At 62.8% G+C, this 57,104-nt stretch carries 53 protein-coding genes (1 of these 53 running past the window's edge); 34 read left to right on the top strand and 19 right to left on the bottom strand.

Going from position 1 to position 57,104, the window contains the following annotated elements; genetic code table 11:
• The first annotated feature begins 185 nt into the window (after positions 1 to 185).
• The 4 genes from NKH60_RS21940 to NKH60_RS21955 are packed head-to-tail and all read left to right on the top strand — an operon-like array spanning position 186 to position 5,398.
• Complete coding sequence (locus NKH60_RS21940; RefSeq protein WP_352452370.1) at positions 186 to 1,193, top strand: ABC transporter permease; 1,008 nt, start codon at positions 186 to 188, stop codon at positions 1,191 to 1,193.
• A gap of 1 nt (position 1,194) precedes the next feature.
• Positions 1,195 to 2,328, top strand: coding sequence for an ABC transporter permease (locus NKH60_RS21945; protein WP_352467677.1), 1,134 nt, complete (start codon positions 1,195 to 1,197; stop codon positions 2,326 to 2,328).
• A 10-nt stretch (positions 2,329 to 2,338) separates the two neighbouring features.
• Positions 2,339 to 4,006, top strand: coding sequence for an ABC transporter ATP-binding protein (locus NKH60_RS21950; RefSeq protein WP_352817371.1), 1,668 nt, complete (start codon positions 2,339 to 2,341; stop codon positions 4,004 to 4,006).
• Between the two features lie 21 nt (positions 4,007 to 4,027).
• A complete protein-coding gene (locus NKH60_RS21955) occupies positions 4,028 to 5,398 on the top strand; it encodes an alpha-glucosidase/alpha-galactosidase (protein WP_352832111.1) in 1,371 nt (456 codons plus the stop codon).
• Between the two features lie 26 nt (positions 5,399 to 5,424).
• On the opposite strand, the gene NKH60_RS21960 is transcribed toward NKH60_RS21955, so the two are convergent.
• Positions 5,425 to 6,627 (bottom strand): ROK family transcriptional regulator, encoded by a 1,203-nt coding sequence (locus tag NKH60_RS21960; RefSeq protein ID WP_352473205.1) that lies wholly within the window; start codon positions 6,625 to 6,627, stop codon positions 5,425 to 5,427.
• A gap of 243 nt (positions 6,628 to 6,870) precedes the next feature.
• On the opposite strand from NKH60_RS21960, the gene NKH60_RS21965 reads away from it, so the two are divergent.
• From NKH60_RS21965 to NKH60_RS21995, 7 genes are all read left to right on the top strand, one after another.
• Complete coding sequence (locus NKH60_RS21965; RefSeq protein ID WP_352817265.1) at positions 6,871 to 8,142, top strand: ABC transporter substrate-binding protein; 1,272 nt, start codon at positions 6,871 to 6,873, stop codon at positions 8,140 to 8,142.
• A gap of 71 nt (positions 8,143 to 8,213) precedes the next feature.
• Positions 8,214 to 9,098 carry a carbohydrate ABC transporter permease gene (locus NKH60_RS21970; protein WP_352832108.1) on the top strand — a complete coding sequence of 295 codons (885 nt, stop codon included), beginning with the start codon at positions 8,214 to 8,216 and terminating at the stop codon, positions 9,096 to 9,098.
• Positions 9,098 to 9,949, top strand: a complete 852-nt coding sequence (locus tag NKH60_RS21975) for a carbohydrate ABC transporter permease (RefSeq protein ID WP_352541684.1) — start codon at positions 9,098 to 9,100, stop codon at positions 9,947 to 9,949. Before NKH60_RS21970 ends, NKH60_RS21975 begins: the two co-directional genes overlap by 1 nt.
• 61 nt (positions 9,950 to 10,010) lie before the next feature.
• Complete coding sequence (locus tag NKH60_RS21980) at positions 10,011 to 11,150, top strand: ABC transporter ATP-binding protein (protein ID WP_352541683.1); 1,140 nt, start codon at positions 10,011 to 10,013, stop codon at positions 11,148 to 11,150.
• Between the two features lie 18 nt (positions 11,151 to 11,168).
• Positions 11,169 to 13,310 carry a beta-galactosidase gene (locus NKH60_RS21985; protein WP_352873301.1) on the top strand — a complete coding sequence of 714 codons (2,142 nt, stop codon included), beginning with the start codon at positions 11,169 to 11,171 and terminating at the stop codon, positions 13,308 to 13,310.
• Between the two features lie 223 nt (positions 13,311 to 13,533).
• Entirely contained in the window at positions 13,534 to 14,775 is a 1,242-nt protein-coding gene (locus NKH60_RS21990) for an acyl-CoA dehydrogenase family protein (protein WP_352850809.1), read from the top strand.
• A 7-nt stretch (positions 14,776 to 14,782) separates the two neighbouring features.
• A complete protein-coding gene (locus NKH60_RS21995) occupies positions 14,783 to 15,799 on the top strand; it encodes a phosphotransferase family protein (protein ID WP_352473280.1) in 1,017 nt (338 codons plus the stop codon).
• 46 nt (positions 15,800 to 15,845) lie between these two features.
• Here NKH60_RS21995 and ftsZ read toward each other — a convergent pair whose 3' ends face one another.
• Positions 15,846 to 16,853, bottom strand: coding sequence for a cell division protein FtsZ (gene ftsZ / locus NKH60_RS22000; protein ID WP_023677189.1), 1,008 nt, complete (start codon positions 16,851 to 16,853; stop codon positions 15,846 to 15,848).
• A 222-nt stretch (positions 16,854 to 17,075) separates the two neighbouring features.
• Positions 17,076 to 18,194: an NAD(P)/FAD-dependent oxidoreductase gene (locus NKH60_RS22005; RefSeq protein ID WP_352832102.1), complete on the bottom strand. Its 1,119-nt coding sequence runs from the start codon at positions 18,192 to 18,194 to the stop codon at positions 17,076 to 17,078.
• A 166-nt stretch (positions 18,195 to 18,360) separates the two neighbouring features.
• On the opposite strand from NKH60_RS22005, the gene NKH60_RS22010 reads away from it, so the two are divergent.
• Positions 18,361 to 19,737, top strand: a complete 1,377-nt coding sequence (locus NKH60_RS22010; RefSeq protein WP_352873304.1) for an aspartate aminotransferase family protein — start codon at positions 18,361 to 18,363, stop codon at positions 19,735 to 19,737.
• A gap of 82 nt (positions 19,738 to 19,819) precedes the next feature.
• Here the strand turns inward: NKH60_RS22010 and NKH60_RS22015 are convergent, their stop codons facing one another.
• The 5 genes from NKH60_RS22015 to NKH60_RS22035 all read right to left on the bottom strand — a co-directional run bounded on the left by NKH60_RS22015 (position 19,820) and on the right by NKH60_RS22035 (position 25,832).
• The gene (locus NKH60_RS22015) at positions 19,820 to 20,932 is read right to left on the bottom strand and encodes a nucleotidyltransferase family protein (RefSeq protein ID WP_352873306.1); all 1,113 of its coding nucleotides are present in this window, start codon (positions 20,930 to 20,932) and stop codon (positions 19,820 to 19,822) included.
• Between the two features lie 268 nt (positions 20,933 to 21,200).
• Positions 21,201 to 22,295, bottom strand: coding sequence for an alcohol dehydrogenase family protein (locus tag NKH60_RS22020; RefSeq protein ID WP_352832093.1), 1,095 nt, complete (start codon positions 22,293 to 22,295; stop codon positions 21,201 to 21,203).
• Between the two features lie 9 nt (positions 22,296 to 22,304).
• Positions 22,305 to 23,684, bottom strand: coding sequence for an aspartate aminotransferase family protein (locus NKH60_RS22025; protein WP_352832092.1), 1,380 nt, complete (start codon positions 23,682 to 23,684; stop codon positions 22,305 to 22,307).
• A 35-nt stretch (positions 23,685 to 23,719) separates the two neighbouring features.
• Positions 23,720 to 25,213, bottom strand: coding sequence for an NAD-dependent succinate-semialdehyde dehydrogenase (locus tag NKH60_RS22030; RefSeq protein ID WP_352832089.1), 1,494 nt, complete (start codon positions 25,211 to 25,213; stop codon positions 23,720 to 23,722).
• A 127-nt stretch (positions 25,214 to 25,340) separates the two neighbouring features.
• Complete coding sequence (locus tag NKH60_RS22035) at positions 25,341 to 25,832, bottom strand: Lrp/AsnC family transcriptional regulator (RefSeq protein ID WP_352832087.1); 492 nt, start codon at positions 25,830 to 25,832, stop codon at positions 25,341 to 25,343.
• A gap of 82 nt (positions 25,833 to 25,914) precedes the next feature.
• On the opposite strand from NKH60_RS22035, the gene ehuR reads away from it, so the two are divergent.
• From ehuR to doeB, 10 genes are all read left to right on the top strand, one after another.
• On the top strand, positions 25,915 to 27,300 hold the full coding sequence (gene ehuR, locus NKH60_RS22040) for a MocR-like ectoine utilization transcription factor EhuR (RefSeq protein ID WP_352873309.1): 1,386 nt from the start codon (positions 25,915 to 25,917) through the stop codon (positions 27,298 to 27,300).
• A gap of 122 nt (positions 27,301 to 27,422) precedes the next feature.
• Positions 27,423 to 28,208 carry an ectoine/hydroxyectoine ABC transporter ATP-binding protein EhuA gene (gene ehuA, locus NKH60_RS22045; protein ID WP_023677199.1) on the top strand — a complete coding sequence of 262 codons (786 nt, stop codon included), beginning with the start codon at positions 27,423 to 27,425 and terminating at the stop codon, positions 28,206 to 28,208.
• Positions 28,209 to 28,273: 65 nt separating this feature from the next.
• Positions 28,274 to 29,125 (top strand): ectoine/hydroxyectoine ABC transporter substrate-binding protein EhuB, encoded by an 852-nt coding sequence (gene ehuB / locus NKH60_RS22050; RefSeq protein ID WP_023677200.1) that lies wholly within the window; start codon positions 28,274 to 28,276, stop codon positions 29,123 to 29,125.
• A 172-nt stretch (positions 29,126 to 29,297) separates the two neighbouring features.
• Positions 29,298 to 29,957 (top strand): ectoine/hydroxyectoine ABC transporter permease subunit EhuC, encoded by a 660-nt coding sequence (ehuC, locus tag NKH60_RS22055; RefSeq protein WP_023720654.1) that lies wholly within the window; start codon positions 29,298 to 29,300, stop codon positions 29,955 to 29,957.
• Positions 29,958 to 29,973: 16 nt separating this feature from the next.
• Positions 29,974 to 30,633, top strand: coding sequence for an ectoine/hydroxyectoine ABC transporter permease subunit EhuD (gene ehuD, locus NKH60_RS22060; RefSeq protein WP_352467665.1), 660 nt, complete (start codon positions 29,974 to 29,976; stop codon positions 30,631 to 30,633).
• Entirely contained in the window at positions 30,630 to 31,403 is a 774-nt protein-coding gene (gene eutA / locus NKH60_RS22065) for an ectoine utilization protein EutA (protein WP_352832081.1), read from the top strand. Before ehuD ends, eutA begins: the two co-directional genes overlap by 4 nt.
• Positions 31,404 to 31,413: 10 nt before the next feature.
• Positions 31,414 to 32,406, top strand: coding sequence for a hydroxyectoine utilization dehydratase EutB (eutB, locus tag NKH60_RS22070; protein WP_352473228.1), 993 nt, complete (start codon positions 31,414 to 31,416; stop codon positions 32,404 to 32,406).
• Entirely contained in the window at positions 32,403 to 33,395 is a 993-nt protein-coding gene (locus tag NKH60_RS22075; RefSeq protein ID WP_352473229.1) for a cyclodeaminase, read from the top strand. Before eutB ends, NKH60_RS22075 begins: the two co-directional genes overlap by 4 nt.
• Positions 33,396 to 33,433: 38 nt before the next feature.
• On the top strand, positions 33,434 to 34,612 hold the full coding sequence (gene doeA, locus NKH60_RS22080; RefSeq protein WP_352473231.1) for an ectoine hydrolase DoeA: 1,179 nt from the start codon (positions 33,434 to 33,436) through the stop codon (positions 34,610 to 34,612).
• Positions 34,613 to 34,617: 5 nt separating this feature from the next.
• Positions 34,618 to 35,619: a N(2)-acetyl-L-2,4-diaminobutanoate deacetylase DoeB gene (gene doeB, locus NKH60_RS22085; RefSeq protein WP_352832079.1), complete on the top strand. Its 1,002-nt coding sequence runs from the start codon at positions 34,618 to 34,620 to the stop codon at positions 35,617 to 35,619.
• 3 nt (positions 35,620 to 35,622) lie between these two features.
• Here doeB and NKH60_RS22090 read toward each other — a convergent pair whose 3' ends face one another.
• Positions 35,623 to 36,282 (bottom strand): GntR family transcriptional regulator, encoded by a 660-nt coding sequence (locus tag NKH60_RS22090; protein WP_352873341.1) that lies wholly within the window; start codon positions 36,280 to 36,282, stop codon positions 35,623 to 35,625.
• Between the two features lie 322 nt (positions 36,283 to 36,604).
• Here NKH60_RS22090 and NKH60_RS22095 point away from each other — a divergent pair, with 322 nt between their 5' ends.
• From NKH60_RS22095 to atzF, 8 genes are read left to right on the top strand one after another with little or no spacing between them, the layout of a single operon-like run.
• Positions 36,605 to 37,732, top strand: coding sequence for a BMP family ABC transporter substrate-binding protein (locus NKH60_RS22095; RefSeq protein WP_352832076.1), 1,128 nt, complete (start codon positions 36,605 to 36,607; stop codon positions 37,730 to 37,732).
• Positions 37,733 to 37,752: 20 nt separating this feature from the next.
• Complete coding sequence (locus tag NKH60_RS22100; RefSeq protein WP_352832073.1) at positions 37,753 to 38,877, top strand: ABC transporter permease; 1,125 nt, start codon at positions 37,753 to 37,755, stop codon at positions 38,875 to 38,877.
• Positions 38,877 to 39,803: an ABC transporter permease gene (locus NKH60_RS22105; protein WP_352501329.1), complete on the top strand. Its 927-nt coding sequence runs from the start codon at positions 38,877 to 38,879 to the stop codon at positions 39,801 to 39,803. Before NKH60_RS22100 ends, NKH60_RS22105 begins: the two co-directional genes overlap by 1 nt.
• Positions 39,804 to 39,818: 15 nt before the next feature.
• Positions 39,819 to 40,520, top strand: a complete 702-nt coding sequence (gene biuH, locus NKH60_RS22110; RefSeq protein WP_352832071.1) for a biuret amidohydrolase — start codon at positions 39,819 to 39,821, stop codon at positions 40,518 to 40,520.
• Between the two features lie 58 nt (positions 40,521 to 40,578).
• Positions 40,579 to 42,063: an ABC transporter ATP-binding protein gene (locus NKH60_RS22115; protein WP_502907762.1), complete on the top strand. Its 1,485-nt coding sequence runs from the start codon at positions 40,579 to 40,581 to the stop codon at positions 42,061 to 42,063.
• Positions 42,063 to 42,731, top strand: coding sequence for a cysteine hydrolase family protein (locus NKH60_RS22120; protein WP_352832065.1), 669 nt, complete (start codon positions 42,063 to 42,065; stop codon positions 42,729 to 42,731). Before NKH60_RS22115 ends, NKH60_RS22120 begins: the two co-directional genes overlap by 1 nt.
• Positions 42,724 to 43,074, top strand: coding sequence for a cupin domain-containing protein (locus NKH60_RS22125; protein WP_352832062.1), 351 nt, complete (start codon positions 42,724 to 42,726; stop codon positions 43,072 to 43,074). The genes NKH60_RS22120 and NKH60_RS22125 overlap by 8 nt, the downstream gene beginning before the upstream one ends.
• Positions 43,071 to 44,879 carry an allophanate hydrolase gene (atzF, locus tag NKH60_RS22130; RefSeq protein ID WP_352832060.1) on the top strand — a complete coding sequence of 603 codons (1,809 nt, stop codon included), beginning with the start codon at positions 43,071 to 43,073 and terminating at the stop codon, positions 44,877 to 44,879. Before NKH60_RS22125 ends, atzF begins: the two co-directional genes overlap by 4 nt.
• A 5-nt stretch (positions 44,880 to 44,884) precedes the next feature.
• Here atzF and NKH60_RS22135 read toward each other — a convergent pair whose 3' ends face one another.
• A complete protein-coding gene (locus NKH60_RS22135) occupies positions 44,885 to 45,442 on the bottom strand; it encodes a cytochrome c (RefSeq protein ID WP_352832057.1) in 558 nt (185 codons plus the stop codon).
• A 17-nt stretch (positions 45,443 to 45,459) separates the two neighbouring features.
• On the bottom strand, positions 45,460 to 46,002 hold the full coding sequence (locus tag NKH60_RS22140; RefSeq protein ID WP_352501323.1) for a phosphatase PAP2 family protein: 543 nt from the start codon (positions 46,000 to 46,002) through the stop codon (positions 45,460 to 45,462).
• A 41-nt stretch (positions 46,003 to 46,043) separates the two neighbouring features.
• On the opposite strand from NKH60_RS22140, the gene NKH60_RS22145 reads away from it, so the two are divergent.
• Positions 46,044 to 46,526, top strand: coding sequence for a DUF2127 domain-containing protein (locus NKH60_RS22145; protein ID WP_352501322.1), 483 nt, complete (start codon positions 46,044 to 46,046; stop codon positions 46,524 to 46,526).
• A gap of 42 nt (positions 46,527 to 46,568) precedes the next feature.
• Here the strand turns inward: NKH60_RS22145 and cueR are convergent, their stop codons facing one another.
• Positions 46,569 to 46,967 carry a Cu(I)-responsive transcriptional regulator gene (gene cueR, locus NKH60_RS22150; RefSeq protein WP_352832054.1) on the bottom strand — a complete coding sequence of 133 codons (399 nt, stop codon included), beginning with the start codon at positions 46,965 to 46,967 and terminating at the stop codon, positions 46,569 to 46,571.
• A 269-nt stretch (positions 46,968 to 47,236) separates the two neighbouring features.
• Between cueR and NKH60_RS22155 the strand changes: the two genes are divergently transcribed.
• From NKH60_RS22155 to NKH60_RS22165, 3 genes are read left to right on the top strand one after another with little or no spacing between them, the layout of a single operon-like run.
• A complete protein-coding gene (locus tag NKH60_RS22155) occupies positions 47,237 to 48,304 on the top strand; it encodes a type III polyketide synthase (protein WP_352832051.1) in 1,068 nt (355 codons plus the stop codon).
• Positions 48,301 to 49,014 (top strand): methyltransferase domain-containing protein, encoded by a 714-nt coding sequence (locus NKH60_RS22160; RefSeq protein ID WP_352832049.1) that lies wholly within the window; start codon positions 48,301 to 48,303, stop codon positions 49,012 to 49,014. The genes NKH60_RS22155 and NKH60_RS22160 overlap by 4 nt, the downstream gene beginning before the upstream one ends.
• Entirely contained in the window at positions 49,011 to 50,231 is a 1,221-nt protein-coding gene (locus tag NKH60_RS22165) for an NAD(P)/FAD-dependent oxidoreductase (RefSeq protein ID WP_352873320.1), read from the top strand. Before NKH60_RS22160 ends, NKH60_RS22165 begins: the two co-directional genes overlap by 4 nt.
• Here the strand turns inward: NKH60_RS22165 and NKH60_RS22170 are convergent.
• The 7 genes from NKH60_RS22170 to NKH60_RS22200 all read right to left on the bottom strand — a co-directional run.
• Positions 50,228 to 52,762 carry an NAD-dependent epimerase/dehydratase family protein gene (locus NKH60_RS22170; protein ID WP_352873322.1) on the bottom strand — a complete coding sequence of 845 codons (2,535 nt, stop codon included), beginning with the start codon at positions 52,760 to 52,762 and terminating at the stop codon, positions 50,228 to 50,230. The genes NKH60_RS22165 and NKH60_RS22170 overlap by 4 nt on opposite strands.
• Before the next feature lie 737 nt (positions 52,763 to 53,499).
• The gene (locus NKH60_RS22175; protein ID WP_352703996.1) at positions 53,500 to 54,066 is read right to left on the bottom strand and encodes a hypothetical protein; all 567 of its coding nucleotides are present in this window, start codon (positions 54,064 to 54,066) and stop codon (positions 53,500 to 53,502) included.
• 21 nt (positions 54,067 to 54,087) lie between these two features.
• On the bottom strand, positions 54,088 to 54,810 hold the full coding sequence (locus NKH60_RS22180; RefSeq protein WP_352473258.1) for a cytochrome c biogenesis CcdA family protein: 723 nt from the start codon (positions 54,808 to 54,810) through the stop codon (positions 54,088 to 54,090).
• Between the two features lie 26 nt (positions 54,811 to 54,836).
• Positions 54,837 to 55,496: a DsbA family protein gene (locus NKH60_RS22185; protein WP_352473260.1), complete on the bottom strand. Its 660-nt coding sequence runs from the start codon at positions 55,494 to 55,496 to the stop codon at positions 54,837 to 54,839.
• 200 nt (positions 55,497 to 55,696) lie between these two features.
• Positions 55,697 to 56,455 carry an SCO family protein gene (locus NKH60_RS22190; protein ID WP_352744064.1) on the bottom strand — a complete coding sequence of 253 codons (759 nt, stop codon included), beginning with the start codon at positions 56,453 to 56,455 and terminating at the stop codon, positions 55,697 to 55,699.
• A complete protein-coding gene (locus NKH60_RS22195; RefSeq protein WP_352473262.1) occupies positions 56,455 to 56,766 on the bottom strand; it encodes a hypothetical protein in 312 nt (103 codons plus the stop codon). Before NKH60_RS22195 ends, NKH60_RS22190 begins: the two co-directional genes overlap by 1 nt.
• A gap of 13 nt (positions 56,767 to 56,779) precedes the next feature.
• On the bottom strand, positions 56,780 to 57,104 hold the 3' portion of the coding sequence (locus NKH60_RS22200) for a TlpA disulfide reductase family protein (protein ID WP_352873343.1). It continues 26 nt past the right edge of the window; the window shows 325 of its 351 coding nt (coding positions 27-351); the start codon falls outside the window, past its right edge; it ends in the stop codon at positions 56,780 to 56,782.

The following is a 57,104-nucleotide window of genomic DNA, read 5'->3' on the forward strand; positions in this document are numbered from 1 at the left end:
ATTTTTTAAAACCACCGTGTTTTCCCCCAAGTCGTGCCGCGCCACCCGGGTCAATCGGGCCCGTTTCACATTTTTTACCCCCCGCTCACTTAAAACCCGGCCGCCCCCTGTGGGGGGGCCCGGACAAAGCAAACCTCCGTACGCTCAAAGAGAGCGACCGGCCAGACAAGGAAGCGGACCGACCGATGTTGCGATTCCTGCTCACGCGCATAGCGTCGGCGATCCCGGTCCTCGCCATTCTGAGCCTGGTCACCTTCGCCATCATCCAGGCGCCGCCGGGCGACTATGCCGACTACATCCGCTCGCAGTTGATCAATCAGGGCGGGGCCTCATTCGCCGAGGCCGACGCGCAGGCCAAGGCCTATCGGATAGAACACGGTCTCGATAAGCCGCTGCCCGTCCAGTATTTCAACTGGATCGGCGGCATCATCACCCGCGGCGATTTCGGCTACAGCCTCTATTACAACAAGCCGGTGGCCGATGTGGTGGGCGAGCGGCTGCCGCGCACGCTGCTGCTGGCGCTGGTGTGCCATCTGCTGGCCTCGGTCCTCGGTATCACCTTCGGCATATGGGCGGCGACCAGGCAGTACAGCTGGATCGACAGTACGCTGTCAGCGATTTCCTTCCTCGGCATGACGGTGCCGCGCTTCCTGATGGCGCTGATCATCGTCTATCTGCTGGTCTTCCAGTTCAACGTTTCCGAGATCGGCAGCTTCTTTTCGCCGCAATTTGGCGGGGCGCCGTGGTCCTGGGCGAAGTTCGTCGATCTCGTCCGGCATGTCTGGCCGGTTGTCGCCATCGCCACCTTCGGCGGGCTCGCCTACAACATGCGGGTGATGCGCGGCAATCTGCTCGACACGCTGAACGCGCAATATGTCGAAACCGCTCGCGCCAAGGGCCTTAGCGGCGGTGCGGTCGTGATGCGCCATGCGGTGCCCAATGCGCTGCATCCGCTGGTCATGTATCAGGGCGTGGTGCTGCCCTATATGCTGACCGGCGAGATCGAGACCGCGATCATCTTTGCCCTGCCGACCGTCGGCCCGGCGATCGTTGGCTCGATGGCGGTCGGCGACGTCTATGTCACGGCGACATTCATGATGGTGCTGTCGGCGACGCTGATCGTCGGCAACATCATCGCCGACATGCTGCTCGTCATGCTCGATCCGCGTGTGCGCCAATATGCAGGGTCCTGAGATGCTTGCTTTCGAGCCCTCGCTGCCGCCACTTGCCGAGGAACCGGCCAAGATCAAGCCGCGCGGCAATGAGAGTTACATCGCACTCGTCTGGCGCCGCCTGAAACGGTCCTGGACCGGCATGGCCGGGCTCATCCTGGTCGCGTTTCTGGTGCTGCTGGCGGTGTTTGCCGACTTCTTCGCACCGATGGATCCCAAGGTGACCGATGTCGGCTTCGCCCCGCCGCAGATGATGAGCTTCCATGACAAGGACGGCAACTTCGTCTTCCAGCCACGCGTCTATGCCCTGGCGGATTCGGAAGACCTCGACCCGGTCACCTTCCAACCCGTCGTCGGGCCGGACTACGACCATCCGCGGCTGCTCGGCTTCTTCGTCAAGGGAGCGGAGTACAGACTGCTCGGCCTGCTTCCCGCGAACCGGCACTTCTTCGGCTCGACCGACGGCCAGCCGGTGCACTTCCTTGGCACCGACAAATTCGGTCGCGATGTGCTGGCTCGTGCGATCTATGGTTCGCGCATCTCGTTGATGATCGCATTGACCGTGGTCTTCATCGTCACCGTGATCGGCACGACGGTCGGCATGGTGTCGGGCTATTTCGGCGGCACATTCGACGTCTGGGTCCAGCGCTTCGTCGAACTGGTGCTCGCGTTTCCGCAATTGCCGCTTTATCTGGCGCTGACCTCGCTGGTTCCGGTGACGGCGCCGACGAATGTCTTCCTGGCCTTCGTGATCGTTGTCATGTCGGCACTCGGCTGGGCGCAGATGTCGCGCGAAGTGCGCGGCAAGACCCTGGCACTGGCGCGGATTGATTACGTTCGTGCGGCGATGGCGGTCGGCGCCACAGATGGCCGCATCATCATGCAACACATTTTTCCAAACGTGATGAGCCACGTGATCGTTGCGGTCACGTTGGCAATCCCCAGCGTGGTTCTGCTCGAATCCTTCCTCGGTTTTCTCGGCTTCGCGGTGAAGCCGCCGCTGATCTCCTGGGGCCTGATGCTGCAAGACACCGCGACGTATTCGGTCATCGGCACCTATCCCTGGATCCTCTCACCGGTCGGCTTCGTGCTTGTCACCGTCTTCGCGTTCAACGCGCTTGGCGATGGACTGCGCGATGCGGTCGATCCTTATTGAGCATGAGATGATGCAACACGCGCTCGTCAAATCCTTCGCACCGCCTGTCCGGCTCGACCATGACGGCCGTTCGGAAAACCCGGTCATTGATGCCCGCAACATCGCCGTCGATTTCAAGGTCGAACACGGCATGATCGAAGCCGTCAAGGACATCTCCTTCCAGCTCTATCGCGGCGAGACGATCGCCATTGTCGGCGAGTCGGGATCGGGCAAGTCGGTGACGGCGCGCACCGTCATGGGACTGTTGTCGAAGCGCGCAGTCGTGTCGCCGAAATCGACTGTCGAATACAACGGGGCCAACATCCTGAAATTTTCCGAGCGTGCGCGGCGCAAACTGCGCGGCGACCGCATCTCGATGATCTTTCAGGAGCCGATGAGTTCGCTTAACCCGATCTACACGATCGGAAGCCAGATCGTCGAGGCGATACGGGTGCATCGCAAGATGAGCCGCAGGCAGGCCGAAGCAAGAGCGCTCGAGCTGCTGCAGCAGGTACAGATTCCTGAGCCCCAGGCGCGGCTGAAACAATACCCGCACCAGCTTTCCGGCGGCCAACGCCAGCGTGTGATGATCGCCATGGCGCTGGCCAACGATCCCGATGTGCTGATCGCCGATGAGCCGACGACGGCGCTCGACGTCACGGTTCAGGCGCAGATCCTCAATCTCATCCGAAACCTGCAGAAGAAACTGCGCATGGCGGTGATCCTGATCACGCATGACCTGACCGTGGTGCGGCAGTTCTCCGACTATGTCTACGTCATGCAGCATGGGGAGATGCGCGAGCACAATGTGACGGAGAAGCTGTTCGCCAATCCGCAGCATCCCTACACCTGTCACCTGCTTGCCTCCGAGCCGCGCGGCCAGGCAAATCCGTTGCCGGAAGGCGCCGACGTTATTCTTGAAGCTAGGAATGTGCGCGTCTCCTTCATGCTGCGGCATGGCACGTTCATGAGGCCGGACCTGCGCGAACTCGTTGCCGTCGACAGCCTCAGCCTGACCCTTCGACGGCACGAGACGCTGGGTCTCGTTGGGGAATCCGGATCGGGCAAGACCACCTTCGGCGAGGCGTTGCTCAGGCTCAACACCACCGACAGCGGCGAGATCTATTTCGATGGCCAGCCGATCCATGGCTGCTCGCGGGCGCAGATGCGGCCGTTGCGGTCGCGCATGCAGGTCGTCTTCCAGGATCCGTTCTCGTCGCTCAACCCGCGCATGACGATCGGCCAGATCATCGAGGAAGGGCTGGTCGTCAACCGCATGGGCGCCACCAGGAACGATCGGATCGAGCGGGTGCGCGAGGCGCTGATCAGCGCCGGCATGCCCGGCGATATCCTCTCGCGCTTCCCGCACGAGTTTTCCGGCGGCCAGCGCCAGCGTATTGCGATTGCCCGCGCCGTCGCGCTCGAACCGGAATTCATCGTACTCGACGAGCCAACATCGGCGCTGGATCTCTCGGTCCAGGCGCAGATCATCGAATTGCTGCGCAAGCTGCAGCGCGAACGGGGCCTGAGCTACATCTTCATCTCGCACGACCTCAAGGTCGTGCGGGCGCTGTGCCACCGCGTCATCGTCATGCAGCACGGCAAGATCGTCGAAGAGGGGCCGGTCGACGAAGTCCTGTCCCATCCCAAGACCGCTTACACCGAACGGCTGGTCAAAGCCGCTTTCGAGGTAGCCTAATTGCTTATGCCGGAGGTTGTTGTGGCAAGAAATCCCAAGGTCGCTTTCATCGGAGCTGGCTCGACGGTGTTCATGAGGAACATCGTCGGCGACATATTGCAGCGTCCGGCTTTATCCGGCTCGACGATCGCGCTGATGGACATCAATCCGCAACGGCTCGAGGAAAGCGCAATCGTCGTCGGCAAGCTGATCTCGACGCTTGGCGTAAAGGCCAAAGCCGAAACCTATTCGGACCAGCGCAAGGCGCTGGCGGGCGCCGATTTCGTCGTCGTCGCCTTCCAGATCGGCGGCTACGAGCCCTGCACGGTAACCGATTTCGAAGTTCCGAAGAAATACGGGCTGCGCCAGACCATCGCCGATACGCTCGGTGTTGGCGGCATCATGCGAGGCTTGAGAACCGTGCCGCATCTCTGGAAGATCTGCGAGGACATGCTCGCGGTCTGCCCGCAGGCGATCATGCTGCAATATGTCAACCCGATGGCGATCAACACCTGGGCGATCGCGGAGAAATACCCCGACATCAAGCAGGTCGGCCTCTGCCATTCGGTGCAAGGTACGGCGATGGAACTGGCGCATGATCTCGATATTCCCTACGAGGAGATTCGCTACCGCTCGGCCGGCATCAATCACATGGCCTTCTACCTGAAGTTCGAGCATCGCCAGCCGGACGGCTCCTACCGCAATCTCTATCCGGATCTGCTGCGCGCCTACAGCGAAGGGCGGGCGCCGAAGCCGGGATGGAATCCGCGCTGCCCGAACAAGGTGCGCTACGAGATGCTGAAGCGCCTCGGTTACTTCGTCACCGAGAGCTCCGAACATTTCGCGGAATACACGCCCTATTTCATCAAGGACGGGCGCGAGGATCTGATCGAGAAGTTCGGTATCCCGCTCGACGAATACCCGAAGCGCTGCATCGAGCAGATCGATCGCTGGAAGGGGCAAGCGGAAGCCTATCGCTCGGCTGACAAGATCGAAGTGGAGCAGTCGAAGGAATATGCGTCCTCGATCATGAACTCGGTCTGGACCGGCGAGCCGTCGGTGATCTACGGCAACATCCGCAACAATGGCTGCATCACGTCATTGCCGTATAATTGCGCGGCCGAGGTGCCATGCCTCGTCGACGCCTCCGGCATTCAACCCACGTTCATTGGCGACCTGCCGGTGCAGCTCACCGCGCTGATCCGCACCAATATCAACGTCCAGGAGCTGACGGTCCAGGCGCTGATGACCGAGAACCGCGAGCACATCTATCACGCGGCGATGATGGACCCGCACACGGCGGCCGAGCTCGACCTCGACCAGATATGGTCGCTGGTCGATGATTTGCTGGTTGCGCATGGCGACTGGTTGCCGGCATGGGCGCGTGGAGCGCGCAGCGTTCGGGCAGCCTGAGGCGCAGGGCTGTCTATTTCACTCGCCTATGCCGACCATAGGGCCGGCTTTGAAAGCGGAGCGGCGTTGCCGGCAGATGTTTCGAAATCAAAGAGCTTCTGCGTCACGAGTGCAGCCGCCCCTCTTGCCCAGGAATTGTCCTCCCAGTCCAGCAGCATTGGTGGTGCCGCGCGAAAGGTATTTTTCCCAAGCGTCAGCCGCATTGGGCCAAACAGCGCATCGCCAAACGACACGGCTTCACCACCGACGACAATGACCTCCGGGTCGGTGATGTTGACAAGATTGGCGAGATGCCGGCCGATGCCATGTCCCGCTTCCTCGAGAATGGCGACGGCTCGCGGTTCGCGGTCTGCCAAGGCTGCCATAAGGCTGACTTTGCTATCCGTTTCGTTGTGCCCCGTGGCTTCGCGCCAGGTGCGCAGGATCGCCGGCTCGGCGTAATAGGCCATCAAGCAGCCGCGCTTTCCGCACTCGCAAAGGCGGCCGTTCTCCTCATATGAGGTGTGGCCGAACTTGCCGGCGGCACCGTTCGCGCCGCGATAGAGTTTGCCATCGAAGACGAGCGCGCAGCCGATTCCGACGCCGATCGCCAGCACAGCCATATTGCGGTGCTGGCGTCCCAGGCCGAAGAGTTGCTGGGCAATGGCATAGGCATTGGTGTCGTCCTCAAGCCACACGGGGACGTCTACCAGTTCGGCCAGCATCGGGCCAAGGGGAACGTTGTCCCAGTTGTAGCGATTGCTGCGGATACACACAGCCTTCTGGTTGTCTATGACGCCAGGCATTGAAATGCCGATCCCGGCAAGCTTGGCAGCGGGCCGATCGACAATGGAAATCAGCTCCGGTACCGCCTTGGCCAAGGTCGCTATGATGTGGTCGGGATCGCTGTCCGAGAGCTTGACGCGCAGAGAGCCCAGCGGATTGGTCGCAAGATCGGTGACCACGCATTCGACCGATCCGACCATCAGCTTGAAACCTATGGCAAGGCCGTTGGCATAGTTGATATCCACCGGGATAGGGCGGCGCCCAGCCGAGCCCACGACTGTCTTGCCTTCGATCAGCAGGCCATCCTCGATGAGGTCGGCCACGACGAAGGTGACCGCTGCCGGACTAAGGCCGGTAACTGACGCAATGTCGGCCCGGCTGCGCGCTCCTTCCTGCCGCAAGAGATTGAGGATCAGTCTGCGGTTCATCGCCCGAGTCGTGCTCGGGTCACCCTTGAGCTTCACGGATCCGCTTTCTTAATTTTGTAAATTAATTATTGCCTCTCGAGAAAACATATGCATAAGTTTGCCCGACTGTTCAACACCCGAACCGGGGGTCAGCGAAATTAATCCGGTTAGCAATGTCACCGCGCTCTGAAGGAGCGGGCAAACATATTCCCTTGCCCGGGAGGTGAGCCGTGCCGTTGAGAAGAACAACCGCGCCGGCCGGTGTGCCAGTAGAGAATTGACAACACGGGAGGAGTAACAATGACGTTCAAGTGGATTGAAAAGCCGTCGACGCGGCGCAATTTCCTGAAGGGAGCTGGGGGGATTTCCGCTGGAGCCCTCGCGGGCTTCCCGATGCCGGCACTCAGCCAGTCGAGCGAAGTCACCATCATTTCCGACGAAAACAATGCCGATGCCCTGCGGATCTTGCGGCGCATCGCGGCCGACTTCGAGAAGCAGTCCGGCACCAAGGTTGTGATCAACAATATGGATCACGAGGCCCACAAGACCGCGATCCGCAACTACCTTGTCGCCGGCGCGCCGGATGTCTGCTTCTGGTTCTCCGGAAACCGCATGCGCGCCTTCGTCACTCGCGGCCTGTTCGACGACATTTCGGATCTGTTCGAGAAGGAAAAGTACAAGGACGTGCTGGGTGCCACGACCGGTGCCGTCACTGTCGACGGCAAGCAGTATGGCCTGCCGACTGGCGGCACGATGTGGGGCATGTTCTATCGCAAGGACGTCTTTGCCGAGCACGGACTGACGGTGCCGGCGACCTGGGACGAATTCCTTGCTTACGGCCAGAAGTCCAAGGCTGCCGGCCTTATTCCCGTCAGCATCGGCACCAAGGAACTCTGGCCGGCGGCCGGATGGTTCGACCAGATGAACCTGCGGATCAACGGTCTCGACAAGCACTTTGCCTTGATGAATGGCAAGATGGCTTACACCGACCCGGCGCTGACGCCTGTTTTCGACCACTGGGAAGAGCTGATCAAGCAGGGTTTCTTCACACCGGATCAGACGTCGTTCGGCTGGCAGGAGGCCGGCGCCTTCCTCGCCCAGAAGAAGGCCGGCATGATGAACCTCGGTGCCTTCGTGAAAGCTACTTTCCCTGAGCAGGATCTCGAGCAGCTGACATTCGCCCCTTTCCCGAAGATTGACGGCGCCCTCGACCGCTACGAAGAATTCTCGGTCAATTCGGTCCACATCCCGGCCAACGCCAAGAACAAGGCGGGTGCCCGCGAGTTCCTCGAGTTCTTCTACCAGCCGGAAAATTTCGGCCCTTATCTGGAACCCGGCGGCAACGTTCCGCCGCGCAACGACCTTCCGGCCAGCAAGGACCCGCTGGTCAACGCGGCTGTGGAAAGCCTGAAGACGGTGGCCGGCACGTCGCAATATTACGACCGTGACACCGATCCCGACATGGCCCAGGCCGGCCTGGTCGGCTTCCAGGAATTCATGGCCAAGCCGGAGCGCCGGGACGCCATTCTTCAGCGTCTCGAGGGAACCCGTCGCCGGATCTTCAAGATCTAGCGCCTCCCAGCGGAGGGGAGCGGGGTTCGTACTCTGCTCCCTGATGCTTTCCGTGAATGAGGTCTCCCAAAATGACGAAGCTTTGGCGCCGCCATCGCTGGTGGCTGACACCGACACTTCTGATCCTGCCAGCCGCTGTGCTGTTTTCCGTCGTCATTCTGGCATCTGCGGTCGAGAGCCTGTGGATCAGCCTGCACGAATGGGACGGCTTCAGCCCGATGGTCTGGATCGGCCTCGGCAACTACCGCGAACTGTTTGCCGACCCGCAGTTCTATGTTTCGCTGAAGAACAATCTGATCTGGTTGGTGATGTTCATGCTGGCGCCGCCGCTCGGCCTCGCCATCGCGCTGCTCGTCAACCAGAAAATCCGCGGCATGCGCCTGCTCAAATCGCTGTTCTTCATTCCGCTGGTGCTGGCTTCGGTTGCCGTCGGCGTTGTCTTCACCTGGGTCTATACGCCGGAATTCGGACTTCTCGCCCTGATCTTCCGCACCTTCGGCGCGACCGCCCCGGCAGTGCTGTCGGATGAAAACTTCGTCACCTTCGCCGTCGTGATCGCAGCGTTGTGGCCGCAGATCGCCTTCTGCATGGTGCTCTATCTCGCCGGCCTCAACAATCTCAGCGAGGACCTGATCGGCGCCGGGCGGGTCGACGGCGCCAGGGGCTGGAACATGCTGCGCCACATCGTGTTGCCGCAGCTGACGCAGGTCACCTTTATCGCCATCGCCGTCACCGTCGTCGGCGCACTGCGTTCCTTCGACATGGTCTCGGTGATGACCAGCGGCGGCCCCTTCGGTTCGTCCGAGGTGCTTGCCTATCAGATGTTCGAGCAGTCCATATTTTCCTACCGCTTCGGCTATGGCGCGGCCATTGCCTCGGTGCTGTTCGTGATCATGGCGGTCTTCATCGCCTGGTACCTGGCGCGGATGATCCGCGCCGATGAAAGAGGCGGCTGATGTTTCCCCGCCCGATTCCCGAGACTGCTATTTGGCAGCGCGGCCTCTATGTCGTGCTGGTGGTCGGCATCCTGATTGTCTGGCTGGCGCCGCTCTTTGCCATCATCCTTACCTCGTTCCGCTCTACGCAGGATGTAATGGGCGGCAATCTGTGGGGCTGGCCGACCCAATTCGGCCTGGTCGACAACTACACGGCGGTCTTCACCCAGACACCGATGGCCCGCTACTTCCTCAACAGCCTGACGATCACCATTCCCTCGGTGATCGGCGTTCTCATCTTGAGCACGCTCGCCGGGTTCGTGCTCGCCCGTTACCGGTTTCGCGGCAACATGCTCGTCTTCGCCCTGTTCGTCGGCGGAAACTTCCTGCCGCACCAGATCATGATGATCCCGGTGCGCGATCTCATGGTGCGGCTCAACCTCTACGACACGATGGCGGCCCTGATCATCTTCCACATCGCCTTCCAGACCGGGTTTGCGACACTGTTCATGCGCAACTTCATCGCCGCCTTGCCGGGAGAACTGTTTCAGGCCGCCAGGGCCGAGGGCGCGACGCCGTTTCAGACATTGGTACATGTCGTGGTCCCATTGGTGCGGCCGGCTCTCGCGGCGCTGGCCATCCTGCTCTTCACCTTTATCTGGAACGATTATTTCTGGGCGGTCGTGCTCACCATCAGCGATACCGTCAAACCGGTAACCGCCGGCCTCGCCAACCTGCGCGGCGAATGGGTCTCGGCCTGGAACCTGATCTCGGCTGGCACCATAGTCGTGGCTTTGCCGCCGGTTGCCATGTTCTTCCTAATGCAGAAGCACTTCATCACCGGCCTCACCATGGGAGCGGTCAAGGGATGAGCGACCATGGCTTCAAGGCGTCGCCCACCCGACCCGAAACTGATTTCGCAAGCAGGGCTCCATGACCAGTCTTGAACTCCGGCAGATACAAAAGAATTATGGCAGCTACCACGCGCTGCGCGGCATCGATCTCAGCGTCGAACAGGGCGAGTTCATTGTCACCGTCGGGCCGTCCGGCTGTGGCAAGTCAACGCTGTTGAAGATCATCGCCGGGCTTGAAACCGTCTCGACCGGTAAGATTTTGATCAACGGCCGTGATCTCACCACCACCGAGCCGGGTGAGCGCGGCATTGCCATGGTCTTCCAGTCCTATGCGCTTTACCCGCATATGACCGTCGCCGAGAACATGGGTTTCGGCCTGCGCATGGCGCATCGCCCCAAGGCCGAGATCGATGCCGCCGTGCTGCGAGCCGCCAAGATCCTTCGCATTACCGACCAGCTCGACAAGCGGCCGAAACAGCTTTCCGGCGGCCAGCGTCAGCGTGTGGCCATCGGCCGTGCCATAACCCGCTCGCCCGACGTGTTCCTGTTCGACGAACCGCTATCCAACCTTGACGCAGCGCTGCGCACGCAGATGCGCGTCGAGCTTTCCGATCTGCACGCCAGGCTCGGCGCCACCATGGTCTATGTCACGCACGACCAGACCGAGGCGATGACAATGGCGAGCCGTATCGTCGTGCTCAATCGCGGCTCGGTCGAGCAGGTGGGCGCTCCGCTCGAACTCTATCGCAATCCGGCCAACCTTTTCGTCGCGGGCTTCCTCGGCGCACCCCGGATGAATTTTTTCGAAGTGACCGTCGCCGCTGTCTCCGGCGGCGCCGCCACGCTGTCGACCGCCGGTCTTTCTCCTTTGACTGTCGAACTGACGGAAGCGGCATCCGTACAGGTCGGCGATAGGGTGACGATGGGGATTCGGCCGGAGAGCATCAGCTTGGCCGCGGAAGGGACAGCGAGTTTTGCAGGACGGGTGCGGCTGGTCGAGCATCTCGGCCGCGAGACCATCCTCTATGCCGACGCCGGCCCGCTGCAATGCGTCAGTTCTGAAAGCGGCAGCGGCAACGTCACCGTCCAGATCGGCCATGCGAGCGCCGTCGCTGCCGATGCGACCGTCGGCTTCAAGGTCGAGCCGCGTGACGTCTATCTCTTTTCCTCTGTCGATGAGCGGACAATCAGTGCCCGCAAACCCACCATCACCGACTGATCTGCAGGAGTATCCTTCGTGAACAAGACTTCAAGAGGCCGCGCCCTGTCGGTCTGGCGCACGATCCAGACCGACCGCTTTCTGGTCGGCGCGCCGCATTACCCCGAGCATGTGGACGAGAGTTACTGGGACAATGACGCCAGGCGCATGGCCGAGGCCGGCTTCAACGTCGCCCGCCTCGGCGAATTCGCCTGGCACATTTTCGAACCGCGTGAAGGCACCTTCGATTTCGACCTGTTCGACCGGGCAATCGAGGGCCTCGCGCGTCACGGCGTCAACACGATCCTGTGCACGCCGACCGCCACCCCGCCGCGCTGGCTGACCGCAAAGCATCCGGAAATCCTGCGGCTTGATGGAAATGGCCGGTCGATGGGCCACGGCTCGCGCCAGTATGCCGACACCAGCAGCCCGGTGTTTCGCGACTATAGCCGCAGGATCACCAACGCGATGGCGGACCACTACCGCGACAACGCAAATGTCATTGGCTGGCAGACCGACAACGAACTCAACACCAGCATGCCGGAATCCTATTCGCCGTCGGCATTGAAGGAATTCCAGGCTTACCTCCAGGAAACCTACCAGACGATAGACAGGCTGAACTTCGCCTGGGGTGGCGATTTCTGGGCGACGGCTTACGGCCATTTCCGCGAAATTGTCTTCCCGCTGGATTTTTCCCCGTCCTTTCCCGGTCCCGGTCACCTCCAGGACTACCACCGTTTTCTCGCCTTTTCGACAGCACGGTTCCAGCACGACCAGGTCGAGATCCTGAGAAAAGCGAATGCCAGTTGGTTCATCTTCCACAATCTCGGCGGATTGCGTGACATCGACTTTCGCGGCCAATTCTCCACCGATCTCGACTTCGTCGGCTACGACATCTATCCGTTCCTCTATGACGAGTTCTTTCGCCTCGGCAATCACGCCAAGATCCAGGCGCTGCATCTCGACATCTGCAGGGGATTTTCCGGCAACTACATAGTGCCGGAACAACAGTCGGGTTTTGGCGCCCAGCCGGGCTTCTGCACGCTGACGCCGGAGCCAGGCGAAATGCGACGCATGGCGATGTCGTCGGTTGCGCGTGGCGCCGATGGGATCATGTTCTTCCGCTGGCGTCCCGCACATTTCGGCGCCGAGATATACTGGATGGGCATCATAGACCATGATGATGTCGCTCGCCGCCGCTATGACGAAGCCAGGCAGTTCGCCACCGAGATGACGGCGCTTAAAGACAAGATCCTGGGCACCCATGTGCGGATGGATGTCGGCATCGCCGGCTCGGACTTCGACAATCAGGAAGCCCACAAGACCTTCCCCATCGGCCTGCCAAGTCCGCAGGATGATGCAATCTTGCTGCATCAGTATTGCTATGACCGCGGCATCGCCTGCGGCTTCATCCACCCGGAAGACGATCTGTCGAAGCTCAAGGTGTTCTACGTGCCGCATTGGGTGATCTGGAAGGACAGCTGGACCGAGCGGCTGCAAGTCTTTGCCGAAAATGGCGGTACCGTCATCATCGGCGCGCGCACTGGAACCCGCGACGAAAACAACCACGTCATCCGCGAGACAGCGCCGGGCCGGTCGCTGTCGAAGTTGACCGGCGTTCGCGTCGAGGATTTCGGGCGGCTGGCGGCACCTGGGGCCAATGGCCTGTTCAATACGATGTCGCGCTCCGGCGGGCTCGTCATTCCTCCCGACAGACCGGCCGAATCCAGCCGCCGTATCCGTCGTTTTACCGTCGGAAACCACGAGTTCGATGCCGGTTATTTCTATGAGAACCTCGCAGTCGAACCGGAAGTCGAAATTGTAGGGGTTTGGTCGAACCGCTACGCGGCAGGAACGCCTGCAATTACCTCCCGCGCCGTCGGCAAGGGCCGTGTGCTCTATGTCGGCACTTATCTAACCCCGGAGCTGACAGCTCAACTCGCTAAGCGCACTTTCGTGGATGCGAATGTGGAGCCTCTGGTTCCGGATCTGCCGGACGGCGTCGAGGTCACGATGCGCGAGAATGACGAACGCCGGCTGCTGTTCGTGCAAAACATCAAAGACACGCCCGTTGCCGTAACCGGCGTTCCCTTCGGCAGCAACCTGCTCGATAGCCAAGGACCTGTCTCCGGAGTGTTGACGCTGGACGGCTATGGCTGCGCTGTCCTCGAATTGATCTGAGCATTGTCGCGGACGTTAGCGATACGAAACCTGAGCACTCTTTGATCCTGGAATTCGACCGGCATCGGCAGCACGCCGGCATCGATCCATATCGAACCGGCGCTTTGACGTGCGCAAGGAACGGCCGGCGAACTGCTGTTGCTCCCATTCAACGACGGCAGTTACACTACCGGCGCGACCATCGGAGCCGATGGCGGCATCTCGTTTCATCCTTGTGAGCGCCATGAATTTCGACATTTCCGTCCGAACCGAGGCCTTCCGCAGCCGGATCGCCGATTTCGTCGAGCGCGAAATCCTGCCGCTCGAGGCTGACAAGGCTTGCTATGACGGCCATGGCAATATTGCACTGCCGCTGCTTGAAACGCTGCGCGGCAAGGCGAAAGCAGCCGGCCTGTGGTGCCTGCAGCTCAAACCCGAGACCGGCGGGGCCGGCCTTTCCAAGGTGGATATGGCCGTCTGCTATGAAGAGATGAACCGCTCGATCTTCGGTCCGGTCGTGTTCAATTCCGCGGCCCCCGACGATGGCAATATGATGATGCTGGAACGGTTGGGAACGCCTGAGCAGAAGCAAAGATGGCTGAAACCGATCGTCGAGGGCAAGGTGCGCTCGGCCTTTGCAATGACGGAACCGCACCCGGGCGGCGGCTCCGACCCGTCGATGATCATGACCAGAGCCGAACGGCGTGGCGACAGATATGTCGTCACAGGCCGCAAATGGTTCATCACCGGCGCGCAAGAGGCGAGCCACTTCATTCTCATTGCGCGCACTTCGGACGATCCGCGTCACGGCCTTTCGGCCTTGCTGTTCCACAAGGACCAGCCGGGCTGGCGGATCGTGCGGCGCATCGAAATCATGGGACCGGAAGAACATGGCGGCCATTGCGAGCTGGAGTTCGACGGCCTGGAAGTCCCGGTCGAGGACGTGCTTGCCGGCGAAGGCAGCGGCCTCCGGGTTACCCAGGTCCGGCTCGGTCCGGCGCGGCTCACCCATTGCATGCGCTGGCTCGGTCTTGCCAAGCGCTGCATCGAGATCGCGCGCGCCTATGCCGCCGAGCGTAGCGGTTTCGGGCAGCTTTTGGCCGACCGTGAGAGTATCCAGCTGTTGCTCGGCGACCTTGCCATGCGCATCGAGATCGGGCGGCTGCTGGTGATGAAGGCGGCCTGGGAGCTCGATCGCGGTGGCTTTGCCCGCAAGGAGGTCTCCATGGCCAAGATCCAGGTCGCCAACGTGCTGCATGACGCCGCCGACGTGGCGATCCAGATCAACGGCGCCCGCGGCTATTCGAAAGACACTGTACTCGAATGGATCTACCGCTACGCCCGCCAGGCTCGCCTGGTCGACGGCGCCGACGAGGTCCACAAGATGGTGCTCAACCGCTTTCTCAACGAGGAAGGTGTGGGCTTCTGGCGCTGGCATGTCGAAGCCGGCAGACAAGACGAAACAGGTCGCGGCGGGAACCGCTGAGCCGGCAATGAGGATGGATTTCGATCCGGTACGCCTGGAGGATTTTCTGAGAGCGCATTTTGGCGATGGCCAAATGTCGCTTGAGCGGATCGTCGGCGGCCAATCCAACCCGACCTACTTCGTCGACTATGGCGGCCGCCGCATGGTTCTGCGCAAGAAACCTCCGGGACCGATCCTGCGCGGCGCTCATGCGGTCGATCGCGAGTACCGGGTGATCGAGGCGCTAGCATCGACAAAGGTGCCGGTGCCGCGGCCGGTGCTCTATCACGACGGCGACGAGCCGCTCGGCACGCCGTTCTATCTGATGCAGCGGCTCGACGGCCGGGTGTTCCACGATGGCGCGTTGCCGGGACTGGCGCCGGACGAGCGGCGCGGCATCTATTTCGGCATGGCCGAGGCGCTGGCAAAGCTGCACGCAGTCCGGCCGGAAGAGGTTGGGCTCGGCGACTATGGCCGTCCCGGGAACTATTTTGAGCGACAGATCGCGCGCTGGACCAGACAGTTGCGGGAATCGCCGAGTGAGCGCATTACCGCGCTCGAAGCCGTCGCCGAATGGCTGCCGCGACATCTTCCGCCAGATGACGGCCACGTTTCGATCGCGCATGGCGATTTCCGTCTCGGCAATCTCATCTTCCATCCCGAGCGGCCCGAGGTGATCGGCATACTCGACTGGGAGTTATCGACCCTCGGCCATCCGCTTGCTGATCTCGGCTTCTGCTCGATGCCCTGGCATTCCTCATCGGACGAATATGGCGGCATCCTCGGCCTTGATCAGGCAGCCCTCGGGATTCCGACACAGCGCGAATTCCTCGATCATTACTTCGCCCACGCCGTGCCGACGGCGCCGCTCCAGCGGTTCCATCTGGTGTTTGCCATGTTCCGCTTTGCCGTGATCTTCGTCGGCATCGCCGACCGCGTGCTGGCCGGCAGCGCGGTTGCGGCCGATGCGGCCGACGTGGCACCCCTGGCCGGCCGTTTTGCTGCACGCGCCATGGAAGTCATCGACGGCGCGCGGCCGTGGTGACGCGAGGCTGGCAATCAGCTGAGCGAACCGCACGCGATAACGCTGTTCAGTTCATGCGAACTTCCGGTTCGGCAAGCAGTGGAATCTCCAGGCCACGCCGCAAGCCGGTCGCCACGACCGATACCCTGAATTTTCCGGCGAGTGCCTTGTCGAAGATGGCGCCGACGATGATGTCGGCATCGTTGTCGACCTCCTCGCGGATGCGGGTAGCGGCTTCGTCGACCTCGAACAGCGTCATGTCCATGCCGCCCGATATCGAGACAAGGACGCCCTTGGCGCCCATCATCGAAGCTTCGTCGAGCAGCGGGTTGGCGATTGCCGCTTCCGCTGCCTTCTTGGCACGGCCTTCTCCGGCGGCTTCGCCGGTTCCCATCATGGCGCGGCCCATGTCGCGCATCACTGACTTCACATCGGCGAAGTCGAGATTGATCAGGCCTTCCTTGACGATCAGATCGGTGATGCAGCCGACACCCGCATAGAGGACCCGGTCGGCCATGGCGAAGGCGTCGGCGAACGTGGTTCTGGCGTCGGCGATCCTGAACAGGTTCTGGTTGGGAATGACGATGACGGTATCGGCGCTTTCGCGCAGGCGCTCGATGCCCTCATCGGCAGCGTACATGCGGCGCCTGCCTTCGAAGACGAATGGCTTGGTGACGACGGCAACGGTCAGTATTCCGGCTGCCCGCGCTGCCTGTGCTATAACAGGCGCGGCACCAGTGCCGGTTCCGCCTCCCATGCCGGCGGTCACGAAGCACATGTGCGTTCCAGCAAGGTGATCCATGATCTCGTCGATGGATTCCACGGCCGCGGCACGGCCGACCTCGGGCAGGGACCCGGCGCCGAGACCTTCGGTGATATGAGCGCCCAACTGGATCAGCCTCGTTGCCTTCGACATGGCAAGGGCCTGGGCATCGGTGTTGGCGACGATGAATTCCGCGCCCTGCAGGCCTTCGGCGATCATGTTGTTGACGGCGTTGCCGCCGCCGCCGCCGACCCCGACGACGGTGATCTTGGGCCTCATCTCCGAGATTACCGGCCTCGTCGCGGTGTTCATTGCCGTTCTCCCTGGATACGCCGAGTGGTCGCTGGAAGCTTGTCCCGGGCGCACTGCGAAAACTCTGAACCGGGCAGTGCGAATCAGGACAGCCCCAGAATGCAGGGAATCAGAGCGCGGAGCGGGCTGCAAGTGCGCGATGTGCCTCATAGGCGACTTGCGTCTGAAAGTTCACGCAATGCGCCTTGATACAGTGCAGATCGCGGCGCGGGGCGCCGCACGCTACAACTTCGGCGCGAGGCACTGCGCGACGTGGTCGGCAATCGTCAGGCAGGAGGTCAGGCCGGGGCTTTCGATGCCGAACAGGTTGACCAGGCTATCCACGCCGTGCACCGCCACGTCCTGGACGACGAAGTCGGCATTGGCCTCACCGGGACCGGACAGTTTTGGCCGGATGCCGCTGTAAGCGGGTTGCAGGCTGCCATCGGCCAGGTCCGGCCAGTATTTGCGGATCTCGCTGTAGAAGCGCTCGCCACGAGCCGGGTCGACGCGGTAGTCGAGTTGATCGATCCATTCGACGTCCGGCCCGAAGCGGGCGACGCCATCAAGGTCGAGTGTCAGATGAACACCGAGCCCGCCGGGTTCGGGCACCGGATAGACCAATCGCGAGAACGGCGCCCGTCCGGCCGCCGAAAAATAATTGCCCTTGGCATAATGGAGCTTTGGCACCAATTGCTGATTGAGCCCTTCAAGCGAACCGGCAAGTGCTGCGGCGCCAAGCCCGGCGGCATTGACGAAACGCGGAGTGGCGATCTCGAAGCGCTCGCCGCCGGCAGCGTCCACCGTCTCGAGCACGACGCGGCCTGCTTCGATGCGGCCGGAGGCGATGCGCGTGTTGAGACTAAGTGCCGCCCCGTGCTCCTCGGCGTCGCCCAACAGGGCGAGCATCAGGGCATGGCTGTCGATGATGCCGGTGGCGGGCGACAGCAGCGCCGCCGTGCACTTAAGGCTGGGCTCCAGCGTATGCGCCTCGGCTTCGCTCAAGCGCAACAGGTCGCCGGCGCCGCAAGCGCGTGCATTGGCCCGGATTGAGGCGAGCACCGGCTCCTGTTCGGCACTTGTGGCAACGATGAGCTTGCCGCAGCGCGCGTGTGGGACCGCCCGCTCCTCGCAATAGCGATAGAGTCTTTCCCGGCCGGCCACGCAGAACCGGGCTTTCAGCGATCCAACCGGATAGTGGAGGCCGGCATGGATGACCTCGGAATTGCGCGAGCTTGTCCCGGTGCCGATAGCGTTCTCGGCTTCCAGGACCAGCGTATCGATGCCGCGCTGCGCCATCTCTCGCGTGATCGCCAGGCCAACAACGCCGGCGCCGGCGACAATGCAGTCGACATGGTCCACGGTTAGGTCAAGCCGAAGTTCTGCATGCGTCCATCCATCCGCTGGCCCTGCCGAAAGCGCTTGACACTATACCGTTCGAGAAAGATGCATCAAACGGCATAACGCACGGGGACCTGCCGAGCCGGACCGGCGGCAGGATTGTTCCGCGTCAGCATCAGGAGCCGTCATGGACGCACGACCGAATTCACCCGAAGCCCGCGACATAAGCTTTCACATGCATGGCTATACGAATGCGCGCAAGCATCAGGAGTCGGGGCCGCTCGTCATCGAGAAGGGCGACGGCATCTATGTCGAGGACCTTGCCGGCAACCGCTATATCGAGGCGATGGCGGGGCTCTGGAGCGTCGCGGTCGGCTTTTCGGAGAAGCGGCTGGTCGATGCGGCAGTACGGCAAATGTCGAAGCTGCCTTACTATCACGATTTCGGCTCCAAATCGCATTCGCCGCTGATCGATCTCGCCGAGAGACTGGTGCAGATGGCGCCGGTGCCGATGAGCAAGGCGTATTTCACCAATTCCGGCTCCGAGGCCAACGATACGGCCATGAAGATGATCTGGTACCGGTCGAATGCGCTCGGCCAGCCGGCGCGCAAGAAGATCATCAGCCGCAAGAAGGGCTATCACGGCGTCACTATCGCCTCGGCGAGCCTGACCGGACTGCCCAACAACCACACTTCGTTCGATCTGCCGATCGCCAATGTGCTGCACACCTCGACGCCGCACCATTGGCGCGAGGCGCTGCCGGGTGAAAGCGAAGAGCTGTTTTCGACGCGGCTTGCCGACGAGCTGGAAAAGCTGATCCTGGCCGAAGGACCGAAAACCATCGCCGCCTTTTTCGGCGAACCGATCATGGGCGCCGGCGGCGTCATCGTTCCGCCGGCCGGCTACTGGGAGAAGATACAGGCGGTGCTATCGAGATACGACATCCTGCTCATCGCCGACGAGGTGATCTGCGGCTTTGGCCGAACAGGTGAGATGTTCGGCTCGCAGACCTTCGGCATCAGGCCCGACATCATGGTGTTATCGAAACAGATCTCTTCGTCCTACCTGCCGATCTCGGCCCTGCTGATCAATGACAAGGTATTCGAGCCGATCGCCGACGAAAGCAACCGTATCGGCACCTTCGGCCACGGTTTCACCGGCGGCGGCCATCCCGTTGCGGCAGCGGTCGCGCTCGAGAACCTGAAGCTGATCGAGGAGCGCGACCTTGTCGGCAATGCGCGTGCGGTCGGCGCGCATATGCAGAAGCGGCTGCGCACGCTCGCTTCGCACCCGCTTGTCGGCGAGGTGCGCGGCATCGGCCTGATTTCGGCGGTCGAACTGGTCGGCGACAAGGCAAACAAGGCGCCGTGGGGCACGGTTGGTGCCTTGGGCGGACTCGTCAACGGTTTCATGCAGCAGAACGGCGTCATCTCGCGCAATATGGGCGATGCGCTGGCTTTCTGCCCGCCGCTGATCATCACCGAGCCGCAGGTCGACCAGTTGATCGACGCGTTTGAACGGTCGCTCGAGGCTGCCGCCAAGCAGGTCCGATCGCAGAGCTGAATAGGCAAAGTCGATTTTGAAACCTGAAAACAAAAACGCCTCGGCGACGGCTGGCAGAAGGTTACCCTCCACACCGTTACTTTTAGTCTCCGTGCTTTGTTTTCGCAGATGAGCCGCTAAATCCTTCCAGTTCTTCGCCGATTCCTGAAAGTGCGTTGACGATCGTCGCCTCGATGTCGCCACGCTGTTTCTGGGGAATCAAGCCAAGTCCTTTTTGTATCGCTTCACGCCAATGTTTCCCCCTGTCCCACGCTTCCGAAAACGCGATGGCGAGATCGTCCTGGCGACGGGTAGCTTCCAGTGCCTCGACCAGAAGTGCTGCCTGGTGGACATCCTTTTCCCGCTTGCCCACGCCGTTTGCGTTGTTCTGTCGGCGCGAGGCAACGATCAGCTTGTGAACCGCATATCGTCCGGGCGACGGTACCACGACAGGCACTCCCGATCGATGCAGCAGCACAGTTCTGATTGGTTCGTGGATCAGGAAATCGAGAAACCGAAGAGGCTGCGCGGATGCACCGCCCAAAGACGGCATCGAGGTTGCATGATCGGCGTAGTCATCGCTGCCCGTATTCGGTGTAAGGAACTCGACCTTGTATCGGACTGCGTTCTCGAATTGCGTCGCGTGTCCGGGATCTGATCTGTGAGGGATTTCCCTGAAGGTTGGGTCGATCTCCCTCAAGATTTCGAGGATGGGCGGCAGGCTGTCCTCGACCGCGGCCGACGCGGAATGGAATAGGGCGAAGTCTGCATCGCCCGTCTGCAACGCTGCACCGGGCAGCTTCACGCCCAGATAGCCAGCGTAGGACTGAAAGGCGACTGTGCCGACCAGGACGCCGCGCAAGCGGAAGATGTCAGCCTTCCCCAGCGCCTCGACGACATCCCCGGTGAACCTTTCGGGCTCTGTTAGCCCTGCCTCGCGCACGAGCGTGGATACCAGCTTCCTGCGGGCGCGGAGGTCGTCCTTGATCTGACGGAAGGATTCGACGCGTTTTGCAATCTCGGGATCGCTGTCAGGCCCGACATACCGTCGCGTCTTCGTCGGCTGCGTTTCCTCGAAATACCAGTATACCTTGCCCTTGACGGGCCCCTTGACGAGATTGCCCGTCGTAGGGAAATCCGTTTCGAAGGCTGCGTCCAAGGATCGCTGGACGAGTTCCGCATACATCGTGCGGTAAACGAGGTCGACCGTCTTCATGTCGGGCGGCTCCGGTTATAAGAAAAATGCGGTTCTCTTATAGCGGCATGACCTCAAGGGACGCAAGCGAGGTTATAAGAAAATCGCGAAAATCTTATAACGCAGGAGAGGGTCAGGAATCCTTGTTGCCGGCGTGCAGCCAAATCAGAATGGGTTTTGCTCATTCAGATAAACAAAGCCATCACGAAAACGCTGCTTGGATGTGGCGCTCGACCTCACCGCGTCCGCGAACGGCCCGAGCCTGTCATAGGCGTTTGTGGTCGACGCGCTATTTGGCGGCCGCATCCGGTACGACCACCAGCTTGCCGACGAAATCCTTGCCGATGAAATCCGCCTGTGCACGGTGGAAATCGGAGAGCCGGTAGACGCCGCCGACCAGCGGCCGGATTTTCTTGTCCTCGATGTAACGCACGATGCGGCGGAAATCCGCCCGCGTGCCTTGGCTCGAGCCATGCAGTTGGAGCTGTTTCAGGTACATGGTGCGCAGGTCGAGCTGGACGACCGGGCCGGCGATCGCGCCGGCCGTGGTGTAGCGGCCTTCGGGCCTCAAGATGCGCAAGAGGTCATTGAAGATGGCGCCGCCGACCAGATCGGCGACCACGTCGATTGGCCGCCCGCCGGTCGCCGCGCTGACGGCGGCCGGCAGATCGGCAACGCCACGGGTGATCACCGCCTCGGCGCCGATCTCACGCACGGCCTGTTCCTTGCCCTTGCCGGCAACCGCATAGGGAATGGCGCCGCGCGCCCGCGCCAGCTGCACGATGCCGGAGCCGACGCCGCCAGAGGCGCCGGTGACAAGCACACGCTCGCCGGCTTTCAATGCGGCGCGTTCCAGCATCTGCTCGCCGGTGAGATAGGCGCAGCAGAAAGTGGCAAGCTCGACATCGCTCAGATCGGTGTCGACGACATGGGCGTTTTCGGACGGTACTGCCTGGTATTCAGCATAGCCGCCGTCGCGGCCATGGCCCATATAGTCGATGTCGGCGAGTGAATCGTCGTCGCGATTGTAGATGGAGAAATCGACCATCACCCGCTCGCCGATGCGGGCCGGCGACACGCCGTCGCCGACGGCAATGATGTTGCCGACCGTGTCGGTGCCCTGGATGCGCGGGAAGCTCAGCGTATTGCCCTGACGACGCCAGGTCGACACAGCGGCGGCATCCTCCTCCGTGCCATAGGCGCCCTGGCGCACCCAGACATCGGTGTTGTTCATGCCGCAAGCGGTGACCTTGACCAGCACCTCGCCCCGGGCGGGCGAGGGCACTTTCACGTCGGTGCGGTAGACGAGCTTTTCCGGTCCGCCGTGCCCGATCAGTTGCACGGCGGCCATGGTGGCGGGGAGGGTCTTGGGCATGGCATTCATGTCGGCTCTTCAGATATTTGCAAACACGCTCTTCACCGCGTCGGCCGTCCTCGACACGACGATATCGGCCTCTTGCCGCGTCAGGCAGAGCGGCGGCGCGAAACCGAGAATGTCGCCCTGCGGCATGGCCCGGCCGATGACGCCGCTTGCCGCAAGGGTGGTCGCGACCTGCGGCCCGATTTTATGCGAGGCGTCGAAGAATACGCGATCGTTCTTGTCGGCGACGAACTCGATCGCCGCCAGCATGCCGTCGCCGCGCACCTCGCCGACGTTTTTGTGGCCGCCGACAGCTTTCGTCAGCTCGGCGCGGAAATAGGCGCCGGTCTCGCCGGCGTTCCGCACCAGGTCCATCTCGTCGATCAGTTCCAGGTTGGCGACGCCGGCGGCGACGCAGATCGGATGCGCCGAATAGGTCCAGCCATGACCGAGCGAGCCGAGCTTGTCTGAACCCTGCACCAGCACCTGCCAGACCTTGTCTGACACGATGACGCCCGACAGCGGCGCATAGGCCGAGGTCAGGCCCTTGGCGATCGTGATCAGGTCGGGCTTGATGCCGTAGTGGTCGGAGCCGAACATGGTGCCCAGCCGGCCGAAGCCGGTGACGACCTCGTCGGCAACCAGAAGCACGTCGTATTTCTTCAGCACCGCCTGGATCTTCTCCCAGTAGCCGGCCGGCGGCGGCACGATGCCGCCGGTGCCGAGGATAGGCTCACCGATGAACGCGGCGACCGTCTCCGGCCCTTCGGCGAGAATCATCTCCTCGAGCTTGTCGGCACAGTGTTGCGAAAACTGCTCCTCGCTCAGCGAGCGGTCGGCACGGCGGAAGTAGTAGGGCGCCTCGGTGTGCAGGACCGGCGCACGCGGCAGGTCGAAGGCGTTGTGGAACAGGTCGAGGCCGGTCAGAGATCCGGTCATGATGCCGGAGCCGTGATAACCGCGCCAGCGCGAGATGATTTTCTTCTTCTCCGGCCGGCCGAGCACGTTGTTGTAGTACCAGATCAGCTTGATATTGGTTTCGTTGGCGTCGGAACCGGAGAGCCCGAAATAGACCCTCGACATGCCCTCGGGCGCACGGTCGATGATCATCTTGGAAAGCGTGATCGATGCCTCGGTGCCGTGCCCGACATAGGCGTGATAATAGGCGAGGTTCTTGGCCTGTGCGGCGATGGCGTCGGCGATCTTCTGACGGCCATAGCCGACATTGACGCAGTAGAGGCCGGCGAAAGCATCGATGCTCTTGCGACCGTTATTGTCCCAGATGGTGACGCCTTCGCCGCCGGCGATGATGCGGGTCGGCGATTCACCCCGTGCATGCGTGCCCATATGGGTCGAGGGATGGAAGAAGTGATCGCGGTCCCAGGCGGCGAGTTCGTTTGACTGGTCGAGCATCTTTTTACTCCTGAGGAAAAGTGTCGGGCGCGGTTCTAGGCCACGTCCAGGCAGAGATATTTGAGATCGGTAAAGGCTTCGAGCCCGTGACGCGAGCCCTCCCGGCCGATGCCGGACTGCTTGACGCCGCCGAACGGGATCGGCGCGCCGGTGATCCTGACGCGATTGATGGCGACCATGCCATAGTCGAGCGCGCGGCCCATGCGCAATTGCCGGCCGCCGTTTTCAGTGACGACATAGGCGACCAGGCCGTACTCGGTGGCATTGGCGCGGGCGGCGACTTCCTCTTCGCTGTCGAAGGGCGTCACGGCCGCAACCGGACCGAAGGTCTCCTCGCGCATGATCAGGGCGTCGTCGTCAACATCGGCCAGCAGCGTCGGCTGGTAGAACAGCGGCCCGGCAGGATGGCGCTTGCCGCCGGTCAGGCAACGCGCGCCTTTGGCGAGCGCATCGGCCACCTGCTCCTCGACCTTCTTGACGGCGCGGTCGTGCATCAAGGGTCCGATTTCGGTGTCGTCAGCGAGGCCATTGCCGGTCCGCAATGCCTCGACGCGTTTGGCGAAAGCAGCGCAGAACCGATCGTAGAGCGGACGCTGGACATAGATGCGGTTGGCGGCGAGGCAGTCCTGGCCGGAGGTCGCAAATTTGGCGTCGACGGCGATGGTCACCGCCTTGTCGAGATCGGCGTCGGCAAAGACGATCAGCGGCGCATGCCCGCCAAGTTCCATCACCAGACGCTTCATCGTCGGCGCACTCTGCGCGGCGATCAACCTGCCGACCTCGGTCGAGCCGGTGAAGCTCATGGCGCGAACGCGCGGGTCTTCGCACATCCGCCCGACGATGGTCGAAGCCCTGCCGGTGAGGACGTTGAACACGCCAGCCGGCAGGCCGGCACGTTCGCCAAGCTCGGCCAGCGCCAGTGCCGACAGCGGCGTTTCCGAGGAAGGATGCGCGACGATGGTGCAGCCGGCGGCAAGCGCGGCCGCCGCCTTGCGGGTCAGCATGGCCGCTGGAAAATTCCACGGCGTGACGACGCCGACGACACCGAGCGGTTCGCGTCGCACCACCATCTCGGCATTTGGCAAATGGCTGGTGACGCTTTCGGCGTTGAGACGTTTGGCCTCCTCGGCATACCACTCGACAAAAGAGGCTGCGTAGTCGATCTCGCCGCGCGATTCCTTCAGCGGCTTGCCTTGTTCGAGCGTCATCAGCAGGGCCAGGTCATTTTTGGCGGCGACGATCAGATCGAACCATTTTCGCAAGATTTTCGACCGTTCCTGCGGCAGCAATGCGCGCCAGGCAGGAAAGGCGCGCGATGCCGCATCGATCGCCAATGTCGTCTGCCGGGCATCGAGCGCGGCAACGAAAGCGACGGTGGATCCGGTGGCCGGATCGGTCACCTCGAAACTCTCCGCGGTCTCGCTCGCCGTCCAGTGGCCAGCGACATAGGCGAGTTCGCGCAGCAGCCGTCGGTCGGCGAGGCGGTCAAGTGCTTCATGGCGCCGCGAGCGGGCAAAATGTGCGGACATCATCGGGCTCCCGGTTCGGGTGATGCCGCAAGACTATCTCTGCCGCGCAAACAGAGAAGCTGTTTGCGTGCCTGCACGTAGAGAGATTGTCTCTATTGCACCGAGCGCGCAGACGATCTCTCCGATATCAGGAAGATGTCGGCAACAGGTCCGCCACCGGCAGCACACTCTCCTCCTTCACCGTCTTGGTGACGATATATGTGAAATAGCGGTCGATGCCGATCTCCCGCTCGAGCAGAGTGTCGACCAGCCGCTGATAGGCGTCGATGTCGCGCGCCATCACCTTCAGCAGGTAATCGACGCCGCCGCCGACAGACCAGCAGGCGACGATCTCGGGGATGTCGCGGATGACGCGCTCGAAACGGTCGAAATCGGCCTGGCGATGGCTGGCAAGCGTCACCTCCATCAGCACGGTAGCGACCGGCGCGATGGCGCGCATGGCGATCCTGGCATGGTAGCCCGAGACGATGCCGGCCTTTTCCAGCTTGCGCAGCCGCATCCAGCACGGCGTCGGCGACAGGCCGACTTTCTCGGCCAGCGCCAGCTTGGTGATGCGCCCGTCGCGCTGGATGGCGTCGAGGATTTTCAGATCGATCGGATCGAGTTTCGCTGCAGCCATGATCGCCCACTTCCAGTGCCGGACACCATGACGGCGCATTATTTCGATTGTCAATTGCACTGATTTCGATCTCTAATAAGTCATGACATTTTGGCGACCAGATCCCGCTCTTATCCGGCGGCCGGCTTATCAATCGCTCGCCGACCAGTTCGCGCGCGCCATCCACGACGGGCGCCTGGCCAATGGCGCGCGCTTGCCGACGCACCGGCAACTGGCCGACGATCTGCAACTTTCCGTGCAGACGGTCAGCCGCGCCTACGAGGAATTGATTCGCCGCGGGCTGGTGTCCGGCGAGGTCGGCCGCGGCAGCTTCGTGCAGACGCAGCGCCGCGAGCCGGAGCCGCCCTATCTGCCCGAGCGGCTGGGCGAGCTCATCGATCTCTCCATCCTGAAGCCGGTCTGCGAACCGATGCATCTGGAGCGGCTGAGGCAGGCGCTGGGCTGGCTCGCCGAAAACCTGCCGTCGAGCTCGGCGCTGTCGTTCAGGCCGAACATGGTGTTCCCGCGCCACCGCGCGGTGGGTGTCGAGTGGCTGCGCCTCTGTGGCCTCGACGCGTCGCCGCAGAACATCAGCCTGACCAACGGCGCCACCGCAGGGATGACAGTGGCGCTGATGAGCGTGGCGCCGCCCGGCTCGACCGTCGCCACTGAGGCGATCGGTCACCACACGCTGATCCCGCTGGCGCGTTATCTCGGCTTCAACCTTGAGGGTTTGCCGATCGACGACAATGGGCTGATCCCGGAAGCGCTGGACGAGGCCTGCCGGCTGTCGGACATCCGCGCCGTGTTCGTGCAGCCGTCGGTGATCAACCCGACGGCCACCCTGATGGATGCCGGCCGGCGCGAACAGATTGCCGCCGTTGCGCGCAGGCATGACATCGCCATTATCGAAAACGACGTCCTCGGCCCGTTGGTCGAGGACAGGCCGCCGCCGGTAGCCGCCTTCGCGCCTGAGCGCACGCTCTACGTCACCTCCTTTACCAAGATCGTGGTGCCGGGCCTGCGCATCGGCTATCTCGCGGCGCCCGATCGTTATGTCGCCGCGGTCGCCAATCGCCATCTCGTCTCGAACTGGATGGCGACGCCGCTGGTGGCCGAGATCGCCACCAAATGGGTGACCGACGGCACCGCGATGGAACTCGTTCGATGGCAGCGCCTGGCTTTGCGGCGGCGTCTGGACATCGCCGCCGAGGTGCTTGCCGGAGTGGACTATTGGGCTCATCGCGACGGGCTGCATGTCTGGCTGCGGCTGCCCGAGGATCGCGGCGAGGAAAGCTTTGTGTCCCAGGCGCGCCTGCAGGGCGTGGCGATTGCGCCCGGTACGTCGTTTCGCATTTCGCAGATGCCTTGGCATCCAGCCGTACGGATTTCGCTGGGCTCGACCACGGAGGGGGAACTGCGTGCCGGTCTCGGCGTTGTCACCAAGCTTCTGCTCGGCGATCCCGAGCATCTCCTGCTTGCCATCTAGGGAACAAATGGCGGGGAATTGTGCGGAGTTCGAAATATTGTCATGATATTATTTTCTTGATTGACATGATTTGCCGCGATCCGCATCGTTAAAGGCATAGCTTCTCCAGCACGGGAAATTCATTGTCGGCGCCCATCATCAAGATCGACGGTATTTCGAAAAGCTTCGGCACCTTCAAGGTGCTGGACGGCCTCTCGATGCAAGTCATGCCCGGCGAGAAGCTGGCACTGATCGGTCCATCGGGTTCGGGCAAGACGACGATCCTGCGCATCCTGATGACGCTAGAGCGTATCGACAGCGGCCACATCCAAGTCGACGGTGAACAGTTGTACCACATGGAGCGTAACGGCCGGCTGCTGACGGCCGATGAACGGCATTTGGCAAAGATGCGCCAGAAGATCGGCATGGTCTTCCAACTGTTCAATCTGTTTCCGCACAAATGTGTCATCGACAATGTGACGCTGGCACCGATGCTGACCAAAGGCGTGCCGCGGGCCGCCGCCGAAAAGCGGGCGATGGAACTGCTCGACATGGTCGGCATGGTCGACAAGGCCAAGGCGATGCCGGCGCAGCTTTCAGGCGGCCAGAAGCAGCGCGTCGCGATTGCGCGGGCGCTGGCGCTGTCGCCGAAGATCATGCTGTTCGACGAGGTCACCTCGGCGCTCGACCCTGAGCTCGTCGACGAGGTGCTCAACGTCATGCGCAAGCTCGCCGCCGAGACCGACATGACCATGCTGCTGGTCACCCACGAGATGGGTTTCGCCCATGACTTCGCCGACCGGGTGCTGTTCTTCGATCGCGGCAGAATAGTCGAGGAGGGCAAGCCCGACGAGATTTTCCGCCATCCCAAACAGGAGCGCACGCAAGGTTTCCTGAAGAAGATCATTGCGGCCGGACATCGGGTCTGACTGCCATGCGAGGCGGCAACGCCTCAAGCAAGCCAAGAAGACAGACAAACAAGGAGTTGGGAACAATGAAGAAATTTGCCATTTTGGCCGGCGTCGCCGGTATTGCGCTGACGGCGGTGCTGGCCGCCTCGACGGCCGGCTCGGCCGACGACAGCAAGCTCGAAGAGCTTAAGGCGCAAGGCTTTGCCCGCGTCGCCATCGCCAACGAGCCGCCCTATACGGCGGTCGCTGCCGACGGCAAGGTTTCGGGTGCGGCGCCTGACGTTGCCCGTGAAATCTTCAAACGCCTTGGCGTCAACGATATCGTCGCCTCGATCTCGGAATATGGCGCCATGATCCCCGGCTTGCAGGCCGGCCGTTTCGACGTCGTCACCGCCGGATTGTTCATGAAGCCGGAACGTTGTGCTGCGGTCGCCTATTCGGAACCGGTGCTGTGCGACGCCGAGGCGATGCTGGTGAAGAAGGGCAACCCGAAGGGCTTCAAGAGCTACGAGGACGTCGCGAAGGACGCGAGCGCCACGATCGGCGCGCCGGGTGGCGGCACTGAAGAGAAGCTGGCGCTCACCGCAGGTGTGCCGCGCGAGCGCGTCATCGTCGTGCCGGACGGCCAGAGCGGCCTGAAGATGCTGCAGGACGGCCGCATCGATGCTTATTCGCTGCCCGTGCTGTCGATCAACGACCTGGTCAAGAAAGCCAATGATCCGAACCTCGAAGTCATCGCGCCGGTGGTCGGTGCGCCGGTCTATTGCGACGGCGCGGCCTTCAAGAAGGGCGACGAAGCGCTGCGCGACGCCTATGATGTCGAGCTGGCGAAACTGAAGAAGTCCGGCGAGTTCGCCAAGATCATCGAGCCTTACGGCTTCTCGGCGGCGGCGGCAATGTCGACGAGCCGCGACAAGCTCTGCTCGGCGAAGTAAAAAGTGCCGCTCACCCTAGCTTCTCCCCGTCAAAAACGGGGAGAGGGGGGCGCCAACGCTGGAGCTTCACCCTTCTCCCCGTCCCTATAACGGGGAGAAGGTGCCGGCAGGCGGATGAGGGGCGGCGCCGGCGTTCTGTAATGATCACCAAGCGAGGAAACGCTTAGCCCTAATGACCCAATGGTCCGGCTATTTCGGCCTGATATTGCAAGGAGCGCTTGTCACCATCGAGCTGACGCTGATGGGGTCGGTGCTGGCCTTGATCATGGCTTTTCTCGCCGGGCTGGGGCGGCTGTCGCGGTTTTTCGTGCTGCGGGCGCTGGCCACCGCCTATATCGAGTTCTTCCGCGGCACCTCGATTTTTGTGCAGCTGTTCTGGGCCTATTTCGTGCTGCCCTTTGCCGGCATTTCGCTGACGCCGCTGCAGGCCGGGGTGCTGGCGCTGGGCCTCAATGTCGGCGCCTATGCGGCGGAAGTGGTGCGTGGCGCCATCAAGTCTATCGGCCGCGAACAATATGAGGCCTGTACCGCCCTCAATCTCGGCCGCTGGCAAGCCATGCGCCATATCATCCTGCCGCAGGCGCTTCTGGTGATGCTGCCGACCTTCGGCAACAACGCCATTGAATTGCTCAAGGCCACCGCCGTCGTTTCGCTGATCTCGCTCGCCGACCTGACCTTCCAGGCGCAGGTGGTGCGCTCGCAGACCGGCAATACTCTGGTGCCGTTCAGCACCATCCTCGTCATCTATTTCGTCCTGGCGCTGCTCATCTCCTGGGGCGTGCGGTCGCTGGAACGCCGCATGGCTCGTGGCCTCGACGGGGTGCGCGTATGATGGATCGGGCCTGATAATGGAATGGGATTGGGATTTTGTCCGGCAGATCCTGCCGACGCTGATCGAGGGGGTGAAGATCACCATCCTGGCGACGCTGCTCGGCTCGGTACTGGCGGCGATCGTCGGGCTGGGCATCGCGTTGGCGCGCCGGTCGCCGAACAGGGCTCTGTCGCGCACCGTCGGTTTCCTTGCCGAGTTCATCCGTGGCACACCGCTGTTGGTGCAGCTCTATTTCATCTTCTACGTGCTGCCGGATTTTGGCGTCCTGTTGCCGCCGCTGGTCGCGGGCGTCATCGGTCTCGGGCTGCATTACGGCACTTACACGGCCGAGGTCTACCGCGCCGGCATCGATAATGTTCCGCGCGGCCAGTGGGAAGCGGCCAAGGCCTGCAATCTGAACGCCACCCAGACCTGGACGCACATCATCATTCCGCAGGCGATCCCGCCGATGATCCCGGCGCTTGCCAATTATTTCATCGCCATGTTCAAAGAGACGCCGCTGCTGTCGGCGATCACCGTGCTGGAACTGATGAACCAGGCCAAGAGCGTCGCCAATACCTATTATCGGTATATCGAACCGATCACGTTGGTCGGCGCCTTCTTCCTCGCCATCAGCCTGTTCTCGGTGGTGCTGCTGCGCTGGCTGGAACACCGTTATGGGCGGATCGAACGATGAGCGCTGCACCCGAAATCCGCCTGCATTCGGCCCGGCCGGCGCTCGATGCGCGTCCGCTGGAAAAGCGGGTCGGCCTGATCATCCTTGCCACCGACCATACGAGCGAACCGGATTTTCACCGCATGGTGGCAAGCGACCGCATCGGGGTCTATGTCGCACGCATCCCCTACGCCAACCCGACGACGCCGGACAATTTGCGCAAGATGCAGCCGTCACTGACGGCGGCCGCGGCCCTGATCCTGCCCGACGAGCCGCTCGATGCGATCTGCTATTCCTGCACCTCAGCTTCCGTCGTGATCGGCGATGCCGAAATCGAGGCGGCGGTGCAGGCCGCGAAACCCGGTGCGCCGGTGGTTACGCCGCCGATGGCCGGGGTGCGCGGCCTGAAGGCGCTGGGCGCCAGGACGATCAGCATTCTTACCCCTTATACGGTCGAGACCAGCCGGCCGATGGCGACCTATTTCACCGAGCATGGTTTCGAAATCGCCAGCTTCACTTGCCTCGGCTTCGAGGATGATCGCGAGATGGCGCGGATTGCGCCGAAATCCTTGGTCGATCTGGCTCGCGAGGCGACGGCCGAACACTCGGACGCGCTGTTTGTCTCCTGCACGGCACTGCGGTCCGCGGCGGCAGTTGTCGGTATGGAAGAAGCCATCGGCCGTCCTGTCGTCACCAGCAACCAGGCGACGGCCTGGAATTGCCTGCGGCTTTGCGACGACGACGAGCCGCGCCCTGAATTCGGCCGTCTGATGACGCTGCCGCTGAACTGATTGATGAGCCATGACCACGTCCAGGATAAGCCTGTCCGAAATCCACGCCGCGCGCGAGCGCATCGCAGGCAAGGTCGAGCGTACGCCGACCGTTCCTTCCCGGAGTCTTTCCCAGCACTTGGACGCTCCTGTTTATCTCAAGCTCGAACACCGGCAGACCACCGGCGCCTTCAAGCTGCGCGGTGCCTCGAACGCTATCGCTTCGCTGACAGAAGAGGAGAAGGCGCGCGGCGTCGTCGCGGCCTCGACCGGCAACCACGGCCGGGCACTTGCCTATGCTGCTCAATTGCAAGGCATCCACGCGACGATCTGCATGTCGCGGCTGGTGCCGCAGAACAAGCTCGACGAGATCCGCCGGCTCGGCGCCGGGATCCGCATCGTCGGCAACAGCCAGGACGATGCGCAGCGAGAGGTCGAACGGCTGGTCGCGGAAGAGGGGCTGGTCATGCTGCCGCCTTTCGACCATCCCGCCATTGTCGCCGGGCAAGGCACGCTCGGGCTGGAGATCATCGAACAGGTTCCTGATGCCGCCCTTGTGCTGGTGCCGCTTTCCGGCGGTGGGCTGGCGGCTGGCGTTGCCGCTGCCGTCAAGGGCGTCAGCCCGGCGACGAAGGTGGTGGGCGTTTCAATGGCGCGCGGTGCGGCGATGAAGGCGAGCCTCGACGCCGGACATCCGGTTTTGGTCGAAGAACTGCCGACGCTGGCCGATTCCCTCGGCGGCGGCATAGGCCTCGACAACCGGCTGACCTTTTCCATGTGCCGCGACCTGCTCGACGATGTGATCCTGCTCAGCGAGGACGAGATCGCCGCCGGCATCCGGCATGCCTATGAGCAGGAGCGCGAGATCGTCGAAGGCGCCGGCGCGGTCGGCATCGCAGCCGTGCTTGCCGGCAAGATCAGGGCGAGCGGCCCGACGGTGCTCGTGCTGTCCGGCCGCAACATCGATATGACACTGCACCGCAAGATCATCTGCGGCGAAGCAATTGCGGAGAGCGCAGCATGAGCCGGATGACGATCCTCACCGAAGGTGAATTGCGCAAGATCGTGGAGCTTGATCTCGATGCCGTTGCCTGCGTCGAGAACGCGTTTCGCGCGCTCGCCACCTTGCCGGTGGCGATGCCGCCAATCCTTCGGCTCGACATTCCCGAGCATCGCGGCGAGGTCGACGTCAAGACCGCCTATGTACCGGGCATCGACGGTTTTGCGATCAAGATCAGCCCCGGCTTTTTCGACAATCCGAAGCTCGGCTTGCCCAGCGTCAACGGCATGGTGGTGCTGCTGTCGGCGAAAACCGGTCTGGTCGAGGCGCTGCTGCTCGACAATGGCTATCTCACCGACATCCGCACGGCCGCCGCCGGTGCGGTCGCCGCCAAACATCTGTCGCGGGCGGGTTCCTCCGTTGCCGCGATCTTCGGCGCCGGTGTTCAGGCCGGACTGCAGCTCGAAGCGCTGATGCTGGTGCGGCCAATCACGGAAGCCCGCATCTGGGCAAGGGATGCCGCCAAGGCCGAGGCCGCGGCCGACGCATTGTCCGAGAAACTGCACATCGCCGTTCACGCCGAGCCCGACGCGGCAAAGGCTGCGGCCGATGCCGACGTCATCGTCACCACGACGCCGTCGACCGAGCCGCTGATCAAGGCCGGCTTCGTCTCCGCCGGCCAGCATATCACTGCCATGGGCTCGGATGCCGAGCACAAGAACGAGATCGCGCCGGCGATCCTGCGCATGGCCGATCTCTACGTCGCCGATAGCGCCAAACAGACGCGCCGGCTGGGCGAACTGCACCATGCTATCGCGGCGGGCGTGATGGCGTCCGATGCCGAAATCACCGAGCTTGGCCACATCATCGCCGGCGAAAGGCATGGCCGGCGCTCGGACAGCGACATCACCATTGCCGACCTGACCGGCACCGGCGTGCAGGACACGGCGATCGCCACGCTCGCCCGCGACCGTGCGCGTGCAGCCAAGACCGGTACGATTTTCGAAAGCTGATGCTGGCCGCAAGGCCCAACAAACGAGGACCAAGAACAATGCAGCCCAATTTGAAATTCTCGCGCGGCGAATATGCGGAGCGCCTCGCCAAGACGCGGAAGGTCATGGAGGCCAAGGGCGTCGATCTGCTCGTCGTCAGCGATCCGTCCAACATGGCTTGGCTGACCGGCTATGACGGCTGGTCGTTCTATGTGCATCAGGCTGTCATCGTGCCGCCGTCGGGCGAGCCGGTGTGGTACGGGCGCGGCCAGGACGCCAACGGCGCCAAGCGCACCGCCTATCTCGCGCACGACAACATCGTCGGCTATGCCGACCACTATGTGCAGTCGACCGAGCGCCATCCGATGGATTTTCTGTCCAGCGTGCTCTCCGATCGCGGCTGGGGCAAGCTCAGCATCGGCGTCGAGATGGACAATTACTGGTTCTCGGCCGCTGCCTTCGCAGCGCTGCAGAAGCACTTACCCAATGCCCGCTTCGTCGACGCCACGGCACTCGTCAACTGGCAGCGCGCGGTGAAGAGCCCGACCGAAATCGACTACATGCGTAAGGCCGCCCGCATCGTGGAAGCGATGCACCAGCGCATCGTCGACAAGATCGAGGTCGGTATGCGCAAATGCGACCTGGTCGCCGAGATCTACGATGCCGGCACGCGCGGCGTCGACGGCATCGGCGGCGACTATCCGGCGATCGTGCCGCTGCTGCCGTCGGGCGCCGACGCATCGGCGCCGCATCTGACCTGGGACGACCGGCCGATGAAATCGGGCGAGGGCACCTTCTTCGAGATCGCAGGCTGCTACAACCGCTATCACTGCCCGCTGTCGCGGACCGTGTTCCTTGGTAAACCGACTCAGGAATTCCTCGATGCCGAAAAGGCGACGCTGGAAGGCATGGAGGCGGGACTTGCCGCCGCCAAGCCCGGCAACACATGCGAGGACATCGCCAACGCCTTCTTCGCGGTGCTGAAGCGGTACGGCATCGTCAAGGACAACCGCACCGGGTACCCGATCGGGCTTTCCTATCCGCCTGACTGGGGCGAGCGCACGATGAGCCTGCGTCCAGGCGACCGCACCGAGTTGAAGCCCGGTATGACCTTCCATTTCATGACCGGCTTGTGGCTTGAGACGATGGGGCTGGAAATCACCGAATCCATCCTGATCACCGAGACGGGCGTCGAGTGCCTGGCGAATGTGCCGCGCAAACTGGTGGTGAAGAATTGAGCCCGATGTCCAGCCTTCGCCCGTCACCGATCACGCCGACCGTCGATTTCGAGCGCGACGGCGTGCAGCACGGTTTCCTGCGCCTGCCTTACAGCCGCGACGATTCCGCCTGGGGATCGGTGATGATCCCGATCTGCGTCATCCGCAACGGCAAGGGGCCGAGCGCATTGCTCACCGGCGGCAATCATGGCGACGAGTACGAGGGGCCGCTGGCGCTCTATGACCTCGCCCGTACGCTCGACCCGAAGCAAGTCAGCGGCACGATCATCATCGTGCCGGCGATGAACTATCCGGCGTTCCGCGCCGGCACGCGCACCTCGCCGATCGACAAGGGCAATCTCAACCGCAGCTTTCCCGGCCGGCCCGACGGCACGGTGACCGAGAAGATCGCTGATTATTTCCAGCGCGAGCTTCTGCCCCGTACAGACATCGCGCTCGACTTCCACTCCGGCGGCAAGACGCTCGACTTCGTGCCGTTCTGCGCCGCCCACATCCGGCCCGACAAGGTGCTGGAAGCGAAGGGTTTCGCTGCGGTTGAAGCCTTCTCCGCACCATGGTCGATGAAAATGCTGGAGATCGACGCGGTCGGCATGTTCGACACTGCCGCCGAAGAGATGGGCAAGCTGTTCATCACCACAGAGCTCGGCGGCGGCGGGACTTCGCGCGCGGAAACGGTGCGGATCGCACGTCGCGGCGTGCTCAATGTGCTGCGCCATGCCGGCATCGTCGCCGGCGCGGTCGAGATGCAGCCAACCCGCTGGCTCGATATGCCATCGGGCGATTGCTTCTCGTTCGCCGAGGACGACGGGATGATCGAAACCATGATCGATCTCGGCGAGGCGGTGGCAGAGAACCAGGTGCTGGCACGTATCCATTCCATAGGCCGCACCGGCGGCGCTCCGCAGGAGATCCGGGCCAAAATGTCCGGTCTGTTGGCGGCGCGGCATTTTCCGGGGCTGGTCAAGGCCGGCGACTGCGCTGCCGTGGTCGCCGTGCTGGTCGATTGACGGTTAGGAAGCCGATGTCGGGAACGGCTCGGTCCTGCCTTTGGGGCGATCGCCGATGGCAAAGACGGCGCTCGCCTCGCTGACGATCGAGACATGATCCTTGGCGGCTGTTCCGGCCGCCGCACTGTCGCCGCGCATGATTGCTGTCACGATGGCGTCATGCTCCTGCCATGACTGGGCCAGCCGGCCGGGCAGCATGAATTGCGCGCGCCGGAACGGCGCCAGGCGGCCACGGGTCATGACGGTCAGTTCATAAATGTGCTTGCTGTGGGCGCCGCGATAGAGCCGGGTGTGGAATTCGGTGTTGAAGAGCTCATACTCTTCTTCGGCACCGAGCTGCACGAAGCGCGCCGACGCCTGGTGCTCGGCCTCCAGCGTGCGGCGCTCGCCAGCGGTCATGCGCTCGGCCGAGAACCGCGCGCAGATCGCTTCAAGCTCGGCCATGCTTTCGAACATCGAGGCGAGGTGCTCCTGCGTCACCACGGCGACGGTGGCGCCGCGGTTCGGCCGCCTTTCGACCAGCCCCATGGCGCTGAGCCGGCTGAGCGCTTCCCTGATCGGCGTGCGTGAGACGTCGAAGCAGGCGGCTAGCGAGGCCTCGTCGAGCTTTTCGCCCGGGCGCAGGAAACCGGTGACGATCCGGTCGCTGATCGCCCTCACCATCTGATCGACGGTCGTGCCCGACCTGATCAAATTGCGCTTTCCCGACACGTCTCCTCCGTCCAGTCTTTTCGCTAGAGCCGTAAGCCACTCACCGGCTTCGATTCCTCTGCATCTCTGTATGCCTATGTTTTAGCCTTCATGTCAAATTGGCGATTTTGGAGGCAAAAAGTGTATGCAATTGCTCCGGCTTTGTGCAGCCCACATCGGCACACTCATTGATATTGCAGAATAAATCTCATTTCTGAAACTGGCATGCTGATTGCATACACTTTTTTCATTGAGGTGTTAACCGGCCCCAAGGGCCCCACAGAGGGAGCATTCAATGTCCGAGAGATTCATGCTTAGCCGCCGCGACCTGCTCAAGACCTCCGCCGCCGGAGCGGCGCTCGGCCTTGCGTCCGCATCGTTTCCGATCAGCAGGGCCTTCGCCGCGACGGCCACCGTCGGCTTCATCTATGTCGGGCCAAAGGACGATTACGGCTACAACCAGGCGCATGCCGAAGGCGCCGCCACGCTGAAGGGGATCGAAGGAATTTCCGTCGTCGAAGAGGAGAACGTGCCGGAGACGGTCGACGTGCAGAAGACGATGGAATCGATGATCAATCTCGATGGTGCGTCGCTGATCTTCCCGACCTCGTTCGGCTATTTCGATCCGCACATGCTCGCCATGTGCGCGAAATTCCCCGACGTGCAGTTCCGCCATTGCGGTGGCATGTGGAACAAGGACAAGCATCCGATGAATGCCGGTTCCTATTTCGGCTATATCGGCATTGGCCAGTATCTGAACGGCGTCGTCGCCGGTCACACCAGCAAAACCAAGAAGCTCGGCTTCGTCGCGGCAAAGCCGATCCCGCAGGTGTTGCTCAACATCAATTCCTTCCTGCTCGGCGCGCGCTCGGTCGACCCGACCATCACCTGCCAGGTGATCTTCACCGGCGAGTGGTCGCTAGCGGTCAAGGAGGCGGAGGCCACCAATGCGCTGGTCGACCAGGGTGCCGACGTCATCACCTGCCATGTCGATAGCCCCAAGGTGGTGGTCGAGACGGCGGCCGGGCGTGGCGCCTTCGTCTGCGGCTATCATGCCAACCAGAGCCCGCTGGCGCCGGAAAAATACCTGACCGGCGCGGAATGGAACTGGGCCAAGGTCTACAAGATGTTCGTCGACGAGCTGGTGGCCGGCACGCCGCTGCCCAATTTCACGCGCGGTGGCCTGGCCGACGGCTTCGTCAAGATGAGCCCGCTCGGCCCCGCTGTCGGCGAGGCCGCCCGCAAGCAGTTCGACGGCGCGCTGGCCGACATGATGAAAGGCGGCTTTTCCGTCATCAAGGGTCCGCTGAAGAGCAACAAGGGCGTCGTCGTCGCGACCGAAGGCCAGGCCTTCGCCGAGACCGCGCTCGAACTCGAAAGCATGGACTACCTGGTCGAGGGCGTCGTCGGTTCGACCGCCTGAACCGGATCGGAGACGGGGTCATGGCAGACACTGTCAGCACTGCGGGCGCACCAGCGCTGTTTGGCGCCAGGAATTATCCGGCGGCGCTCGAATGGACGGCGCGGCGGGCGGAAGCCTTCGTCATACCGCTCGCGGCGCTGCTCGTCGGCATGGCGCTGTTCAGCGTGTTTATCGCGCTGGTCGGCAAATCGCCGGTGCAACTCTACGAGACGATGTGGCGCGGCGGCTTCGGCTCGTGGTTCTCGATCCAGAACTCACTGTCGCGGGCAGCACCGCTTTTACTGGCAGCGCTCTGCGTGGCGCTGCCGGCACGACTCGGCCTCGTCGTCATCGGCGGCGAAGGCGCGATCGTGCTGGGCGGCGTTGCCGCCGCCGCCATCTGCGTCGCGGCGAATGGCGCGCCGGCTTTTCTGGTCATCCTGCTGATGGGCGTGGCGGGCGCGGTCGCCGGCGGCATCTGGATCGGTGCCGTCGGCGCACTCCGCCACTACCGCGCCGTCAACGAAACTATCTCCAGCCTGCTGATGGCCTATATCGCCATCGCGCTGATGAACCATCTGGTCGAAGGGCCGCTGCGCGATCCGGCTTCGCTCAACAAACCCTCGACCGAGCCGCTGGCGGATGCCTACCGCATCGGCAACATTCCAGGCATGGACGTGCACTGGGGCCTGGTCGTCGGCATTCTCGCCTGCCTCCTGTCCTGGCTGTTGATCGAAAAGACGCGCTGGGGGTTTGCCGCCCGCATTGCCGGCGGCAATGTCAGGGCAGCTCAGGTGCAAGGGCTTGCCGTCGGGCCGCTGATCGTCGGCTTCACCGGGCTGGCCGGCGGCTTCGCCGGGCTGGCCGGCATGCTGGAGGTCGGCGCCGTGCAAGGCAGCGCCAACGCCTCGCTCGCCGCCGGCTATGGCTATACCGGCATCCTCGTCGCCTTCCTCGCTCGCCACAATCCGCTCGCCATCATCCCGGTCGCTTTCCTGCTCGGCGGTATCGGCGCTTCCGGCGGGCTGATCCAGCGCCGCATGGACCTGCCCGACGCCACCGTGCTGGTGCTGCAAGGCATGCTCTTCGTCGTCATCCTGTTCAGCGAAACCTTTTACGGCCGCTTCAAGGTCTTCAATCCCGATCTGTGGAAGAGAGGCTCCTGATGGACGCGACCGAGATCGGCCTGTGGGGCGTGCCGCTCGCCATTCTCGGCGGCGCCATCCGCGTTTCGACGCCCTTCATCTTCGTCTCGCTCGGCGAAGCCATCACCGAACGCTCCGGCCGCATCAATCTTGGCCTCGAAGGCACGCTGGTCTTCGGTGCGATGACTGCCTACGCCGTCGCGGTGATGACCGGCTCGCCATGGCTCGGCGTGCTGGCTGCCGCCGGTGCCGGACTTTGCTTCGGCCTGTTCCACGGCTGGATCTGCAAATTCCGCGGGGTGAACGACATCGCCATCGGCATCGCGCTGATGCTGTTCGGCTCCGGTCTCGCCTTCTTCTTCGGCAAGCCGTTCATCCAGCCCTCGGCACCAGACCTGCCGGCCATCGCCTTCGGTGGCTGGTCGGATATCCCGCAGGTGCAGGCGGCGCTCAACGTCAACATCCTGTTCCTGATTGGTGCCGCACTTGCCGTGTTCCTATGGTGGGCGTTCCGCAATACGCGCGCCGGCCTGATCGTGCGCGTCGTCGGCGACAGCTCCGATGCGGCGCGCGCCATGGGCCTCAATCCCAACACCGTGCGCCTGCTTGCGACAGGTGTCGGCGGTGCGCTCGCCGGCATCGGCGGCGCCTATCTGTCGCTCTATTATCCCGGCAGCTGGACCGAACGCATCTCGTCGGGGCAGGGCCTGATGGCGGTGGCGCTGGTCATCTTCGCGCGCTGGAATCCGCTCGGCTGCTTTGCCGCGGCACTATTGTTCGGCGGTGCGGGCGCGCTAGGCCCGGCGTTGCAATCGGTCGGGGTCACGCAGGGCTACTACCTCTTCTACGCCGCGCCTTACATCCTCACGCTCATCATCATGATCGCCACCTCGTCGCCGAGCCGCTCGCTTGCCGGCGCGCCGGGCGAATTGTCGATCACCAAATGACTGGAGTTTTTTCCGATGAACGCCAGAGCCGAGATCACCCAGCGCTATATCGATGCCGACCCTTATCCATGGCCTTATAATGGCGAGCTGCGGCCGGACAATACGGCACTGATCATCATCGACATGCAGACCGATTTCTGCGGGCCGGGCGGCTATGTCGATCATATGGGCTACGATCTTTCGCTGGTGCGGGCGCCGATCGAGCCGATCAAGTCGGTGCTCTCAGCCATGCGGGCCAAGGGTTACACCATCATCCACACGCGCGAGGGCCATCGGCCCGATCTCGCCGACCTGCCGGCCAACAAGCGCTGGCGCTCGCGCCGCATCAATGCCGGCATCGGCGACCCCGGACCTTGCGGGCGCATCCTGGTGCGCGGCGAACCCGGCTGGGAAATCATCCCCGACCTCTATCCGGCGGCGGGCGAGCCGATCATCGACAAGCCCGGCAAGGGCTCGTTCTGCGCCACCGACCTCGAGCTGATCCTGCGCCAGCGCGCCATCGAAAACATCGTGCTGACCGGCATCACCACCGACGTCTGCGTCCACACGACGATGCGCGAGGCCAACGATCGCGGCTTCGAATGCGTGATGCTGGAGGATTGCTGCGGGGCAACCGACTACGGCAATCATCTCGCCGCGATCAAGATGATCAAGATGCAGGGCGGCGTGTTCGGCGCGGTGTCGAATTCGGCATCCTTCGTCGCGCAACTGCCGTGAGGAGGCGATCTTGAGCGGAAGCACTGGGAAGAAGGCCGTCGGCGTCGAGACCATCGGCATGACCATGCGCTTCGGCGCTTTCACCGCGCTGGACGATGTCTCGATCAAGGTGCCGGCGGGATCGTTCCACGCGCTGCTCGGCGAAAACGGCGCCGGCAAGTCGACGCTGGTCAAATGCATGATGGGTTTTTACCATCCGACCGCCGGCGACATGCGGGTCGATGGCCGCGAGGTCGCGATCGCCAGTCCCAAGGACGCGTCGGCGCTCGGGCTCGGCATGGTTTATCAGCATTTCACGCTCGTTCCGTCGCTGACCGGCGCGGAGAACCTGGTCATTTCGCGCGAGAAGGTGCCGGGCGTCATCGACTGGCGCAAGGAGCGCGCCGCACTTGCGCAATTCATGCAGCGTATGCCGTTCAAGCTGCCGCTCGACGTCAAGGTGGCGGAACTTGCGGCCGGCGAGAAGCAGAAGCTCGAAATCATCAAGCAGCTCTATCTCGGCCGCAGTTTCCTGGTGCTCGACGAGCCGACTTCGGTGCTTACTCCCGGCGAGGCGCAGGAAGTGCTTGGCCTGGTGCGCGACATGACCAGGACCGGCGACCTTACCGTGCTGATGATCTCGCATAAATTCCACGAGGTGACGGCCTTTGCCGACGATATCACCGTGCTGCGCAAGGGCAGGCTGACCGGAACCGGAAAGGTCTCCGAACTTTCCCACAAGCAGATGGCGGCGATGATGATCGGCGACCAACCGATCGCCGCACTCGACAGCCGCGCCCCGGTGCCGGCCGGCGCCAGACAGGTGCTGACGGTAAAGTCGCTGAAGGCGCCCGACCGCACCGGCTTGAAAACCATCGACATCGGCGAACTCGATGTGAAGTCGGGTGAGATCGTCGGCATTGCCGGCATCTCCGGCAACGGCCAGAAGGAGTTTCTCGAAGTCCTTGCCGGACAGCGGGCGCGCAATGGCGGCGACGTTCTGGTGAAAGGCTCGCCCTATGGCGCCAGCCGCAGCGAGGCGCGCACGCTCAATGTCCGCTTCATTCCGGAGGAGCCGTTGCGCAATGCCTGCGCACCGAAGATGACGGTGGCGGAAAACATGGCCTTCCGGACCTTCGACCTCAACGAGGCCGGCAAGCCGGTCAACTGGATCAGGATGAGTGCGATCAGTGACTACGCGGCCCGCCTGATCGAACAGTTCAAGGTCAAGACGGCCTCGCTCGCTTCGCCGATTTCGTCGCTGTCAGGCGGCAATGTGCAGCGCGCCGTGCTGGCGCGCGAGCTGACCGGCGAGGTCGATTTGCTCATCGTGTCGAATCCCTGCTTCGGCCTCGACTTCTCCGCCGTCGCCGAAATACGCGCCCGCATCATGAAGGCGCGCAACGCCGGTGCCGCCGTGCTTTTGATGTCGGAGGACCTTGATGAGCTGCTCGAGCTCTCGGACCGCATCTTCGTCATGTCGGACGGCGCGCTGGTCTACGAGACGCCGATCGCGCAGGCGAGCGTGCAGACGATCGGCGAGCACATGGCGGGACATCACTGATGGCGGAGATCGAGGCGCTGCCGTTTCCGTTCGCCTTCAAGCCTGAGGCGATGGCGCTGGTCGTCATCGACATGCAGCGCGATTTCGCTGAACCCGGCGGCTTCGGCGCCAGCCTCGGCAACGACGTCAGCCGGGTGGTGGCGATTGTGCCGACGGTGAAGAGATTGATCGAGGGGTTCCGCGCCGCTGGCCTGCCGGTGATCCACACGATGGAGTGCCACAAGGCAGACCTTTCGGATCTGCCGCCGGCCAAGCGCAATCGCGGCAATCCGTCGATCAGGATCGGCGATGTCGGGCCAATGGGTCGTGTGCTGATCATCGGCGAGCCGGGAACGGCGATCCTCGATGAACTTGCCCCACTGCCTGGCGAGATCGTCATCGAAAAACCCGGCAAGGGCGCGTTCTATGCCACCAGCTTCGGCGACGACCTCAAGCGGCTCGGCACACAGCAGCTAGTCTTTGCCGGGGTGACGACGGAGGTCTGCGTGCAGACGACGATGCGCGAGGCCAACGACCGCGGCTATGAATGCCTTCTGGCGGAGGATGCCACTGAGAGTTATTTTCCGGAGTTCAAGGTGGCAGCCCTTGCCATGATCAGGGCGCAGGGCGCCATCGTCGGCTGGACGGCAACGACGGACCAGGTGCTCGAGGGACTTTCCAATGCCTAACGTCGCATACGCGGCTCTCATCCAAGGGGGCTGGCGTGATCTGCCATTCGAGCATTTTCGCGAAGGCATCACAGTGCATTGGCTGCTCAAGGGTGGGCCGATGGAACCGTCGGTCGCCATCCTGAACTACCGGGCTGGCGCCAGCGTGCCGCGTCATCGCCATGCCGGGCTGGAGACGATCATCGTGCTGGAAGGCACGCAGAGCGACGAGAACGGCGATCATGCCGCGGGCAGCGTGATCCTGAACGCGGTCGGAACCGAGCATTCGGTGTGGACGAAGGATGGCTGCGTCGTGCTCATCCAGTGGAACCTGCCGGTAGTCATTCCGGGCGAGGCCAAATGAGTGACATTCGCTTCGACATAGCGAGCCTGCACGTTGCCTATCAGGCCGGCGTCGGCATTCGCGAGGTGATCGATGTGGTCCATGCGCGGCTCGCGGCGGCCGATGACCCCGGCATCTTCATCCATCTGGCGAGCAGGGCGGAGTTGCTTGCCGAGGCGGAAAAGCTCGGCCCGTTCGATCCCGCGGCAAAGCCGCTGTGGGGCGTGCCGTTCGCGGTCAAGGACAACATCGATGTTGCCGGCATGCCGACCACGGCGGGTTGTGCGGAATATGCCTACTTGCCGGCGAAAGACGCCACCGTCGTCGCGCGGCTCAAGGCCGCCGGCGCGCTGGTTGTCGGCAAGACCAATCTCGACCAGTTCGCCACCGGCCTGGTCGGCGTTCGCACGCCCTATCCAATCCCGAGGAATGCGATCGACCCGAAACTGGTGCCGGGCGGTTCCTCGTGCGGCTCGGCCGTGGCGACGGCGCGCGGCATCGTCTCCTTCGCGCTCGGCACCGATACCGCCGGTTCGGGGCGCATACCCGCCGGCCTCAACAACATCGTCGGGCTGAAGCCGAGCGTCGGCGCGCTATCAGCCGCCGGCGTCGTGCCGGCCTGCCAGACGCTCGACTGCGTCTCGGTCTTCGCGCTCACCGTCGATGACGCCTATCACGTGTTCGAGGCGGCGGCGGCAAAGGACGACGCCGATCCCTATTCGCGTGACCTCTGCATTCAGGCTCTTGCCGCGCGCCCGCCGGTGCTGACTGTCGGCGTGCCGGCCAGGGCGGACTGGACCTTCTTCGGCGACGAGGCGATGCAGGCGGGTTTCGAGGCCGCTCTTGCCTCGCTGGAGACGCTGGGCTGCCGGCTGGTCGAAATCCCGTTCGGTGATTTCTACGCCACCGCCACTCTGCTCTACGAAGGCGCCTGGGTGGCCGAGCGTTACGCCGCGATCAGGGACTTCATGGATGCCAACGAGGCCGCCATGCATCCGGTGACGCGGCAGATCATCGGCGGTGCGCGAAAACTTTCCGCTGCGGACGCTTTCAAGGGGCTCTATGCCCTGCAAGGCTATAAGGCCAAGCTTGCGCCGGTCATCGCCTCGGTCGACGTTTTCTGCGTGCCGACCGCGCCGACGCACTACACAGTCGAAGCGGTGCTGGCCGATCCGATCGTCACCAACAGCCGGCTCGGCACCTACACCAACTTCGTCAATCTGCTCGACATGTGCGGCATTGCCGTGCCGAGCGGAACCCGCAGCGACGGTCTGCCGATGAGCGTCACCTTGCTTGCCGCGGCGGGCAAGGACCACCTGACTGCGTCGCTTGCGCGCGATGTCCATGCGGCAAGCGGCCTTGCGCTTGGTGCTATCGGCTGGCCGCAGCCGCAGCGCGGCGATGTTCAGGCGGGCGTGGATGAAGGCACGATCGAGCTGGCCGTGGTCGGCGCGCATCTGTCGGGGATGGCGCTGAACGGCCAGCTGCAGCAGCTCGGCGCGATTTTCGCCCGGGCTGCAAGAACGGCGCCGCTCTACCGGCTTTACGCGCTCGCCGGCCAGTCGGTGCCGCGACCGGGGCTCGAACGGATCTGCAACGGCAAGGGGACAGCGATCGAGGTCGAAGTCTGGCGTCTCTCGCCGCAAGCCTTCGGCCGTTTTGTTGCCGCGATCCCGCCGCCGCTAGGCATCGGCACGCTTCTGCTTGATGACGGAACTTCGCCGAAAGGCTTCCTCGTCGAAAGTGCCGGTCTCACCGATGCAAAGGAGATTTCGCATTTCGGCGGCTGGCGCAATTTCATGGCGGGTCAGCTGCAGCGAAGCTGACGCTATCACTCGACCTTTTGCCTAAACTTCGAATGGCAGCTCGAGCAATCCTGCAAGATGAGATGCAGGAGGTGCTCCGCCGGCAATTTAGTGGGATCGGCTTCCGCGAGTGATGGTCGCTTGCCAAGCAGGCTGCCACCGCCCATCGCCAGGCCGGAACCCATTCTCATGTCGTCGGTGATGCGCGGCGGCGCCCGCTCGGCGTCGGAGGCCAAGGCGCTGGCCAGCGTCCCGATGTGGCGAGCCAGCTCTTCGAACTCCGCGCGGGCGGGGTCGATATCCGGCCTGGCGCCTGAAGGCGCGCCCAATGTCGCGCTGGGGAATTCGGCAATCAGGGCAGGGCCGGTGCGGGCGCGGATGGTCTCGGCCGCCGCCTTGAAGGCCGCGGCGTCGTACGCCTGCTTGCCGTCGAACATCCCGGCTATTGTCTTTGCGGCCTGGGCCATTTCCTTCATCGAGGCCTGGCGAGCCTGGATGACCGCATCACGACCCGAATGGGCGGCGGCGAGCACGACAGAGACGCAGGCAAGCGACAGGACCGCTATGATAGCTGCTTGTCTCATCGTTGGCACATAAGGAGCTAGAGAATTCTTGTGACCAGACTGTCCAGTCGGGAGTTCTCGCGATAGGCAAATCGGACCACAACGGCACCTAAGACGCCAGTGGTGGCACCGCCTATCACGTCGGTGAGATAGTGGGTGCCGATATAAATTCTCGACCAACAGATCAGCAATGCCATGATGGAGAGGGCCAGCGTCCGGCGCGGCAGACCTTGCATTGCAAGAGCAGCAACAACCGCAAAGCTGGCTGTCGCGTGGTCGGAGGGAAACGACCAGTCGGCGCTGGGCGCAATCAGCAGATGCGTCACGCCGGCATCGTAGGGCCGCAGCCGGTGGACGAATAGCAAAATGAACTGATTGATCGCCAGACCGAGCAGGAACGCCAAGCCGGCGGACAAGGCAGCATGGCGCACATGGTAGCGGTCGGCCTTTGCCCACCATTGCAGGGCAACAGCCAGCACCATCAGCGGAACGCCGATTTGTGAGACGGCGATCATTGCCTTATCAAGAAAAGGGCTGATCCCGGCTGCCGCGTTGATCCAGTGGGTGAGAGCTGCATCCATCGTTTCTCGTTTCCGCTGTTGTCGATCGCAAGGTGAATTTTGTGAAAGCAGTAGACGAACGCCGCATCCATCAGATTTTCGAGCTCAGCATCTGGCTTAAAGGGGCGCATGCCCTGATCGAATGCGTGGGCGGGATCCTGCTTTATGTCGTCACCACCGACGCCATTGCCTCCTGGGTCAATACATTCACCCAAGAGGAATTGATCGAAGATCCGAACGATTTCATAGCTGGCTATCTGTCGCAGATGGCAAGCCACTTTTCCGTCGCCAGCAAGGAGTTTTATGCCTTCTACCTACTTAGCCACGGCCTGATAAAACTGCTGCTCGTTGTCGGGCTTCTGAGAGGCAAGCTGTGGTCGTATCCGGCATCGCTTGCGGCGCTGGGCGCATTTATGATCTACCAAGTCTACCGCTACTCCTACACCCATTCGTTCGGCCTGCTTGTCCTGACCGTCTTCGATGCTGTCGTCATGGTGCTGATCTGGCATGAATGGAAGGTCGTGCGGCAGCACAAGCCGGCATGACAGCGAAGTTTGCACGTCAGCCGCTCCGATTTTCAATCCACCTCACTGGGCGACGCCTTGTCCTGCCAGCTCGTCGATGATCGGGCAATCCGGCCGCTCGTCGCCGTGGCAGTGACTGACCAATTGGTGGAGCAAGCCGCGCAATCCGACCAGTTCAGCGATCTTCCTGTCGATCTCCACCAGCTTGGCTTTCGCGATCACCTTCACGTCGGCGCTGTCACGTTCCCTGTCCTGGTACAGCGACAGCAGCTGGCGGCATTCGTCGACCGAAAACCCCAGGCTTCGCGAGCGCTGCAGGAAGCGCAGCCGGTGAATATCGGCCGTCGAGTAATCACGATAGCCATTGTCTGTCCGGGCCGGGCGCAAGAGCCCGATATCCTCGTAGTAACGGATCGTCTTGGCCGGCAAGCCGGATTTTTCGGATGCGACGCCGATGTTCATGGCGGAAATCTCCTTTGTCGGAGGAAATAGACCTTCCAGTAGATGGAAGGTCAACATCATGTGGCGATTTTGGATGCCTGACGCAACCGCCCGCCCGCTCCAACCGTTTGCCTGCCAGCACATACTGAACCTTCGGGAAGAAATCGGTCCTCGGAAACGTTTTTACCGAACAGTGCTCAAAACCCGGTGTTCGACACCGGGTGCCGATGAGCAAAGACCCTCCGGCGCTGGCTCGACGCAACACCGTGCAGACGCCGAGGAGACAGAACATGCCCGTCAAGGCCTATATCAACCGGATCGCGACAGCGGTGCCGGAGTACGAGGTTCATGAATTCTACCTGCGTTTCGCGGCCTCCATGCTCGCGGCCGATCGCCGGAGGATCTTCGAACGCATGGCCGATCTTGCCGGCATCGAGCACCGCTATTCCTGCTTTGCGCCGGCGTCCGACCCCGAGGGACCGTCCGCCGACCTGGCCGGAACCTTCATCCGGGGCGCGTTTCCCGGAACGGCGGCGAGAATGGCGATGTTCGACGATGCCGCACCTGTTCTGGCGCAAAAGGGCATCGACGGATTGCAGCTTGGCGACGACGCTTCCCGCATCACCCATTTGATCGTCACCACCTGCACCGGCTTTTCGGCGCCGGGCATCGATCTCGAGCTGGTTGCGCGTTGCGGGCTGCCGAACGGGATCGAACGCACGATGATCGGGTTCATGGGTTGCTATGCGGCGATCAACGGCCTCAAGCTGGCCCGCCACATCGTCCGCTCCGACCCGCAGGCCAAGGTCCTGCTGGTCAATATCGAACTCTGCACGATGCATCTGCGACAGACCACCGAGCTGGAAAAACTGCTGTCGTTCTGCCTTTGGGGCGACGGCTGCGCGGCTGCGCTCATCACTGCCGAGCCGGCCGGCATCGAGCTCGATAGCTTTCACTGTCTGGTGGCGAGGGAACGGCGGGACCTGATGCGCTGGAACATTCGCGACCACGGCTTCGAAATGGTTCTTTCCGGCCAGGTGCCGGCAGCGATTCATGAAGCGTTGCGGAACAGCCAGGCCGCCATCCTCGGAGGCCGATCGGCGAAAGACATCGACCTTTGGGCCGTGCATCCGGGTGGACGTTCGGTGCTCGACGCCGTCGAAAGGGCCCTGGAACTGGAGCCCACCGCGCTGGAACCATCGCGCGAGGTGTTGCGCCAGTATGGGAACATGTCGTCGGCGACCGTCATGTTCGTGATGAAGGAGATGCTGAAGGCGCCACCCGGCCTGCTCGGTTGCGGCATGTCGTTCGGACCCGGGCTGACGGCCGAAACCATGCTCTTTCGAACGGTGTCATGAGCGGCCTGGAGCACCGGCAGCTTGCGCCGGAAATCCTCGACGGACTTGCGGCCGACGATCCGCGAGCGCTGACCGCGCGCCGCGACCTTCGGCGCATCAATATGGTGATGTTTCAGGCGCCGATCATGACGTCGTTGCTCAGGAGGTTCGTGCCAACGCCGCCACGCCGCATCCTGGAGATCGGCGCCGGCGATGGCTCCTTCATGCTGGCGGTGGCGCGGCGCGTGGCCAGGCATTGGCCCGGGGTCGAACTGGTGATGCTCGACCGCGTCGGCCTCCTCACCGCGCAATTGCGCGGCGATTTTGACCGGCTGGGATGGAGGGCGGAAGGCGTCACCGCCGATGTCTTCGACTGGGCAGGAAAGATCGAGAGTGCGCGTTTCGACGCCGTCACCGTCAATCTGTTCCTGCATCACCTCGATGATGCACAGGTCGTGCGTCTGTTTTCGCTGATCGGGCCGAAAGCCCCGTTGCTCATTGCGACAGAGCCGCTGCGGGCGAAACTGCCGCTGGCCGCGACCCGTCTTCTGCCGGCAATCGGCGCCAACGACGTCACACGAAACGACGCGGCGCAAAGCGTGCGTGCCGGCTTTCGCGGCAGCGAGCTTTCCGGTCTCTGGCTTGCGGCCAACGGCAAACCGGTCGAGGAACGACGCGCCGGCCTGTTTTCCCACATTTTCGTCGGCGCCAGCGCCGGCAACGACCCATGACGGGATTGTCGACCCATGACGCGATCATCATAGGCGCCGGCCCGGCGGGCACATCCGTCGCGCTCACGCTGGTCCGGCGCGGATGGGCTGTGGCAATTGTGGAAAAGAGTGCGTTTCCACGCCGCAAGGTCTGCGGCGAATACATCTCGGCAAGCAATCTTGCGCTTCTCGACCGGCTCGAGATCGGCGATGCCTGGCGTACCAATGCCGGCCCCGAAATCCGCCGCGTCGGTTTGTTTTCCGGGGAGACCTGCGTCGAGGCGGCAATGCCACGTGCGGGAGCTGGGCCTCGGGCGAAAGACAGCTTCGGCCGGGCGCTCGGCCGGGACATTCTCGATTCTCTGCTTTTGCAAGCGGCGCGATCGGCGGGTGTCGAAATCTTTCAACCCTGCCGCGCCGTCGCCATCGAGCGGGATCGCGAGATGCAACGGGTGCGAATTCATCCCGGGCACGGAACGGCGATATTGCGAGCGCCGGTGATTGTCGCCGCACACGGCTCGTGGGAACCGGGACCATTGCCCAGCCAGCTCGCAAAGGCCAATCGCCCGTCGGACCTGCTCGGCTTCAAGGCGCATTTCACCGGGTCGTCCCTGCCGCCGGATTTGATGCCTCTGCTGGCCTTCCCCGGCGGCTATGGCGGCATGGTTTCGGCGGATCATGGCCGGTTGTCGGTCTCGTGCTGCATCCGGCGCGATATGCTCGCGCGGCTGCGTAAACAATATGGCCCCAAACAACGGAGCCACGTGTCGGCCGCCGATGCGGTCGCGCGCCATCTCGTGGACTCGTGCCGAGGCGTCAGGAACGCCCTGGAACCGGCTCTCCTCGACGGTCCGTGGCTTGCCGCAGGTCCGATCCGGCCGGGAATTCGCTCGTGCTACGAAGAGGACATCTTCCGCGTCGGCAATGCAGCCGGAGAGTCTCATCCTGTCATCGCCGAGGGCATCTCGATGGCGCTTCAGTCCGGCTGGCTGCTGGCTTGCGAACTCGCATCCGCGCCAAGTGGCCGGGCAGGGCGCGAGGCTGCCGCCACACGCTACGGGGCGGCCTGGAAAAGACTGTTCTCGACACGGGTCTACGCCGCCGCGGCCGTTGCCGGAATTGCCCTTCGCCCCGGCAGCGCCACCTTGATGGCAGCGATCGTCCGGAATTTCCCGCAGACACTGACGCTGAGCGCGCAACTGAGCGGCAAGACCAAGCCGGTTCCCGGCTTCGTCTAGGCGACATAGCGGTCCCATGAGCCGTAGTGCTCCTTGCTTCGGCGCCCCCGAGGCAGGCTGAGGCCGATCACAACTAGCCCTGCAACGGCATTGTTCAATGTCGAACCTCTGGTCGCGCCGTCGAGCAGCCAGGGCGCTGCGATCAGCCATAACCCGAACGGCAGGTTGAGGAAACGCAACGGCCGTGCCACCTCGGCCATGGCGCAGACCGCGATCGTGATGATCATGGCGCCCGAGAGGTGATCGCTGCTTGCAATGGCGCCGGCCGTGCCGAAGACCAGCCGCGAGATCATCAGCCAACCGCCGACGATACAGCATGCGACCAGCGTCCATGGAAACGTGACACCGCGAATGGCTGCGGCGGACTGTGCGGCAAGCGCGGCGGAAAAGCCGGGATCGTTCTTGTCCGCCTCGCCGTTCGGCTCCGGCCCGCCTTGGAAAAAGGTGCGCCAGAACGGACGGTCTGCCCGCACGCTGCGCAGCATGTACTGGCCCATGGCGACCACCTCGTCCAGCGTCAGCGGGATCATGACCAGCATGGCCGCCGCCGCGATGAGGCACAGTGTGCAATAGGTGCCGATCATGATCGGCTGGATGATGATGAAGAAGATCGAGACGCCGCCGAGCGGCACCACCAGGATGAAGAAGAAGGTCACCATCCAGGGCATGGTGCGCCAGCGGGTCGCCGTGCCCATCGCGCCCATCAGGGTTTCGATCATATAGGCCACGGCGCCAAGCCCGGCATCAGCGACTGGCCAGGCTCGAGAAACGTCGGATGTGATGATGAATTCCGTGCCGTTCCTGCCGTCTCCGCCGGGGAAGAACGGCTCCCAGACAGCACCCACATGGCCGAGCTGGTAGGCAGTGAGATAGCGGGCGATAAGGAAACCGAAGAAACCGAGCGCGATGATCGGCAGGCGCTGCAGCCAGGATGACGGCGAGTAGGTCCAGCCGGGCGGAACGGTGCTCTCGTCCATCATCCCTTCGTGGCTCATGCCCGGCATCATCGGGACGAGCACCGAGAAAGTGATGGCCAGCGCGCCGACGATCGTGTCGTTCATGGTGGCGGCGGCGCTCGGCGTCCAGAAGAACAGCGGCGCGAACAGCAGCCATAGGCCGGCGATCGTCGTGCCCCATTGCGCCCAGGAAAAACGCGGCGACAGTGCGAGCCCGCCAAACAGCATCAGCAGCAAACCCGAGACAATGTCGCTCCAGCCGGTGAGCGCGTTGCGCAGCACCGGTTCCCACAGTCCACGCTCTTGCGTGATGTCACGCACAGTGCCGGCCGCCGCCGGATCGAACAGCGCGAACTGAAGCGGGCTGGTGAGGAGCCACACGCCAAGCGTGATGACCAGGAAATGAGCCCAGAGCATCTGCTTGCCCATCCCCGCCATCTCGGCCATGTGTCCGGGTTTCATCTTGTCGTGTTTGGCCTCGAACGCCTTGTCTTTCTCTCGCGCTTTTGTTCCGCTGCCGGCCACCTTGGCGGCGTTGAGCTTGTTGGCCCGATACCAGCCGGCGGGATCTGCCTTGAGCGCGTCGACGATCCGCGGCAACGTCTCGCGCAGGGAATGCCGGGGCTGCCAGCCGAGGACATTGCGGGCACGGCTGATATCGATCGCGTAGTGGTCGTCGGCGATATCGACCATCCAGGGACGAACGAATGATTCTTCGCCCAGCACGTCCTGTTGGACCCAGGCACCCGCCTTGGCGAGCGCCTTCGGCACCTCCCGTGTCTCCCAGTTCTCGCCACGGATCAACCGACCAATTTCGGCTTGAAGTTCGCCGTAGCCCATGACCTCAGGCTCGCCGAGAAGCAGCGCCAGCTCCGTGGGAAGTTTCTTCCGCCGATCTATAAGGCGCGCCACCGCATCGGTGAGGTCTTCCAGATGCAGGAACGACTGCCCGGTGCGCAGGTCACCCGGATATACATGCCCGGTCGGATCCTCTTCGTAGATACGCGCAATCTGATTGGCGAGGAATGCGTTACGGCCGAGATCATCATAGACGCCGGCCGGCCTGGCATAGACGACAGGGATCGCCCCGTGCTGCTCATGGATCAGGCGCTCGGTCTCGATCTTCGAGGTGCGGTAGGGTAGGTTCGATTCGAGCGGCCAATCCTCATCGATGATGTCGCCTGGTCGGCCACCCTTGTGCGCCAGCATCGAACTCATGAAGACAAACTGCTCGACCTCAAATTGTTTCAGGGCGCGCAGGAGCTTCTCGGTGCCGCCAACCGTAATCTTTTCGTAGAGCGGGTTCCGTTCGCCTGTGAGATCGAAATAGGCCGCAAGGTGGATCACCGAGGCGAGGCGGGCGCCATAGGCCGTCCGCACGCGCGCCAAGCCGGCAGCCACGGCGTCCTCCGATGTCAGGTCGATGCAGACGCACTCCGCGGCCGGCGGCGGCTGACGCGTCGCCGCCCGGTCGAGACCGACGAGAGCAAACCGGTCGGCGAAGCTGTTGACCAGAGCCGAGCCGATGAAGCCGGTGCTGCCGGTAACAATAACCGTGTCTTTGCGCTTCGCCATCCAGACCTCATAGCCGGCGATTTGCCACTCCTGAGAGGGCCGAAGGCGACAGACGTTAAGAGCCGAAGGGCCGGACCAGTTCCGACGCCGACCCGATGACGCTGCTGCTTCCGGTGACGCCTACAACTTTCCGTCCTTTTTGCTCTTTTGACCCCGACTGCCTATGCCGTCAGGTTCGCAAATATTTGACCAGCGCCGCGATCGCGAGCACGAGGGTGACAAGCACCAGGACCCAAATGAGCGCCATGCCGCCCATCATCCACATTGAACCGTCCATCATCATTACAATCATCCCTCCCGCCGCCGCTGCCACCGGCGATTGCGAGGGGAACTAGTTCGCCATGTACGCCCGTCAAGGCGAACTCGATCAGCCCACGAAGGCGGTGGCTTGCCGGTCAATCAGGGCATGTTCAATGCTATCGACGAACGAGTTCATAGTAGGCTTCGGCCAAAACATGCTGGCCGTGCGGTAACTCGGGAACGGCAGGGCTTTGATCCAGTGCCTCCAGCGCTCGCAGCAAATGCTCCGCGACATCCGATCTGCCTTGCCGATATGCCTCTCTGAACAGGGCCAGTAGCTGCCTTTCGAAATTCATGGTTCGGTCCGCCATTGGACGATCTCCGGAAGTTGGCAATGAGCCTAACCGTTCCAGCCACCGGAAGGTCAAGCGCTCCTTTCAAGAAGCTAGAACAGGTTGAGAGCGCTTGTTGAACCGCATCCGAGGCGTCGCCCGGCTCTACTCTCCACCGCCGCAGCCGTCGGAGAGATCCCAGACGTCGACGACCTGCTTGCCGGTGAAACCGTGCTCGCGGATCAGGAACTTCGCCAGCCCGCCATACACTTTCCAGCGCCAGCATTGACAGCAGCATGGGCCTTTCTCGTTGGAATTGGCCATCGCGTAGTCGTAGGCCTGCTGCTCATCGCCGGAGAGCTTCACATCGTAGTAAGGAATCAATTTTTGGGCGATGCCAGCCGGAATGTCGTATGGATCGACGGGGATCATGGCGATATCGCGATACTTGGTCAGCCCATTCAACTGCTCGATGTAGCGCTTCATTTCCATCGGGCTGCAACATGAGCCCTTGATCCGCGACGTGCTTGGCATGGTTGCGATCGACTCCGTGAATTTGGCCGAACACGTGCTGTTGCCATTTTCGCTGAGGTCTTTGAAGCGACCCGCCATACCGGGGTCCTCCGCAGCGATTGCCAAATCCGGTTCGTTGACAAAGCCGGCAACCATCGCGGCGCCGAAAACACCGCCGAAAACAACCATTCGTCTGTTTGGGGACATTGTCCGGACCATGACTAATTCCTTTCCCGGTCTTCAGCCGATGCGCGTGAATATTGGAAACTGTTCGAGCAGCCAGAACGAGAATGTCGACATCCGTCCGGTGACCATGGCGAGCCCCATGACGACCATGATACCCCCGGCGGCGAACTGCAACATCGAGCCGGTCCGGCGCATCGCCTTCAGCCGCCGCGCCAGACTGTCGGTGAACAGAGCGGCAAGCAAGAAGGGAAGGCCGAGGCCGAGCGAATAGACGGCGAGCAGCGTCACGCCTTCGGCGACGGTGGCCGACGCGGCGCCGACGGTCAGGATGGCGCCGAGGATCGGGCCTATGCACGGGGTCCAGCCGAAGGCGAAGGCGAGGCCGAGAACATAGGCCGACGTCGCCTTGCCACCGGGCATATCGGCATGAAATCTCGCTTCGCGCATCATCCAGGATGGGCGAAGCAGACCGGTGAGGAACAGGCCGAACAGGATGACGATCGCACCGCCGGCCAGGTTGAGCTCGATGCGGTGGCGGAGCAGCAATCGGCCGAGCGCCGTGGCGCTGGCGCCTAGCACGATGAAGACGGTCGAGAACCCGAGCACGAAACAGAGGCTCAAAGCGGCCGCCGACAGGCGCGCCGACCCGTCCATCGGCGTCCTGCCGGCGACATAGGACACATAGCCCGGCACCAGCGGCAGCACGCAAGGAGAGAGAAACGAGACGATGCCGGCCACGAAGGCGGTCAGCACGCCGATGTTGGAGAGTTCGGGCATCGGTCAATTGTTCCCGCTTGCCGGCGTTACTTCTTCAGGGCCCTTGCCTGCCCGATCAATTTCTTCATCGAAGCAAGATCGGTCGCGCCTTGAAAAATCTGGTCGCCGACGACGAAAGTCGGCGTTCCGGCGATTTTCAGCGCCTGAGCCAGTTTCGCATTTTGGTCAATCGCCGCTTGGATGTCCGGATGCTGCATATCGGTCTTCAAGCGAGGGACGTCGAGGCCGACCTCGGCCGCGATCCTGAGAACGATCGTCTCGTTCACCCGGCTCTTGGCGTCATACAGGGCCTTGTGGAACTCCGCATATTTGCCCTGCATCTGAGCCGCGAGCGCTGCCTTGGCCGCAAATACGGAATCAGGGCCGAGGATGGGGAATTCCTTGTAGACGATGCGCAACTGCGGGTCGTTGGCCGCGGCTTGCGCCATGATCGGCGCCACTTGGCGGCAATAAGGGCAATTATAGTCGAAGAATTCGGCCATGGTGACGTTGCCTTGCGCATTGCCGCCGACGGGGCTTTGCTTGTCGCGGAAAATGTCGTCCGCGCGCGACGCCAGAACCGCCTTTACCTGGGCCGCCTCGGCCTCGCGCTGGCGCTGATCCAGGCTTTGCAGCGCCTGCACCAGGACTTCGGGATGGGCGAGGATATAGTCGTGGATGCGCTGGTCGATTTGGTCCTGGGACATTCCGCCAGCTGCCATCGCCGATCGCCCGGCGCCCTGAGGGCCCGGATTTAGCAGGAACCATCCGGTCACGGCGGCAAGCAGCAGGGCGCGGACAAGCCAGCTCCCATATCGGTTTGCCTGTTTTACGCTGATCGTCATATGCATCTCTCCTTGTTCTCCGTCGAGGCGCCCGGTCGGCATGCCGCCGGCGAAATTGCGCGTCAAAAGAAGTTCTTCAATTTTGCCAGCCAGCCTTCGTCCGGCTCCCCACCCGTTTCCTGTTCATGGTGCGGACGCTCGACGCCGTTGGTGAGCGCGTTGACGAAGGTGACAAGATTGACCGGCGCGAAATCCAGGCCGTGAAAATTGGCGCGCCACCGGCCTTCCTTGTCGATGACATGAGTGACGATGCCATGCGCCTGAATGCCGTCATCTGTCTTGCTGAATCTGTGGCCGAAGGCTTCCGCCAGCTTGCGGGTCGCGTCCTCCGGCTGATCGGGTGTCGTGGTCAGGAACAACCAATTGACCGGATCGAGCCCGTGCGCCGGCCCGTAGCTGCGCAGCACGTCCGGCGTGTCCCGCGTCGGGTCAGTGGTGATAGTCACGAAGGTGACCTGGTCCTTCATCGGCGTGGCGTTCACCATCGCCTGGATCTCGGCGATCTTCTCGGCGTGGAGCGGGCATACGTCCGTGCACGACGTGTAGACGAAGTGGAGGACGACGACCTTGCCATGCAACTCGGTCGGCCGCACGATACGCCCCTCAGCGGTGCGCAGGGTGAAATCGGGTATCGGCTTATCAATCGGCTGGAAATACTTCTCGTCGCCCTTGAGCATGGCGTCGACTTCATCGAGCGAATGCGCCTGCGCGCCGTGAAAAAGGCCGAGGATCAGCGCCGCCAGTGCGATCAGGCCGCACAGCAAGCGCGTGCCCAAAGTCGGCGAGAGCGCTTGCCGCTCGTTTTGGGTCTGGATAGGCATCAACCGCTGCCTTTCGTGGTGCCTTCCCCATCCGCTTTTGGGGCAGCGTTTTCCGTTTGGCAGGTGCGGCCTGTCATCCGGTTCATGCACAGGCCGAGCGCGCACATGGCCACGCAAGGCAGGACGCTGAGCAGCAGTGGCGCAATGCCCGCGGCGACCAGCCATGTCCAGTTGAAGGCGAGGCCGGCGACGGCAATGACCGTGCCGGCAGCGATTAGTCCGCGCCGGTCACCGAGATAGTGGCGGATGGCGTGAAGAATGCTGCGGCCAAGCGAAGCCTGCGAGGTTTCGGGCGATTCTGTTGTGGTCATGTCTTTTCCTTTCTCAGTTGGCCCCGAAATGGCTGCGGATGAACGCCATCATTTCGGGTGAATCCCATTCGGCTGGGCCGATCAGCCGGCCGATTTCCTTGCCCTCGCGGTCGATCAGCAATGTCATGGGAAGGCCGAGGGCGCCGAGCGTGAACATCGCCTTGCCCGTTGTGTCGATGTTGAGGGCGAGATGCTCGACGCCGATCTCGGCGAAGAACTTTTTCACGATGTCCGGACCGCCGCGATCCATCGACAGCGCGATGACCTCGAAGTCCGGTCCGCCGAGCTTGGCTTGCAACCGGTCGAGCGTCGGCATTTCCTTGCGGCAGGGAGCGCAC

The sequence above is a fragment of the Mesorhizobium sp. M1006 genome (assembly GCF_040318825.1).
Lineage (GTDB): Bacteria > Pseudomonadota > Alphaproteobacteria > Rhizobiales > Rhizobiaceae > Mesorhizobium.

Bases quoted from the DNA above. Each gene is read 5' to 3' on its own strand.
- eutA (WP_352832081.1), top strand. From the start codon at position 30,630: ATGAGCGCTGCACCCGAAATCCGCCTGCATTCGGCCCGGCCGGCGCTC.
- NKH60_RS22090 (WP_352873341.1), bottom strand. From the start codon at position 36,282: ATGGTGAGGGCGATCAGCGACCGGATCGTCACCGGTTTCCTGCGCCCG.
- NKH60_RS22180 (WP_352473258.1), bottom strand. From the start codon at position 54,810: ATGCCCGAACTCTCCAACATCGGCGTGCTGACCGCCTTCGTGGCCGGC.
- NKH60_RS21990 (WP_352850809.1), top strand. From the start codon at position 13,534: ATGAATTTCGACATTTCCGTCCGAACCGAGGCCTTCCGCAGCCGGATC.
- NKH60_RS22195 (WP_352473262.1), bottom strand. From the start codon at position 56,766: ATGACCACAACAGAATCGCCCGAAACCTCGCAGGCTTCGCTTGGCCGC.
- NKH60_RS22140 (WP_352501323.1), bottom strand. From the start codon at position 46,002: ATGGATGCAGCTCTCACCCACTGGATCAACGCGGCAGCCGGGATCAGC.
- ftsZ (WP_023677189.1), bottom strand. From the start codon at position 16,853: ATGAACACCGCGACGAGGCCGGTAATCTCGGAGATGAGGCCCAAGATC.
- NKH60_RS22075 (WP_352473229.1), top strand. From the start codon at position 32,403: ATGAGCCGGATGACGATCCTCACCGAAGGTGAATTGCGCAAGATCGTG.
- doeB (WP_352832079.1), top strand. From the start codon at position 34,618: ATGTCCAGCCTTCGCCCGTCACCGATCACGCCGACCGTCGATTTCGAG.
- NKH60_RS22095 (WP_352832076.1), top strand. From the start codon at position 36,605: ATGTCCGAGAGATTCATGCTTAGCCGCCGCGACCTGCTCAAGACCTCC.
- NKH60_RS22020 (WP_352832093.1), bottom strand. From the start codon at position 22,295: ATGAATGCCATGCCCAAGACCCTCCCCGCCACCATGGCCGCCGTGCAA.
- NKH60_RS22030 (WP_352832089.1), bottom strand. From the start codon at position 25,213: ATGTCCGCACATTTTGCCCGCTCGCGGCGCCATGAAGCACTTGACCGC.
- NKH60_RS22160 (WP_352832049.1), top strand. From the start codon at position 48,301: ATGAGCGGCCTGGAGCACCGGCAGCTTGCGCCGGAAATCCTCGACGGA.
- NKH60_RS21980 (WP_352541683.1), top strand. From the start codon at position 10,011: ATGACCAGTCTTGAACTCCGGCAGATACAAAAGAATTATGGCAGCTAC.
- NKH60_RS21975 (WP_352541684.1), top strand. From the start codon at position 9,098: ATGTTTCCCCGCCCGATTCCCGAGACTGCTATTTGGCAGCGCGGCCTC.
- NKH60_RS22185 (WP_352473260.1), bottom strand. From the start codon at position 55,496: ATGTCCCAGGACCAAATCGACCAGCGCATCCACGACTATATCCTCGCC.
- NKH60_RS22035 (WP_352832087.1), bottom strand. From the start codon at position 25,832: ATGGCTGCAGCGAAACTCGATCCGATCGATCTGAAAATCCTCGACGCC.
- ehuB (WP_023677200.1), top strand. From the start codon at position 28,274: ATGAAGAAATTTGCCATTTTGGCCGGCGTCGCCGGTATTGCGCTGACG.
- NKH60_RS22105 (WP_352501329.1), top strand. From the start codon at position 38,877: ATGGACGCGACCGAGATCGGCCTGTGGGGCGTGCCGCTCGCCATTCTC.
- doeA (WP_352473231.1), top strand. From the start codon at position 33,434: ATGCAGCCCAATTTGAAATTCTCGCGCGGCGAATATGCGGAGCGCCTC.
- NKH60_RS22125 (WP_352832062.1), top strand. From the start codon at position 42,724: ATGCCTAACGTCGCATACGCGGCTCTCATCCAAGGGGGCTGGCGTGAT.
- cueR (WP_352832054.1), bottom strand. From the start codon at position 46,967: ATGAACATCGGCGTCGCATCCGAAAAATCCGGCTTGCCGGCCAAGACG.
- eutB (WP_352473228.1), top strand. From the start codon at position 31,414: ATGACCACGTCCAGGATAAGCCTGTCCGAAATCCACGCCGCGCGCGAG.
- ehuR (WP_352873309.1), top strand. From the start codon at position 25,915: ATGACATTTTGGCGACCAGATCCCGCTCTTATCCGGCGGCCGGCTTAT.
- ehuC (WP_023720654.1), top strand. From the start codon at position 29,298: ATGACCCAATGGTCCGGCTATTTCGGCCTGATATTGCAAGGAGCGCTT.
- NKH60_RS22015 (WP_352873306.1), bottom strand. From the start codon at position 20,932: ATGAAGACGGTCGACCTCGTTTACCGCACGATGTATGCGGAACTCGTC.
- NKH60_RS21965 (WP_352817265.1), top strand. From the start codon at position 6,871: ATGACGTTCAAGTGGATTGAAAAGCCGTCGACGCGGCGCAATTTCCTG.
- NKH60_RS21970 (WP_352832108.1), top strand. From the start codon at position 8,214: ATGACGAAGCTTTGGCGCCGCCATCGCTGGTGGCTGACACCGACACTT.
- NKH60_RS21940 (WP_352452370.1), top strand. From the start codon at position 186: ATGTTGCGATTCCTGCTCACGCGCATAGCGTCGGCGATCCCGGTCCTC.
- NKH60_RS21950 (WP_352817371.1), top strand. From the start codon at position 2,339: ATGCAACACGCGCTCGTCAAATCCTTCGCACCGCCTGTCCGGCTCGAC.
- NKH60_RS21945 (WP_352467677.1), top strand. From the start codon at position 1,195: ATGCTTGCTTTCGAGCCCTCGCTGCCGCCACTTGCCGAGGAACCGGCC.
- atzF (WP_352832060.1), top strand. From the start codon at position 43,071: ATGAGTGACATTCGCTTCGACATAGCGAGCCTGCACGTTGCCTATCAG.
- NKH60_RS22135 (WP_352832057.1), bottom strand. From the start codon at position 45,442: ATGAGACAAGCAGCTATCATAGCGGTCCTGTCGCTTGCCTGCGTCTCT.
- biuH (WP_352832071.1), top strand. From the start codon at position 39,819: ATGAACGCCAGAGCCGAGATCACCCAGCGCTATATCGATGCCGACCCT.
- NKH60_RS22115 (WP_502907762.1), top strand. From the start codon at position 40,579: ATGACCATGCGCTTCGGCGCTTTCACCGCGCTGGACGATGTCTCGATC.
- NKH60_RS22155 (WP_352832051.1), top strand. From the start codon at position 47,237: ATGCCCGTCAAGGCCTATATCAACCGGATCGCGACAGCGGTGCCGGAG.
- NKH60_RS21995 (WP_352473280.1), top strand. From the start codon at position 14,783: ATGAGGATGGATTTCGATCCGGTACGCCTGGAGGATTTTCTGAGAGCG.
- NKH60_RS22010 (WP_352873304.1), top strand. From the start codon at position 18,361: ATGGACGCACGACCGAATTCACCCGAAGCCCGCGACATAAGCTTTCAC.
- NKH60_RS22170 (WP_352873322.1), bottom strand. From the start codon at position 52,762: ATGGCGAAGCGCAAAGACACGGTTATTGTTACCGGCAGCACCGGCTTC.
- NKH60_RS22175 (WP_352703996.1), bottom strand. From the start codon at position 54,066: ATGGTCCGGACAATGTCCCCAAACAGACGAATGGTTGTTTTCGGCGGT.
- NKH60_RS22100 (WP_352832073.1), top strand. From the start codon at position 37,753: ATGGCAGACACTGTCAGCACTGCGGGCGCACCAGCGCTGTTTGGCGCC.
- NKH60_RS22165 (WP_352873320.1), top strand. From the start codon at position 49,011: ATGACGGGATTGTCGACCCATGACGCGATCATCATAGGCGCCGGCCCG.
- NKH60_RS22120 (WP_352832065.1), top strand. From the start codon at position 42,063: ATGGCGGAGATCGAGGCGCTGCCGTTTCCGTTCGCCTTCAAGCCTGAG.
- NKH60_RS22190 (WP_352744064.1), bottom strand. From the start codon at position 56,455: ATGCCTATCCAGACCCAAAACGAGCGGCAAGCGCTCTCGCCGACTTTG.
- NKH60_RS22025 (WP_352832092.1), bottom strand. From the start codon at position 23,684: ATGCTCGACCAGTCAAACGAACTCGCCGCCTGGGACCGCGATCACTTC.
- ehuD (WP_352467665.1), top strand. From the start codon at position 29,974: ATGGAATGGGATTGGGATTTTGTCCGGCAGATCCTGCCGACGCTGATC.